Source organism: Paenarthrobacter sp. NPDC056912, assembly GCF_042786555.1.
Classification (GTDB): Bacteria; Actinomycetota; Actinomycetes; order Actinomycetales; family Micrococcaceae; genus Arthrobacter.
Genome location: NZ_JBHUCD010000002.1, coordinates 281,738 through 339,099 on the forward strand (window position 1 = coordinate 281,738; position 57,362 = coordinate 339,099).

At 63.3% G+C, this 57,362-nt stretch carries 52 protein-coding genes (2 of these 52 running past the window's edge); 33 read left to right on the top strand and 19 right to left on the bottom strand.

The genetic code is table 11. The features are described from left to right. The 6 genes from ACFRJ9_RS03350 to ACFRJ9_RS03375 form a co-directional block, all read right to left on the bottom strand. On the bottom strand, positions 1–348 hold the beginning of the coding sequence (locus ACFRJ9_RS03350; protein ID WP_377664405.1) for a DnaJ C-terminal domain-containing protein. It extends 636 nt beyond the left edge of the window; the window shows 348 of its 984 coding nt (coding positions 1–348); it begins with the start codon at positions 346–348; the stop codon falls past the left edge of the window. Positions 349–435: 87 nt separating this feature from the next. Then, positions 436–1,116, bottom strand: a complete 681-nt coding sequence (locus ACFRJ9_RS03355; RefSeq protein WP_377664408.1) for a nucleotide exchange factor GrpE — start codon at positions 1,114–1,116, stop codon at positions 436–438. 2 nt (positions 1,117–1,118) lie between these two features. Next, on the bottom strand, positions 1,119–2,984 hold the full coding sequence (gene dnaK, locus ACFRJ9_RS03360) for a molecular chaperone DnaK (RefSeq protein WP_377664410.1): 1,866 nt from the start codon (positions 2,982–2,984) through the stop codon (positions 1,119–1,121). A gap of 343 nt (positions 2,985–3,327) precedes the next feature. Continuing rightward, positions 3,328–4,221, bottom strand: a complete 894-nt coding sequence (locus ACFRJ9_RS03365; RefSeq protein WP_377664412.1) for a DUF817 domain-containing protein — start codon at positions 4,219–4,221, stop codon at positions 3,328–3,330. Further along, positions 4,214–5,005, bottom strand: a complete 792-nt coding sequence (locus ACFRJ9_RS03370) for an oxygenase MpaB family protein (RefSeq protein WP_377664414.1) — start codon at positions 5,003–5,005, stop codon at positions 4,214–4,216. Before ACFRJ9_RS03370 ends, ACFRJ9_RS03365 begins: the two co-directional genes overlap by 8 nt. 17 nt (positions 5,006–5,022) lie before the next feature. Beyond that, positions 5,023–5,754, bottom strand: a complete 732-nt coding sequence (locus tag ACFRJ9_RS03375) for a TetR/AcrR family transcriptional regulator (RefSeq protein ID WP_377664417.1) — start codon at positions 5,752–5,754, stop codon at positions 5,023–5,025. Positions 5,755–5,886: 132 nt separating this feature from the next. Here ACFRJ9_RS03375 and ACFRJ9_RS03380 point away from each other — a divergent pair, with 132 nt between their 5' ends. From ACFRJ9_RS03380 to ACFRJ9_RS03415, 8 genes are all read left to right on the top strand, one after another. Beyond that, on the top strand, positions 5,887–6,819 hold the full coding sequence (locus ACFRJ9_RS03380) for an NAD-dependent epimerase/dehydratase family protein (RefSeq protein ID WP_377664419.1): 933 nt from the start codon (positions 5,887–5,889) through the stop codon (positions 6,817–6,819). Positions 6,820–6,860: 41 nt separating this feature from the next. Then, the gene (locus tag ACFRJ9_RS03385; RefSeq protein WP_377664422.1) at positions 6,861–7,043 is read left to right on the top strand and encodes a hypothetical protein; all 183 of its coding nucleotides are present in this window, start codon (positions 6,861–6,863) and stop codon (positions 7,041–7,043) included. After that, on the top strand, positions 7,025–7,258 hold the full coding sequence (locus ACFRJ9_RS03390) for a hypothetical protein (RefSeq protein ID WP_377664425.1): 234 nt from the start codon (positions 7,025–7,027) through the stop codon (positions 7,256–7,258). Before ACFRJ9_RS03385 ends, ACFRJ9_RS03390 begins: the two co-directional genes overlap by 19 nt. A 163-nt stretch (positions 7,259–7,421) precedes the next feature. Beyond that, positions 7,422–8,018 (top strand): RNA polymerase sigma factor, encoded by a 597-nt coding sequence (locus ACFRJ9_RS03395; RefSeq protein ID WP_377664428.1) that lies wholly within the window; start codon positions 7,422–7,424, stop codon positions 8,016–8,018. After that, positions 8,015–8,755 (top strand): peptidase M56 family protein, encoded by a 741-nt coding sequence (locus ACFRJ9_RS03400; protein WP_377664430.1) that lies wholly within the window; start codon positions 8,015–8,017, stop codon positions 8,753–8,755. Before ACFRJ9_RS03395 ends, ACFRJ9_RS03400 begins: the two co-directional genes overlap by 4 nt. Before the next feature lie 168 nt (positions 8,756–8,923). Further along, entirely contained in the window at positions 8,924–9,829 is a 906-nt protein-coding gene (locus tag ACFRJ9_RS03405; RefSeq protein WP_377664433.1) for a LysR family transcriptional regulator, read from the top strand. A 236-nt stretch (positions 9,830–10,065) separates the two neighbouring features. Next, on the top strand, positions 10,066–11,247 hold the full coding sequence (locus ACFRJ9_RS03410) for an MBL fold metallo-hydrolase (protein WP_377664436.1): 1,182 nt from the start codon (positions 10,066–10,068) through the stop codon (positions 11,245–11,247). Positions 11,248–11,474: 227 nt separating this feature from the next. Continuing rightward, positions 11,475–12,752: an MFS transporter gene (locus tag ACFRJ9_RS03415; RefSeq protein ID WP_377664438.1), complete on the top strand. Its 1,278-nt coding sequence runs from the start codon at positions 11,475–11,477 to the stop codon at positions 12,750–12,752. 543 nt (positions 12,753–13,295) lie between these two features. Here ACFRJ9_RS03415 and ACFRJ9_RS03420 read toward each other — a convergent pair. Genes ACFRJ9_RS03420 through ACFRJ9_RS03435 form a run of 4 tightly spaced genes read right to left on the bottom strand, consistent with a single transcriptional unit; the run spans position 13,296 to position 16,297 of the window. Then, positions 13,296–14,171 (bottom strand): substrate-binding periplasmic protein, encoded by an 876-nt coding sequence (locus ACFRJ9_RS03420; RefSeq protein ID WP_377664440.1) that lies wholly within the window; start codon positions 14,169–14,171, stop codon positions 13,296–13,298. Between the two features lie 47 nt (positions 14,172–14,218). Then, on the bottom strand, positions 14,219–14,869 hold the full coding sequence (locus ACFRJ9_RS03425) for an amino acid ABC transporter permease (RefSeq protein ID WP_377664442.1): 651 nt from the start codon (positions 14,867–14,869) through the stop codon (positions 14,219–14,221). Beyond that, a complete protein-coding gene (locus ACFRJ9_RS03430) occupies positions 14,866–15,510 on the bottom strand; it encodes an amino acid ABC transporter permease (protein WP_377664444.1) in 645 nt (214 codons plus the stop codon). The genes ACFRJ9_RS03425 and ACFRJ9_RS03430 overlap by 4 nt, the downstream gene beginning before the upstream one ends. Before the next feature lies 1 nt (position 15,511). After that, positions 15,512–16,297 carry an amino acid ABC transporter ATP-binding protein gene (locus ACFRJ9_RS03435; RefSeq protein ID WP_377664446.1) on the bottom strand — a complete coding sequence of 262 codons (786 nt, stop codon included), beginning with the start codon at positions 16,295–16,297 and terminating at the stop codon, positions 15,512–15,514. A 1,045-nt stretch (positions 16,298–17,342) separates the two neighbouring features. On the opposite strand from ACFRJ9_RS03435, the gene ACFRJ9_RS03440 reads away from it, so the two are divergent. Next, positions 17,343–17,993, top strand: coding sequence for a GntR family transcriptional regulator (locus tag ACFRJ9_RS03440; protein WP_377664448.1), 651 nt, complete (start codon positions 17,343–17,345; stop codon positions 17,991–17,993). Between the two features lie 750 nt (positions 17,994–18,743). Here ACFRJ9_RS03440 and ACFRJ9_RS03445 read toward each other — a convergent pair. Beyond that, the gene (locus ACFRJ9_RS03445) at positions 18,744–19,508 is read right to left on the bottom strand and encodes an SDR family NAD(P)-dependent oxidoreductase (RefSeq protein WP_377664450.1); all 765 of its coding nucleotides are present in this window, start codon (positions 19,506–19,508) and stop codon (positions 18,744–18,746) included. Positions 19,509–19,839: 331 nt separating this feature from the next. Here ACFRJ9_RS03445 and ACFRJ9_RS03450 point away from each other — a divergent pair, with 331 nt between their 5' ends. The 3 genes from ACFRJ9_RS03450 to ACFRJ9_RS03460 all read left to right on the top strand — a co-directional run bounded on the left by ACFRJ9_RS03450 (position 19,840) and on the right by ACFRJ9_RS03460 (position 24,118). Next, a complete protein-coding gene (locus ACFRJ9_RS03450) occupies positions 19,840–21,450 on the top strand; it encodes a flavin-containing monooxygenase (protein WP_377664452.1) in 1,611 nt (536 codons plus the stop codon). A gap of 216 nt (positions 21,451–21,666) precedes the next feature. After that, entirely contained in the window at positions 21,667–23,292 is a 1,626-nt protein-coding gene (gene pruA, locus ACFRJ9_RS03455) for an L-glutamate gamma-semialdehyde dehydrogenase (protein ID WP_377664454.1), read from the top strand. A 58-nt stretch (positions 23,293–23,350) separates the two neighbouring features. Beyond that, complete coding sequence (locus tag ACFRJ9_RS03460; protein ID WP_377664456.1) at positions 23,351–24,118, top strand: SDR family NAD(P)-dependent oxidoreductase; 768 nt, start codon at positions 23,351–23,353, stop codon at positions 24,116–24,118. 1,337 nt (positions 24,119–25,455) lie between these two features. Here ACFRJ9_RS03460 and ACFRJ9_RS03465 read toward each other — a convergent pair. Together ACFRJ9_RS03465 and ACFRJ9_RS03470 are read right to left on the bottom strand one after the other, a co-directional pair. Continuing rightward, entirely contained in the window at positions 25,456–26,535 is a 1,080-nt protein-coding gene (locus ACFRJ9_RS03465; protein ID WP_377664458.1) for a LacI family DNA-binding transcriptional regulator, read from the bottom strand. A gap of 120 nt (positions 26,536–26,655) precedes the next feature. Continuing rightward, complete coding sequence (locus ACFRJ9_RS03470) at positions 26,656–28,677, bottom strand: PQQ-binding-like beta-propeller repeat protein (RefSeq protein WP_377664460.1); 2,022 nt, start codon at positions 28,675–28,677, stop codon at positions 26,656–26,658. A gap of 281 nt (positions 28,678–28,958) precedes the next feature. Between ACFRJ9_RS03470 and ACFRJ9_RS03475 the strand changes: the two genes are divergently transcribed. The 18 genes from ACFRJ9_RS03475 (at position 28,959) to ACFRJ9_RS03560 (ending at position 47,333) form a co-directional block, all read left to right on the top strand. After that, entirely contained in the window at positions 28,959–30,272 is a 1,314-nt protein-coding gene (locus ACFRJ9_RS03475; RefSeq protein WP_377664462.1) for an ABC transporter substrate-binding protein, read from the top strand. A gap of 69 nt (positions 30,273–30,341) precedes the next feature. Next, the gene (locus ACFRJ9_RS03480; RefSeq protein ID WP_377664464.1) at positions 30,342–31,271 is read left to right on the top strand and encodes a carbohydrate ABC transporter permease; all 930 of its coding nucleotides are present in this window, start codon (positions 30,342–30,344) and stop codon (positions 31,269–31,271) included. Next, a complete protein-coding gene (locus ACFRJ9_RS03485; RefSeq protein ID WP_377664466.1) occupies positions 31,268–32,185 on the top strand; it encodes a carbohydrate ABC transporter permease in 918 nt (305 codons plus the stop codon). The genes ACFRJ9_RS03480 and ACFRJ9_RS03485 overlap by 4 nt, the downstream gene beginning before the upstream one ends. After that, the gene (locus tag ACFRJ9_RS03490) at positions 32,182–33,195 is read left to right on the top strand and encodes a hydroxyacid dehydrogenase (RefSeq protein ID WP_377664468.1); all 1,014 of its coding nucleotides are present in this window, start codon (positions 32,182–32,184) and stop codon (positions 33,193–33,195) included. The genes ACFRJ9_RS03485 and ACFRJ9_RS03490 overlap by 4 nt, the downstream gene beginning before the upstream one ends. Before the next feature lie 214 nt (positions 33,196–33,409). Continuing rightward, positions 33,410–34,063: a hypothetical protein gene (locus ACFRJ9_RS03495; RefSeq protein ID WP_377664471.1), complete on the top strand. Its 654-nt coding sequence runs from the start codon at positions 33,410–33,412 to the stop codon at positions 34,061–34,063. A 41-nt stretch (positions 34,064–34,104) separates the two neighbouring features. Further along, positions 34,105–35,400 carry a phage tail sheath family protein gene (locus ACFRJ9_RS03500; RefSeq protein ID WP_377664473.1) on the top strand — a complete coding sequence of 432 codons (1,296 nt, stop codon included), beginning with the start codon at positions 34,105–34,107 and terminating at the stop codon, positions 35,398–35,400. A gap of 1 nt (position 35,401) precedes the next feature. After that, positions 35,402–35,881, top strand: a complete 480-nt coding sequence (locus tag ACFRJ9_RS03505) for a phage tail protein (protein ID WP_159708998.1) — start codon at positions 35,402–35,404, stop codon at positions 35,879–35,881. A gap of 1,082 nt (positions 35,882–36,963) precedes the next feature. Next, complete coding sequence (locus tag ACFRJ9_RS03510) at positions 36,964–37,722, top strand: hypothetical protein (protein WP_377664475.1); 759 nt, start codon at positions 36,964–36,966, stop codon at positions 37,720–37,722. Next, a complete protein-coding gene (locus tag ACFRJ9_RS03515) occupies positions 37,719–39,239 on the top strand; it encodes a phage baseplate assembly protein V (RefSeq protein WP_377664477.1) in 1,521 nt (506 codons plus the stop codon). The genes ACFRJ9_RS03510 and ACFRJ9_RS03515 overlap by 4 nt, the downstream gene beginning before the upstream one ends. Positions 39,240–39,241: 2 nt before the next feature. Beyond that, positions 39,242–39,580 carry a hypothetical protein gene (locus ACFRJ9_RS03520; protein ID WP_377664479.1) on the top strand — a complete coding sequence of 113 codons (339 nt, stop codon included), beginning with the start codon at positions 39,242–39,244 and terminating at the stop codon, positions 39,578–39,580. Continuing rightward, positions 39,577–40,011, top strand: a complete 435-nt coding sequence (locus ACFRJ9_RS03525) for a GPW/gp25 family protein (RefSeq protein ID WP_377664481.1) — start codon at positions 39,577–39,579, stop codon at positions 40,009–40,011. The genes ACFRJ9_RS03520 and ACFRJ9_RS03525 overlap by 4 nt, the downstream gene beginning before the upstream one ends. Beyond that, entirely contained in the window at positions 40,008–42,623 is a 2,616-nt protein-coding gene (locus ACFRJ9_RS03530; protein WP_377664483.1) for a baseplate J/gp47 family protein, read from the top strand. Before ACFRJ9_RS03525 ends, ACFRJ9_RS03530 begins: the two co-directional genes overlap by 4 nt. Next, positions 42,616–43,152: a phage tail protein gene (locus ACFRJ9_RS03535; RefSeq protein ID WP_377664485.1), complete on the top strand. Its 537-nt coding sequence runs from the start codon at positions 42,616–42,618 to the stop codon at positions 43,150–43,152. Before ACFRJ9_RS03530 ends, ACFRJ9_RS03535 begins: the two co-directional genes overlap by 8 nt. After that, a complete protein-coding gene (locus ACFRJ9_RS03540; RefSeq protein ID WP_377664487.1) occupies positions 43,145–43,621 on the top strand; it encodes a hypothetical protein in 477 nt (158 codons plus the stop codon). The genes ACFRJ9_RS03535 and ACFRJ9_RS03540 overlap by 8 nt, the downstream gene beginning before the upstream one ends. 54 nt (positions 43,622–43,675) lie before the next feature. Then, positions 43,676–44,611 (top strand): PASTA domain-containing protein, encoded by a 936-nt coding sequence (locus ACFRJ9_RS03545; RefSeq protein ID WP_377664489.1) that lies wholly within the window; start codon positions 43,676–43,678, stop codon positions 44,609–44,611. Positions 44,612–44,654: 43 nt separating this feature from the next. Then, on the top strand, positions 44,655–45,923 hold the full coding sequence (locus tag ACFRJ9_RS03550; RefSeq protein ID WP_377664491.1) for a pyridoxal phosphate-dependent aminotransferase: 1,269 nt from the start codon (positions 44,655–44,657) through the stop codon (positions 45,921–45,923). Between the two features lie 25 nt (positions 45,924–45,948). Continuing rightward, complete coding sequence (locus ACFRJ9_RS03555; RefSeq protein WP_377664493.1) at positions 45,949–46,407, top strand: carboxymuconolactone decarboxylase family protein; 459 nt, start codon at positions 45,949–45,951, stop codon at positions 46,405–46,407. A 17-nt stretch (positions 46,408–46,424) separates the two neighbouring features. Next, positions 46,425–47,333 (top strand): sigma-70 family RNA polymerase sigma factor, encoded by a 909-nt coding sequence (locus ACFRJ9_RS03560; protein WP_377664495.1) that lies wholly within the window; start codon positions 46,425–46,427, stop codon positions 47,331–47,333. Positions 47,334–47,411: 78 nt separating this feature from the next. On the opposite strand, the gene ACFRJ9_RS03565 is transcribed toward ACFRJ9_RS03560, so the two are convergent. The 4 genes from ACFRJ9_RS03565 to ACFRJ9_RS03580 form a co-directional block, all read right to left on the bottom strand. Then, positions 47,412–48,224: a hypothetical protein gene (locus ACFRJ9_RS03565; protein ID WP_377664497.1), complete on the bottom strand. Its 813-nt coding sequence runs from the start codon at positions 48,222–48,224 to the stop codon at positions 47,412–47,414. Continuing rightward, positions 48,199–49,494, bottom strand: coding sequence for an APC family permease (locus tag ACFRJ9_RS03570; RefSeq protein ID WP_377664499.1), 1,296 nt, complete (start codon positions 49,492–49,494; stop codon positions 48,199–48,201). The genes ACFRJ9_RS03565 and ACFRJ9_RS03570 overlap by 26 nt, the downstream gene beginning before the upstream one ends. Positions 49,495–49,667: 173 nt before the next feature. After that, positions 49,668–50,105, bottom strand: a complete 438-nt coding sequence (locus ACFRJ9_RS03575; protein WP_377664501.1) for a hypothetical protein — start codon at positions 50,103–50,105, stop codon at positions 49,668–49,670. Between the two features lie 19 nt (positions 50,106–50,124). Next, positions 50,125–52,071 (bottom strand): primary-amine oxidase, encoded by a 1,947-nt coding sequence (locus tag ACFRJ9_RS03580; RefSeq protein WP_377664503.1) that lies wholly within the window; start codon positions 52,069–52,071, stop codon positions 50,125–50,127. A 124-nt stretch (positions 52,072–52,195) separates the two neighbouring features. On the opposite strand from ACFRJ9_RS03580, the gene ACFRJ9_RS03585 reads away from it, so the two are divergent. Beyond that, positions 52,196–52,786, top strand: coding sequence for a TetR/AcrR family transcriptional regulator (locus tag ACFRJ9_RS03585; RefSeq protein ID WP_377664505.1), 591 nt, complete (start codon positions 52,196–52,198; stop codon positions 52,784–52,786). Between the two features lie 31 nt (positions 52,787–52,817). On the opposite strand, the gene ACFRJ9_RS03590 is transcribed toward ACFRJ9_RS03585, so the two are convergent. After that, the gene (locus ACFRJ9_RS03590) at positions 52,818–53,459 is read right to left on the bottom strand and encodes a LysE family translocator (protein WP_377664507.1); all 642 of its coding nucleotides are present in this window, start codon (positions 53,457–53,459) and stop codon (positions 52,818–52,820) included. 161 nt (positions 53,460–53,620) lie between these two features. On the opposite strand from ACFRJ9_RS03590, the gene ACFRJ9_RS03595 reads away from it, so the two are divergent. After that, entirely contained in the window at positions 53,621–55,033 is a 1,413-nt protein-coding gene (locus tag ACFRJ9_RS03595; RefSeq protein WP_377664691.1) for an aldehyde dehydrogenase family protein, read from the top strand. Positions 55,034–55,165: 132 nt separating this feature from the next. After that, positions 55,166–56,023 (top strand): prephenate dehydratase, encoded by an 858-nt coding sequence (locus ACFRJ9_RS03600; protein ID WP_377664509.1) that lies wholly within the window; start codon positions 55,166–55,168, stop codon positions 56,021–56,023. A gap of 24 nt (positions 56,024–56,047) precedes the next feature. Here ACFRJ9_RS03600 and ACFRJ9_RS03605 read toward each other — a convergent pair whose 3' ends face one another. After that, positions 56,048–57,362: the 3' portion of an FAD-dependent oxidoreductase gene (locus ACFRJ9_RS03605; RefSeq protein WP_377664511.1), read on the bottom strand. The gene runs 62 nt beyond the window's last position; the window shows 1,315 of its 1,377 coding nt (coding positions 63–1,377); its start codon lies beyond the right edge, outside the window; it ends in the stop codon at positions 56,048–56,050.

Below are 57,362 nucleotides of genomic sequence, written 5' to 3' on the forward strand. Positions count from 1 at the left end.
GGGCTGACGAGCACCAGGCCCGCCACCGAACAGGCCACCGAACAAGTCCTCAAACCCGCCGTTGGCGCCAGCACCACCACGTCCACCACCGGCACCCGGAGCGAACCGGGCACCACCCATGGCACGGATGGCGTCATACTGCTGCCGGTCCTCGGCACTGGACAACACCGAGTAAGCCTCGGAAATGTCCTTGAACTTCTTCTCCGCAGCAGCATCCCCGGCATTCGTATCCGGATGGTACTGCCGGGCAAGCTTGCGGTAAGCCTTCTTGATATCCGCGTCGGACGCGTCCTTGGCGATACCAAGGATCGCGTAAAAATCCTTTTCAACCCAGTCCTGGCTGGCCAAGAGCGTTTCCTTTCGGTTGGGAACGAGATGGCAGTTCATCCCAATGTTTCAATGAAACACTGTCACGAACTGCCATCTCGAAGGGCACTAAGCCGGGACAGCCACAATCACCTGGGCCGCACGCAGGACCCGCTCACCGGAGCGGTATCCGGAGCGCAGCACCTGGCTGACAGTGTCAACCTGGATGTCCTCGCCCGGCTGCTGGATGAGTGCCTCGTGGATGGTGGGATCGAATTCGACGCCCGTGTCCGCGATGCGTTCCAGTCCGTACGTCTTCAGCGCGTTCTCCAGCTTGGTGGCGATGGCGGCGAAGGGGCCGTCTTCGAGGTCACCGTGCTGGCGTGCGGCGTCGACGTCGTCCAGCACCGGGAGCAGGGAGTTCAGGACGCCGATGACGGCCATTTCCCCTGCTACGGCGCGGTCGCGTTCGACGCGCTTGCGGTAGTTGACGTACTCAGCCTGGAGGCGGAGGAGATCGTTGCGGAGCTCCGCCGCGTGGGCTTCGGCCGCGGCACCGGAGGCTACCGATTCCTCGGCAGGAACGTCTACCCCGTTGAGGATTTCCTCAGCCTGGGAGAGAGCGTCGCCTTCGGAGGGAGCGGCGTTGCCTTGGGCCGGAGCGGCAGCTTCGCCTTCGGGGTGGCGGGCCGCCCCGGTTTCCGGGTCAACCTTGCGGTTGTCACGAATAATCGGTTTCTGCTGACCGGCCCCTTCGTGCTCGTCGCGCTTGCCTTCAGAGTGCTCTGCTTCGTTGCCGTGGTGAGGCATGGCTACTTCTTCGCTTCGTCTTCGTCGATGATCTCGGCGTCAACGATGTCTTCGTCGTCGGCAGCCTTGTCACCGGCGGGAGCACCTTCTGCACCGGCACCCGGAGCGTCAGCTGCGGCGGCCTGCGAGTAGATGGCTTCGCCGAGCTTGGTCTGGGAAGCCTGGAGCTTCTCGAACGCAGTCTTGACGGCGGCGTCGTCGGTGCCTTCCAGCGCGGACTTGAGGGCGTCGACGTCGGCCTTCACCTCGGTCTTGACCTCCTCGGGAAGCTTGTCGTCGTTGTCGGCGATCAGCTTCTCCACGGAGTAGGCCAGCTGCTCGGCGGAGTTACGGGTGTCCGTAGCTTCGCGGCGGGCCTTGTCCTCAGCGGCGTGCTCTTCGGCTTCACGGACCATGCGGTCGATGTCGTCCTTGGACAGTGCCGTGCCACCGGTGATGGTCATGGACTGTTCCTTGCCCGTGCCCTTGTCCTTGGCGGACACGTGGACGATGCCGTTGGCGTCGATGTCGAAGGTGACCTCGACCTGCGGGACGCCACGCGGTGCCGGAGCGATGCCGGTCAGTTCGAACGTGCCCAGCGGCTTGTTGTCGCGGGTGAATTCACGCTCGCCCTGGAAGACCTGGATGGCCACGGACGGCTGGTTGTCGTCAGCGGTGGTGAAGGTCTCGGAACGCTTGGTGGGGATAGCGGTGTTGCGCTCGATGAGGTGCGTCATGACACCACCCTTGGTTTCGATGCCGAGGGACAGCGGGGTGACGTCGATGAGGAGGACGTCCTTGCGCTCGCCCTTCAGCACACCGGCCTGGAGTGCGGCACCAACGGCCACAACTTCGTCCGGGTTGACGCCCTTGTTGGGCTCCTTGCCGCCAGCGAGTTCCTTGACGAGCTCGGAGACAGCAGGCATACGGGTGGAGCCACCGACGAGGACGATGTGGTCGATGTCGGAAACCTTGATGCCGGCTTCTGCGATGACGTCCTGGAACGGCTTCTTGGTGCGGTCCAGCAGGTCCTTGGTGAGGTCCTGGAACTTGGCACGGGTGAGCTGCTCATCCAGGTGGACCGGGCCGTCGGGGGTGACGGACAGGTACTGGAGGGAGATGTTGGTGCTGGTGGAGGAGGACAGTTCCTTCTTGGCCTGCTCTGCAGCTTCACGGAGACGCTGGAGGGCGATCTTGTCCTTGGAGAGGTCGATGCCCTTGATCTTGAGCTGGCTCAGGAGCCACTCGACCACGCGGTTGTCCCAGTCGTCGCCGCCGAGGCGGTTGTCGCCGGCGGTTGCGCGGACCTGGATGGTGGAGAAGTTGTCTTCGTCCTTGCCAACCTCGAGGAGGGAGACGTCGAACGTTCCGCCACCGAGGTCGAAGACCAGGATGAGTTCGTCTTCCTTGCCCTTGTCCAGGCCGTAGGCCAGTGCAGCCGCGGTGGGCTCGTTGACAATGCGGAGGACGTTGAGGCCTGCGATTTCGCCGGCTTCCTTGGTGGACTGGCGCTCGGCGTCGTTGAAGTAGGCCGGAACGGTGATCACAGCGTCGGTGACCTTTTCACCCAGGTAGCTCTCGGCGTCGTTCTTGAGCTTCATGAGGATACGCGCGGAGATTTCCTGCGGCGTGTACTTCTTGTCATCGATGGCAACGGTCCAGTCGGTGCCCATGTGGCGCTTGACGGAAGCGATGGTGCGATCGATGTTGTTGACGGCCTGGCGCTTGGCGATTTCGCCGACCAGGACTTCGCCGGACTTGGAGAACGCAACGACCGACGGCGTGGTGCGGCCGCCTTCTGCGTTGGCGATGACGGTGGGCTCGCCACCTTCGAGAACAGAGACCACGGAGTTGGTGGTTCCGAGGTCGATACCTACTGCACGTGACATATCTTGTTTTCCTTTCAATGGCCGATGTTGGAGATCGCGCCTGACAACGGTCCGCTGGGCGGTTTACGTGCTGGGAGCCTGCTCAACAATCGGCTAGTTGAGCGTTCTGCACTCAACTGTACTCAGCCTCAGATTTAAGTCAATCCAAAGTTGAGCGCAGTACGCTCAACTTCGTCGAGAGAGGCTCAAAAAACCCCGGATTCACGCGGTCAGAGGGCTGGTTTCGCCCACGGTGAACTGACAGGCTGCCGCGATGCTCAACGCATCCCGCCCCAACCGCCAGCCATTGGCCTGACCCGCGTGTCCGACGTCGAGCCCTTGCTTCACGCCAGGCGCGCGGCACTCAAGGCGCTACGCGGCGAAGCCTGGGAACCTCCGCGGCGTCGTCGGCTTCGAGCGGCTCAGGTTTGTACACCCACGCCACCAGCACCACCGAAATGATCATCAGCAAAAACCACGCCAGCAGCTTGTCGATGGAAACCGCCTGCCAGCCATTCAGCTGGTTGGGATACAGCCACGCGCGGGACCACGTACCGATGTTCTCGGCGAACCAAATGAACAGCGCCACCAGCAGGAACGACACCAGGATGGGCATCTTGAAGCGACGGCGGAACACCCGGAAGTGCATCACGCACCGTCCGTAGACAAGTACGACGGCGGCGAACAGCACCCAGCGCGCGTCAAAGATGTAGTGGTGCGAGAAGAAATTGACGTAGATTCCGGCCGCAACAACGGCAGTGACCCAGCGGCGCGGGTAGCGGTCGAAGCGGAGATCGAACAGCCGGAAAACCCGCACCATGTATGAACCCACAGCCGCATACATGAACCCGCTGAACAGCGGAACGGCACCGATCCGGAGGAAGCCTTCGGCCTCGTAGGCCCACGAGCCAACGTCCGTCTTGAACAGCTCCATCACCGTCCCCACCACATGGAACAGCAGGATCACCCGCAGCTCCCGCAGCGTCTCAAGTTTGAAGCTGATCATCAGGACCTGGATGACAATCGCGGCGAGGGTCAGGAAGTCGTTGCTGGCCAGCGCGGCGTTGTCCGGGTACCAGAGGCGGGCAGCGATGATGACGGCAAGCAACGCAGCCCCGAACACGCAAGCCCACGCCTGCTTCAATCCGAACACCACGAACTCGGTGAGCCCCGCCCGGACACGCCCGCCGGGAGCATGGTCCAGGTAGCGGTGCGCGAGATTGTCGATGGACTGTTCCACCGACGTGGAGTTACGCATGGTCCGCCTTCGTGGCCGTATCGAGTTGGCCCAGATAGTAGTCGCGCGGCCAGTGCCGGACCCGCTGCGGCAAACGCGGATAAACGCGGCCCAGCAGTCGCATGGTCCGCTCAAAGCGCCGGCCATCGCTAGCACTCCAGGCAAATCCGAAGTCTTCGCGCAGATGCCCGGGCAACAGGCCGGCGGTCAGGAAACGCGCCAACGGCATCGCCAAGCGCAGGAGCGGTGGTCCGCCCGCCGGATACAAGAGGTCCTGCGCTACTTTGAGTGCTTTCGCGTCCGGCTTGAGCGCGCCCAAATGCGAATTCCAATACTCAGCGAACGCAGCCCGATCAGCAGGCCACATGGCCGCTGGGAGCTGGAGCGCCGTGCCGATCCGCGCATACTCGCGGTAGATACGGTCGGCGGTGTCGTCGTCGAGCATTCCATGAACCTGTTGGTAGACGGTGACGGCGGTGTCGTAGAGGGTGGCCACAACCCACAATTGGGACTCGGCGTCGAAAGCGTTGTAGCCCTTGGAAGCATCGTCGGCGCCGCGACGAACCGGCGCATGTGCTCGGTTGACGGCACGGCGGACGGCCTTCAACTGCTCTTCCGAGCCGTACACCACCGCGTATACGTACGTCATGGTGGCGCGCAACCGGTCCATGGGGCGCTCGGCAAAGTTGCTGTGTTCGGCCACTCCGTGGCCCACTTTGGGATCGGCAATTTGCAGGAGGATCGCCCTCCCCGCACCGGCGAGCAGGACCCCCTCAGCACCGATGTCGGCAAGTCCACGAACCATCTGAATACTGTAGCGCCCTAGCCTTGGAGCCCCACGACGCCCTGAAGGACGCCCAGCTGATGCTCGAACAGTTCCTGGCGGGCCGCGAAGGTATCAGCACCGTACTGGCCGAAAACTTCGAAGCTGACAGCTCCGAACACCGATGTCCATACCAGCACGCCACGAGCCAGTGCAGCGTCCGGCACCGCGAGGTTCAGTTGCTCGCGGATGGCATCCATGTCCGCGGCCAGGGCCGGAGGAATCACGACGGCGGGAGTCACCTTCGGGTCCAAGGCGCCAGCGCGATAGGCGGCATCGAAAACGCTCACCAAACGGAGGATGACCCGGGTGCCGGGAACGGTGGTGCGCTCCCCCGGCGCCTGATACCCGGGGACCGGGCTGCCGAAGAGCAGTGCGTAGCTGGCCGGCTCACGGAGGGCCCAGGATCGCACGGCCATTCCGAGGGCCCTGAATTGGCCCGCGAAGTCAGCCGCCGGGACAGACTCGACCGCGGCATCCACTTCATCGCCGAGCTGGTTGTAGCCGTCGATGAGCAGGAGTGTAAGGAGCTCATCCCGGTTCTCGACGTACCGGTAGACAGCCGACGATACAACGCCCAGATCCCGGGCTACTGCCCGCAGGGAAAGGGCTGCCGCACCGTGGAGGGCCAGGTGCTCGCGACCGAGCCGAACGATGTCGGCGATGGTCTGCGAGCGGGCACGTTCCCGGGGAGTCGGGGGCTTGGCTTTGGTTGCTTCGACGGACGTCATGCCCCCAGCTTGCCATAACAGAGAGCGCCGTCAACATACGAGAGCAGTGCTCTTGACAAGAGTGCCCTCGGAGGTCATCCTGATTTGAGAGAGCAGTGCTCTCCATTCACTGGAAAACAGGAAGGCACCATCATGTACGTCGTCACAGGAGCAGGGCCCGTTGGTTACACCGTCGCCGAGCAACTCGCTGAACAGGGACACACCGTTCGCGTGCTGACCCGCTCCGGCAGCGGACCCGAGCACCCCCTGATTGAACGGATGCGCGTAGACGCCTCAGATCCCGCACAACTCACACAGGCCGTGACCGGTGCTTTGGCCGTCTTCCACTGCATCCACGGATCGGCGTACCGCGCCGCTGCCTGGGCCGCCGAACTTCCCCAGGCCGAGCAAGTGGTGATGGATGCAGCGGCAGCCGCGGGCGCCGTCGTCGTCTTCCCTGAAAGCCTGTACTCGTACAGCGAGCCGGACCGGACCATGAAGGAATCCAGTCCCCGGGAGGCGTCGGGCGGCAAGCGCGGAATCCGGACAGCGTTGCTCAAGGCGCGCCAGGCTCATGCGGCGGATACCGTGAGCGTCGTGGCCGGCGACTTCTTCGGGCCGCGCGTGAGGATGGCACATGCCGGTGAGCGGATGGTGCCGCTGGTTCTGGCGGGCAAAGGAGTGCAGGTGATCGGCAGTACCCGTGAGCCGCACTCCTTCACCTATGTTCCTGACCTCGCAGCTGCCATGATCGCTGCGGCGCAGCAGCCGGAACTCTGGAACACCGCGCTGCATGCGCCCACCGGGCCGGCAGTGACACAGCGCGAAATGGCCGATGCGCATGCGGCGGCGGCAGGTTTGTCGGCACCGAAGGTGAGCGCTGTGCCTGGCTGGGTGCTGCGGGTAGCCGGAGTCTTTTCGACTGACATGCGGGAGCTGGCGGAGATGCTCTACCAGTTCGAGCGGCCATTCGTGATGGATTCCTCGGAAAGCCAGCGGCTCCTGGGCCTCGAGCCAACCCCGCTGCCCCAGGCTGCGGGGGCCACGGTGGCCTGGTGGCGGGGCGCTGCCCGGCTGCCCAACTAACTGGCAGTAGTGGTTGTTCTGAGCGCTGAAAACAACCACTAATGCCAGCCAGTTGGGCGGGCGAACCGTCAACGGCCTTCATCGCCGGGGCCCAGAACGACACCGGCGGTGGCGGCTGCTTCGCTGCCTACAAGCCCTCCACCACCCAGGTGATCACCAAGGTCAACCCCATCGAAGCTCTCCAGATGGTCCGCGGAGCACGGTGGTGGCCTGGGACCCGGTAGCCAACCAGGAACTGTGGCGGCTGGATCCCGGACAGACCCAAGGCATCGCTGCCTTGGCCATCCACGGCAATTACCTGTTTGGCATGTCCCGGAAAGCGGTAGGCCTGTTCAGCATCAATCCCGCCACCTTCGAGGTCACGGTGGTGGTGGCCGCGATCAACGGTGGTTGGTACAGCGGCCCGCACATCACCGCGGACGAAGACGGCCTGCCCTGAGGGGAAGCAAAAGAAAGAGAAGAGGGACAAGAAGCCCAAAAAGGAGAAGTAGCCCCCATTTAAGTAGCAGCAGACGCCCTTTTGAGCGCATCTGCTGTTACCCAGTTGGGCTGGAAGTTCTTCCAATGTGTAACCATTCGCGGGGTCCCGGACAATACAGGGCATGGAGAACGTTCAGCCGGGGGATGACGTCCTGTGGGCGGAAAGCTTGAAGGGTGACGCCGAGGCGTTTGGTCTTTTGTACGACCGGTATCGTGGTCGCGTTTTTCGTCATGCTTATCGTTTGGCTGGCGGAAGGCACGACGCCGAAGACGTCACTGCAGCGGCTTTCTTTGAGTTATGGCGCCGCCGGGAACGTGTGAGGCTGATCGATGGCTCGATCCTTCCGTGGCTGTTGGTGACAACGACCAACACTGCCAGGAATCTTCAACGGTCAAAGGTTCGCCACCGAAGGCTTTTGGACGCAATTCCCCGGCGCGGCGAGGCCGAAGCGCAGCTGGACCCTGCCTATTCGAACCACGAGTCCTCTTTGAATGACGAAGTCGCTCAGGCCTTGGCTGTCCTGAAGCCGCTGGACCTGCGGCTGGTCAGCCTAGTGGTGTTCGAAGAGTTGCCGTTGCTGGCAGCAGCAGAGGCACTTGGGATTTCACCGGGTGCGGCCAAAGTCCGAATGCACCGTGCCCGCCAGAAGATGAAAGCGGCGCTGCCACGGTCACTACGTCACGCGCACTCGCCAGCGTTGAAAGGAGATCCGTCATGAACGACGTTCGCATTGATCCGCAATTCGACCGGGCCCTCCGCGAGGTACTCCTTGCTCAGGTTCGAACCAGTTCAAAACCGCGGGCCCAAAAGCGGAGGTGGCTGTTGTTCGCCGGTGCCTTGGCCGGCGCAGGAATGCTGGGCGGTGTTGGCGCAGCTGCTACGGGACTCTTCAGCCTGCCCGGCGTGCCCACAACCACGGTTCTAAGCTCCCCATCGACCGCCGTTTACAGCGGCACAGCAACAGCCGATCTTGGACCGACCCCGGCAGGGGCGACCGGTATTGAGGTGGAACTGACCTGCCTCACCGCCGGTAAGTTCACTTTCCCGGACGGTGCCAACATCTCCTGCTCTACAGCCGATCCGGGAACACACGGTGCCTGGTCCAAATATGTCGTTCCCCTGGACCCTTCAACACAAGGCGTGACCATCACCACCGCTCCAGGAAACAGGTGGCAGATCGTCGGAAGATACATCTCACAGGCTCCCACTGATTGGAAAGTCAACGCGAAGGGCGAGACTTATGGCGTTGAGGTGCCAGGGCGTGGGGCCCCGGATTTGCTCGCAGTAAGAGCCACTAACGGAGCAACGGGCTACGTCTACTCGGACCAGATGAAGGGAACTGATCCGGCCAGCCCGGAGGAAGCAGCCAAGAACCTGCCTAAACCGCAACGGGAAGTCGCTGTGTACCTCAGCGATGGCACAACTCAAGTGGGTGTGTTCATGGCACCAGGGTGACGCCAGGGATCTTCGCATTAGTAAAGAGATTCGTGGTCTCCCTCAGTCTGTTGGCAGTTCTGGGACAGGGCGCAGGCGCTTCTCTGGAGCTGGCTTCCGGAAGCGTCAGGTGCTTCCTGCGATTACCCCGAAATATGGTGGTTATGGGTTCATATGTAAGCTCTCCTTGTGAGCAGCTTCACTATAAGGCAGCTTGAATACTTTGTGGCATCCGTAGAGGCCGGCAGCCTGACCGGAGCGGCCAAACTCTGCCAAGTTTCGCATGCCGGTATCGCCAATGGACTGAACGAACTCGAACGCACCGTGGGGACACAGCTACTGGTGCGGCGAAAGGCCAAAGGAGTCGTTCCAACTGCTGCCGGCAGGGCCATGCTCCCCTTGGCCAGAAACATGCTCAGGGACGCAGCAGGCATTGATCTCCTCGGTCAATCCGGGCAGGAAGAGCTAACTGGCGAACTGGTCATAGGCTGCAACCTAGCCCTGTCGCCAGTCCTAATTCCGTTGATCGCCTCAGAGTTCGCAGACCAACACCCAAAGGTCCACGTCGTGTTCCGTGAGCGCCCCGGTGCAGAGATACTGCAGTTAATCCGCGAAGGCCAGGTCGACGCGGGCCTGATGCTACAGCGACAGATGCCAAACGATCTGGAGTACGTCAGCATTTGCCCCGTCCGCGTCAAAGTAGCCCTGGCAATCAGTCATCCGCTGGCCACGCGGACCAGCATTTCTTTAGCCGAACTGGCACGCGAACCAGCGATCACCCCAGATGGGCCAGCCCTGAAAGCGATGCTCTCAGTTTTGGAGGAAGCTGGGGTCGAACCGGATATTCGTTGGACGTTATCCAGTCCTGAGACCATCCGCGCGATGGTGTCTCGCGGGTTGGGGTATTCCCTGCTCAATGTGTTCCCACCAATATCTGATACTGGCGGTCCGGCCGTTGCTGCAGTTCCTGTCAACGACCAGCTCTCGGGCAACGCGTTGGTGATGGCGCTGCCACCCCGGCGTCGACGGATCAGCACGGTCGAGAAGCTATCGGAGATCCTCCACGGCGCCGAAGTGAGAGCTCTCCTGACCTAGCGTCCGGTCACCTCAAGACATCACGAGCAGAACACCGGCGGCTTCGGGCCAAGCTGCTCCAAATGCAAGCAGCGCTTACATTCAAGTCCAAATTTAACTGTTTTACAGGCGTGACACCCCTCACAGAGACTGTAGGTAATCGGCTGTGAGGCCAGTATCGGCCTCAATCCAGAACAGCAGTTTGGTGATTACGGCCCTATTCGGCCGTTCACCCATGTCTCCCAAGGAGTACTCTCATGCCCATCCAAAGCCAATCGGAAAATCATCTGAGGGACCTCCGGGACGCTCTTGATGCTGTTCCTTCCTCAGGCACCCATGTTGTTCTGCTAGGAACACAGGGTGGACCCATTCCCGGGGAACGCGCCGCGACTTCCAGCGCCCTTGTCGTCGACGGCAGCATCTACATCATTGATGCAGGAAGTGGCCTTCCCATCCGATTTTCCGAAGCCGGCCTTGAGTTCGACCGCGTCCGCGGCATGTTCATCACCCACCTTCATTCGGACCACTACTCGGACTACTTCAACTTCTTCCTGCTCAACTGGACGAATTGGAATTTCGACGAGCAAGTCGTTGAAGTGTTCGGCCCCGGCCGAGCCTCGGACGGCGGCCCCCACAATTCGGAACTGCCAGGACTCCCCGAAGCAGACGACACTCCCGTCGTCTTCCCGGAACTCCCAACCCCCGGTCTCCGCGACATGACCGAGTTGTTCATCCAAGCAAATGCCTACGACATCAACGAGCGCCTGCGCTCCACGCGACGGAAGAACGGCAAAGCGTTGGACTTCACCGGCACTTCAGGTCCGGCAATGTTTAGAACCAACGACATCGCGATCCCCCAAGATGCAAGCGTCGCCAACCCCTCACCCGAGTGTGCGGGCTTTACCGTGTACGAAGACGACAAAGTGCGGGTCATGGCTACGCTCGTGGATCATCCGCCGGTGTTCCCGGCGTTCGCCTTCCGTTTCGACACTGTCCACGGATCCGTGGTCTTCAGCGGCGACACCAGCCCCTGCGTGAACCTTATCGACTTGGCGCAGGGCGCAGATGTACTCGTCAACGAAGTCATGGCGGTCGACTCTGCCATTGAGCGCTTCAAAGGGACTCCCCTTTACTCAACGATGGCCCACCAGTTCCTTAGTGCCCACACTCCTTTGGTGGGCAGGGAAGCAGGTGACGGACTCCCGTCCATCCCTGGGGTCGGCACCGTGGCCAGAATGGCCAACGTCAAGGCCTTGGTCCTCAACCACATCTACCCAGGAGATGGAAGTGTCTCCGACGATGAATTCCTCGGTGGTGCACAATCGGAATTCGACGGTCCAGTTGTTGTCGGACGTGATTTGCTCTCCGTTGACGTCTCCAGGATCACCGCAAAAGCACCAGCACTATGGCCCGCGCCGACGAGCCAACTCATCCGGTAACACGGCGCCTGTTTCTTTGGCCACGCCTTGGGTTTCGGGCCAGCCGGGACGTCCGTTGACGGATTTGCCCCTACGACCTTCCTCAACCAGTTGCATGGTTCAAGACCATGCCGCACCTCAGAGACTTTGGGCTGATCCAGCCAGACATACGAGCACGTAGGAACCTACCGACTCAAACAGTCTTACTTGAACCCCAATGGGCTCCTAAAATTCAGCAGGAGATAGTCATGAGAAATATGCATGTAAGCGCCACAAAGGCCGTCAACAAAGCGGTCATCGCTCTAGCCTTCCTTGCCGTGCTGACTGACGGCTTCGACACCGCCATTTTGGCAATGCTTGTCCCCCACCTGGCACAGGACTGGGAAACCACAGCCGCCACGTTCACCTACCCATTGGTGCTGACCAACATCGGAGTCGTGGTGGGATACCTCTCCTGCGGTGCCGTGGCCAAACATCTGGGAGAGAAAAGGTTGCTGGTCCTCGGCACGGCAGTCTTCGGCGTAGCAACCATTCTCAGCGCCGCCACACTGCCCCTCGAATCCATGACGCTTCTGAGCATTACGCGGACAGTCACCGGGGTGGGTTTGGGTGTTGTTCTTCCCATGGCAGTTATCGTCGGAACCCAAAACGGCCCCGAAGAGAAGCGTCAGCCATTGGCGGTGCTGGTCACCATGGGCCTGATCAGCGGAGCAACCGTGGCCGGCTTTACCGGGGGAGCCCTCATTGAAGGCATCGGCACCAGCGGTGTCCTCTGGATCTCAGGAGCGTTTCCCTTGCTCGTAGCCGCGCTTCTTCAGAAGTTTGTGCCCCAGACGGCAGCCCAAGTAGCCAGCACAGTGCCGGGTGCACCGAGGACGGGAATAGGCGCCATCTTTGCCGGGGAACACCGAAATGCAACTCTCTTGCTCTGGACAGCAACCTTCCTCATCTTCACCGTCACGTACACGCTGAAATCCTGGCTCCCGACGCTCTTCGGGGAATACGGCTTATCGAAACTCGATGCCGGGCTCGGACTGGCCTACTACAGCTTGGGAGGTGTCGTAGCCGGTCTGGTTGTAATGCTGCTGTCGGCGAAGATCGGCACGGCCCGAGGACTTGTCCTGATGTCAGCCATCGGCGCGACAGCAACCGTGGCCTTGGCAACGATGCCCGTCGGTGGAGTACCCCTTATGGTGATCACCCTGGTAGCCGGTGCCGGGATCACAGCAGGGTCGATCGGGCAAACGGCCATCGCTGTATCGATCTACGAAGCCTCTGTGCGCACCACTGGCGTCGGATGGTCTGCTGCTTGCGGTCGGATGGGATCCATCCTCGGCCCCACCGTTGGCGGGATCCTGCTCGCCCTATCCTGGCCGGCGCAAGACATCGTACTCCTAATGGCAGCACCCATCGTCGTAACAACCCTCTGCTGGCTCGTGCTTCCCAAGCTATCCAACCAGGTAAGCAAAAACGACACCCCAGCGCCGGTCTCAAAAGATGCCACAACCGCACCCACCGGAAAGTGAGCCTTAGAGCCGACGGACGTTCACGCCGATAGGGGATGCGACAGCTGCGAGGCCCGGTTCTCACACCCTCTATACATGTGGACTCTTGGCTTAATCATCCGTGACGCCCATCATGAAGTCCGAAAGCTCCCAAAAGGTCAACGCTCGTTGAAGCCACGTCAGCAGCTCGACGCCGCGCAGGGAACCGCGGCGTCGAGCTACCGGCCACGACGCAGCATGGATGTATCACCCATGGCCGAACCGCTCATGTTGAAGCCGTTGTGGAGGAAACCCCGAGCCGACAGAGAAGTCGTGGACCATCTGCGGGAAGTGAGCGGCACAGACGCCAACCCCACCTCAGCAACGCGCCGAACGTATGGCAGTCCATTCCAGGAATGTTCGCAAGAACCGTGGCAGGCGCCAAGGTCAAGGACTAGGAACTCAACCGCTCTTAGAGGAACCCCTGGACGGAGAGCAAACCATGACTTGAAGCCTGGAGAAGACCCGCCTATCGGGGTCTGCTGAATAGGGTTACCGGGGCTCTCGCCCCGGTAACCCTTGAGACTAGCTTTCGGGAACGATGAACTGAGTGTCGCCGACCTTGCCCATGCCCGCGGAGAGACCCGCCTCTGTGAGCATCTTCGTGATAGTGCCGTCTTGATGCTGGGCGAGAATGCCCTCGTCAAGCGCCTTCTTGAGACTCGTGTTGTTCTTCGTGAGCGGGAAGGCGGTTTCAGGTGCGTGGATGGTTGCACCTACGCGCGGGTCAGGGTTCTCGTTCACAAGCGCTGGGCTTACACCGGATGCGCCTTTGAACTGCTGGACTTGGACAGCGTATCCGTCCAAAGCGGCATCAAGACGGCCAGCGTCGAAATCGGACTTGAGTTCAACGCTGCTTGGATAGGTCGAGAGCTTATCACCGAGGATCTTCTTGAGGTCGTCCACCCACATGTAGCCATCGACAGTGCCGACCTTGGACATCTTCTCGAGATCCGCGATGGTTTTCGCCCCGGTCTTTGAGACTAGCCCCAACCCGTCAAGATAGGTCGAAGCCGAGAAATCAACCACCTTGAGGCGCTTGGCGGTGGCATCGATACCGCCCACGGCCACGTCAATATTTCCGCCCGAGATTGACTGAATGGCGTCGGCGAATGTGGCCTGTTGATAGACGGGCGTGAGACACTCGTCCTTCGCGATCTTGTTCACGATCGAGAGGTCGATGCCCGCTGGATTGCCGCTGTTATAGCTGCTGAGTGGTGGGACGTCGATGACCCCAATCGTGAGCTTGCCTGGTGAGACGGTCTGCACTCCATCGTGCTTTGGCGTGCATCCGGGCTGCGATGCGGTGCTTGAACCGCTGCAGGCTGTGAGCGTGAGCTGGGCGGCCAGGACGATGGCGGCAAGCGCACCGAAGCGCCTCAGTTTATGCTGCGTATTCATTGTGTTCCTTCCATATGGGGTGCGGCGGCAAAGCCTGGGATCATTCACTATTGACGTCCCATGCGCTTTTCGAAAAAGACTGTGATCCAGGTGGCCGGCATGGAGATGACGGCATAGCAGATGCCTGCGAGTATGAAAATCTCGAGGTAGTTGAAGTTGGAGCTGCCGATGGTATATGCGGACTTCATGAGCTCTGGAACGGCTATCGCGTAGGCGAGTGATGTTCCTTGGAAGAGCTGGATCGCTATACCCATAAGGCCCGGAACCGCTGAGCGCATGCCTTGGGGAATGATGACCCGGAAGAGCGTGTCGCGTCGGGACAGGCCCAGAGCCACGGAAGCCTCGTGCTGACCACGGCTGACGGAGTGCATGCCGGCGCGGATGATCTCGCTTGCGTATGCCGCTGCATTCCAGCTCAACGCCAGACAGGCTGCGGGAATGTTATCGAGGACAAGACCAAACTTCGGTAGTCCGTAGTAGAAAAGGTAAAGGATGACTAGGGCTGGCGCGCCACGGCCCACCTCAACGATCACTAGGCCGATGGTCCGTAGAGCAAGGTTCTTGGCTTGGACCATGAGGCTCAGGACAAGGCCAAAAGGGTAGCCGGCAGCGATTGAGATCGCCGCGATCATGAGGCTCACACTTAGCCCGGACATCATCTGCGGGAGGTATCCCACCCAGTCTGCAAGCCAGCTCACGCTAACACGGCCTTCCTCATGCGGGTATCGAGTGTGCGGGAAAGGTAAGCCACCGGCAGACTCAGAACGATGTACAGGATGCCGACGAACACGTAAGGCAGAATTCCCTCAACTGTGGGGTGTTGCCGGGCGAAGGACTGGGCCTGGAAGACCATCTCGGCGACGATGATCGTAGAGGCAATCGAGGTGTCCTTGAGCAGGCCGACGAAATAGGTGGCGATCGACGGCGATACGATCCGGAATGCCTGCGGTGCCGCCACTCCGAAGAATGTGCTCGATTTGGGGATGCCCAGCGCGTGGGATGCCTCCAATTGCCCGCGAGGAACCGCCTGCAGTCCGCCTCGGTAAATCTCAGCTAGATAGGCGACGGAGACGATCCCCAGGCCCACGATCGCAGTGACGGCGGGGTTGGCCCTGAACGTGTCGGCATGAATGCCGAACTTAAGCAGGAAGAGCCAAACGATGATCGGCACGCCACGAATGAGGTCGACGAACAGCCTCGATATCAGTCGCAGGGCGGCAGAGGGTGAGGTCAAGGCCAGAGCGAGTGGGACGGCCCCGACGATGCCAATCGCAAAGGCGGATAGAGTCAGACCGATGGTCATTGGCAGTCCCTCAAGGACGGCGGTAAATGCGTTCATTTCACCGCTCCAAAACCGCCCGCAGGAAGCGCCGAGTACGCTCCTCCTGCGGGTCGCTCATTATCGCTTTCGGGTCCCCCTGCTCGATGATCTTGCAGTCGGCCATCACGACGAGTGTGTCTGAAACGTCCTTGGCGAACTGCATCTCATGGGTGACAACGACCATGGTCATCCCGTCTGCCGCAAGCTCACGCATGACAGCCAGGACCTCCAAGCCGACCTCGGGGTCGAGGGCCGAGGTCGGCTCGTCGAAGAGCATGATCGATGGGTCCAGCGCCAGCGCCCGGGCAATCGCGATGCGCTGCTGTTGCCCTCCCGAACAACGACCTGGGTGCTGGCCGGCCTTCTCCTTAAGCCCGACGCGTTCGAGGAGCTGCATCGATCTGGCATCGGCCTCGTCTTTGCTCCGTCCGAGGACACGCTGCTGTGGGAAGCTGACGTTTTTCAAAGCGGTCATGTGGGGAAAGAGATTGAAAGACTGGAAAACCATGCCGACCGTGCTTCGCAACGCTGCAAGGTCGCGGGCGTTCACGGACCTGCCCGGCTCGATCGTGTGACCTGCCACGCGGATGGTCCCCGCGTCGGGGCGCTCAAGGAGGTTGATGCAGCGCAGGAACGTGCTCTTCCCTGCGCCCGAAGGACCTATGAGGGCTGTGACGGTTCCTTGCTCTACGTGGAGGGACACATCGTCGAGTACGACATGATCGTCGTAGCGCTTACTGATGTTGTCGAGTCTGATACCGAGACGCGGCGCGATCTTGGAATCTCTAGTTGGTGAAAGGATCATGGCTGTCTTCCTATGGGTATTTCGAGGGTGTCTCTGAGATCTGCTTCGCCATATGGGCGGCACGCTCAGGCCGTCAGCAACCAGAACGCCACGGAGGCGTAATTGACATCAGAGCTGAGGAACCGGATGTCCGTTAGTCATGTTCGTTTGTCCCTCGCCCGCGCTGGCAACGGCCGGCTTCAAAGTGGGTTCGTTCCTCGATCGCAGGGTCGATAGACCCGCAACGGGGCACTTCTTTCTCATCCTCCGTCTCCAGGGCGGTCAGGGAGTCGAGCACTAGACCATCGCGCTGTTTCACACGTTTGAGCCTTGTGGTGATCGGTACGATGCCAGGCTTTGATGACCGACGTCGACGAGGCCGGGGAGGCTCAGCGATTGTCTCTGACTGTCCCGCCATAGGAACGCGGTGTCCGCTCCCTTTCTCCCCAGGCCGCCGGAAAATAGCCCCACCTAAGCCCGCAGCCGCCCTGGAGACGACGATGATGTCCGCTGAACATTTCTCAGTCACAGGAATGCCTTTCTTCGTGAACCTCGGGCGTCCGCCGCGACACTGCGACACAACGTGGCTTTCTGCTCGATCCGGAGACCCTGCCGCAATCACTCTGCTAGTGATTTGCGTCTCAAAAGCACACCACAATTTGGGATGCGAGTCAATATCCCAAAAAAAATCCAAAGATGTTTGGGTTCAATTTGCTCAATTCACGCGAGCGGCATGGATCTCGTCGGCAAGACTCGCCTGACTCGATTGATCATGGGAATCACTGCGCGCTGGACCATGGACGCGCTGCCATATTGTCGACCAAGGTGCTGGCTGGCGTGTATTCCAGCGGCAACGTCTGGGGCTCTTGCGGTTGCAGAACATGCCGAGGCTTCCAGCAGGAATGTGGGCATCCGGGCTGCGCCCCTAGCAGAAGGCGCACGTGGTACAAAATAAGCGTTAAACCCAAACCGCCATGGCTGGCAGGGCGCCGGGCGTGTACTCTTTAGAATATATTTCAATATCCCAAGCTGGAGGCGGGTCCTCCTTCTGATTGTGGAGGATGACATGCCATCGAGTCCGGTCCTGGCGGAGCGCGCCTATCAGCGATTGCGGGAAGCTATTGTTCATGGCGAACTCAGGCCCAACCAGCGGCTGGTTGAAGCAGAGCTTTGCGAACTCATCGGTATCGGCAGGACTCCCGTTCGGACCGCTCTCCACATGCTGGAGGATCAAAGCTTGATTGTGAAGCAGCGCACCAGCTGGACTGTGCGTGAGTTCAACGTCTCAGACATCCAGGACGTCTACGAGGCTCGGATGGCCATGGAGGGATTCGCTGCGCGTCTGGCGGCAACCCGGGCAAGCGACGAGGAACTGGCTCGGATCGTGGCGATCCTTGATGAGCATGAGCGCCTGGAAGAGCTCCCTCCAGAGCAGCAGGTCACGCTCAACGAGGCTTTCCACACCGCAATATCGGCGGCTTCCGGCAATGAGCATCTCATCCGCCTCATGGAGCGCAACAGGCGGTTCGCCTTCGACCACACCGCGGCGAGACTCTATACGCCCGAGGACTATCGGATAGGGCACCAGGGGCATCGAGAGATCGCTGCCGCGCTCATGCGGCGCGACGCTGAATCCACCGAGGCACTCGTGCGGGAGCACTATCGCATCGCTTTAGAAGCACTCGCCACACAAGTCGGCGGCCTGGCACGCGCCTAATAGTTGTCCGTCAAGTGGGTTCGTAACCCTAAGCACAATGGCATGGCCGACGAGGTCCCCTCAGGGGTTATCTTTGCGGACAGGACCCGAGAGGCACCGTTGGTGCCCAGTTGAAGCACGGCTGATTTGGGTGTCCTACCTTGCCCCAGACGCCTGTCATGGATGCAGCGGCTTAGAATGGACACTTTCTGACTTGCCTCCCCGAGAAGCCTCTCCCACTGGCCGGCAGAGCAACCGAGATGCCGACCGTCCAGGGGTCGCCCCAGATGGAACAGGGGAATGCAGCGGAACGGCGAATTGCTTCCGGCCGTCCAATTATCAGTGGCTTTGCCAGCGTCCTCCAGGCCCACTGCTTCTACACGATGGCGGCACGTCGTGGGTCCCAACCCAGATCACTCAATGACGACTCCAGCGCGGAGCCGGCAGCTGCTGCTGACGCTAGGTTGGAGCAACTTAGCCAGCATATTGGCAGGGGTGCCTCCTGCGATAGTTCCGGTGCGCCGGAAGGAGAGCTCCGTGTGAAGTGGGTTGGGACCGCCGCAGGCACTCTGTCCGCGACGGGAATGGGTCTGTGGGACCAAAAGCTTGCCTGTCAACCGGAGGGGCGCCGCCGAGCCTCGGTGTTCAACACCAGATGACGGCCTCCGTAACCGAGTTCTCCGCTTCGTGATAGCCCGACTCTTGGCTTTCCGCACACAGTCCCCGACCTCCCCGACCCACCAGCCCAACCAGGTATAGCCAGGGGCTGGACTATTTAGCCGTCCACCCGCCGTCGACGGCCAGGCAGTGCCCGTTGACGAAAGAAGCCTCAGTGGAAGCCAGCCAGAAGACGGCGTTTGCTATCTCCATCGACGTGGCGAAGCGTCTCATCGGAGTGTTATCGAGGTACCACTCCTTCGTGCCCGGGGGCCGGCGGGCGAAGGAGGCTTCAAGCATCGGTGTTTGGACGGGACCAGGGCTCACCGCATTGACCCTCAACCCCATGCCCCCATACTCGACCGCAGCCGTTCGGGTCAGGCCGAGCACCCCGTGCTTGGCGGCGGCGTATGCGGATGCTTCTTTGTACCCAATGTGCGCGGCGATGGAAGCAGTGTTGATGATTGCCCCGTGTCCCTGTTCGAGCATCGCAGCGATTTCGTGCTTCATGCACAGCCAGACCCCGACGAGGTCCACGTTTAGAGTGAGGTCGAAGGCGGCCTTTTCGTATGTATGAGTGAGTGGGCCCGACGTCGTGATTCCCGCGTTGTTATGCGCTGCGTCGAGGCGCCCCCAGCGGTTCATCAGATTATCCAAGGCTCGGACGATGGAATCCTCGGAGGTGACATCCAGTTCGAGGCCGTACGCAGAGCGAGCATCTGCCCCGAGCTCTTTGACTGTCATCTCGGCGGTCGTGATGTCTATGTCGGCCAAGGCAACCCGATATCCGCCCGTGAGGAAACGCTGAGCGGTGCTGCGCCCGATGGCCCCGCCTGCCCCGGTGATCAGAACGACTGGACGCTGGGTGGGATCCGTCATGGTTCTCCTTCTAGCTCTGTTGCAGTCTTTGGCGAGTCGCGACGATGTGGCTGGCCGCCAGGACGTTTCGATTCGCCCGCTGCGCTGATCGTTCTCCCGTTCGGCCTTTAAGAGGTTGTCCGGACGGGGAACTTTGAGACAAAGCTAACACCGGTCCTTGGTGGTGTCCAGATATGAATTCCGTTTGGGATATTGACTTGTATCCCATCTTGATCCAAGCTGGGATGGATCACCCTGCGGGACGGGAGCCGGGCCTGAGGCAAAGACTCAGGCCCCATCCGCCTTCCTCGCACACACCTTGAGCCTTGTCTGAAGGCGTTTGGAGCACACGATGACCAGTAACATGTCGAACTTGAAGATCGCGGTTGTCGGCGGGGGTTTCGCCGGCATCGCAGCTGGCGTCTACCTGACCCGAGCCGGAGTCCGCAACTTCACCATCTTTGAGAGCTCGTCGGGCCCGGGTGGTACCTGGTGGGACAACCGCTATCCGGGCGCTGAGGTCGACACCCCCTCGCATCTCTACTCCTACTCGTTCCGTACGAACGACTGGACTCGGCCTTACGCCAAGCATGACGAGCTACGCGCCTACCTGCACTCCACCGTCGAGGAGTACGGACTGCTGTCCCACTTTTGTCTCGAGACCGAAGTTCACCGCGCAGCTTGGGACGAGGGCCGGCATCAGTACCTAGTGACCACGTCCACCGAGGAGGATCAATACTTCGACGCCGTCATCAGCGCCGTTGGCATGCTGAACGAGCCGAACATACCGACCTTCCCGGGCCAGGAAGCCTTTACGGGGCGGATCATGCACACCTCCCGGTGGGACGACACGATTGACATCGCGGGCAAGTCGATATCCATCATCGGGACCGGATCAACCTCGGCTCAAGTCATTCCGGAGTGTGCGACGGTCGCGGCGAAGGTGACAGTGTTTCAGCGCCAGCCATCCTGGGTGAACCCCAAACCCAACCAGACATACAGTTCAAGACAACGAAAGCTGCTCGGGCACCCATTCATACACCGCATCGAGAGGCTACGACGGTACTACCAGAGCGAACGCGTATGGTTCAGTGGACGGGCTATCCGGCCTGGTAGCAAGGTCGATCAGCGCATGACCACGGAGAGCCGCGCATACATGAACGACGTCCTTGGCGACGATCCGGAACTTATGAAGGCGATGATCCCGGACTTCCCGCACCAAGGAAAGCGCCCGGTAAAATCAAGCGACTTCCTTCCGGCCCTGAGGTTGCCAAACGTGAGCCTAGTGCCCGAAGCGGCGGTCTCCTTCACTAAGCACGGTGTGATAAGCACAGGGGGCACCGAACACCGCGCGGACATCGTCGTGCTCGCCACCGGATTTAAACCGCAGAACTACCTGCCTCGCCTTGAAGTCATTGGCCGCTCCGGCCTCACCCTGCAGGAGGTCTGGGACGGCGAGGCGAAGGCCTTCCTGGGGGCCACAGTCCCAGGCTTTCCAAACTTCTTCATGATGTACGGACCGAACACCAACTTCTACGCATTGGTCTACGGCTTCGAGCAGCAGGCGAAATACGCTGTTCGCTCGCTGAGCCGCATGACACGCAAAAACGCGACAGCAATCGAAACCTCCCCCGCGTTCTTCGCCGCCTACAACGAATGGCTCGCCTCCCGTCTGGAAAAGTCGTCGTGGGCAGTGGGCAAGAACTACTTCAAGTCATCCAAGACTGGACGCGTGGTCACCCAGTGGCCCGACGGGGTCGTCGTCTACGGTCTACTGACCAAAGCGCTCCTTGCGCCCTCCAGCAGACTGAGGCGTCGCAAGCCTGACACACCCACCATCTTGGTGCATGCCGCCGATCGGACCGGTGTCGGTGCCACCCCGTCAGGGCGGATCCGGTCCGAACCCGCGACCACCGCCCCCATGGTAACCCCGCCCAAAACACCGGTCGCAAACTCCAACTAGCCACCAGCAATTAGGCGGTTTCCGCCTGAGTTCGTCGGGTCCGTACATCGGGCAAATACGGGCTCTTCGGCTATGGCCGGCTGTTCCGTCTGCGCCCTGATAACTACACCGGCTTTGCACATGATGGTCGGCACCGGTCCAGTCGACTCATGGGCCCAGCAGTGAGTCCGTTTCAGGAAACCTAACGAGCCCTTCAGATGAATAAGGAAAACCCCAATGCAAGCAATGACGAATGTCCCCGAGCCCTACAACGAACCGGTCAACTCCTACGCACCCGGCAGCCCTGAGCGCGAGCGGTTGACTGCGCAGTTAGCCGAGCAGGCGAACCAGCAGATCGACCTGACAATGTCGATCGGGGGTCGGTCAGTGTTCGGCGACGGCAAGCGCCTGGAGGTCGTGCAGCCGCACCGCTACGCCTCGGTCCTAGGAAACTACGGCCTCGCCAGCGCCGAGCAGGTCCGGTCGGCAGCGGACGCAGCAATGGCATCAGCACCGCTCTGGGCGGCGATGGACTACGACGAACGAGCCGCAATATTCCTGCGTGCAGCCGACCTGCTCGCAGGACCGTGGCGCGAGAAAATCGCGGCCGCCACAATGTTGGGCCAGTCCAAGTCAGCACAGCAGGCGGAGATCGACGCCCCCTGCGAGCTCATCGACTTTTGGCGCTTCAACGTCGCTTACGGCCGACGTCTGATCTCGGAACAGCCGATATCCTCGCCCGGAGTGTGGAACCGCCTGGACCACCGGCCGCTGGAGGGATTCGTCTACGCAATCACCCCGTTCAACTTCACCGCCATCGCCGGCAACCTGCCAACCGCCCCTGCACTCATGGGCAACACAGTGGTGTGGAAGCCGGCGCAGACCCAGCTGCTCGCGGCCTACTGGACCATGGAACTGCTCAAGGCGGCCGGTCTGCCCCCCGGCGTCATCAACCTCGTCACCGGTGACGGCGCCACCGTCTCGGACGTACTGCTGTCCGATCCCCGCCTGGCGGGGATCCACTTTACGGGGTCCACCGGCGTCTTCCAGAACCTCTGGAAGAGGGTCGGAAACAACGTCGCGAAGTACCACGGATACCCCCGGATCGTCGGGGAGACCGGCGGCAAGGATTTCGTGCTCGCACACGCATCCGCAGATCCCCAGGTCCTGACAACAGCCTTGGTCCGCGGAGCGTTCGAGTACCAAGGCCAAAAGTGCTCAGCCGCATCACGCGCGTTTATCCCGCGCTCGGTGTGGAAGACCATCCGGAACGACTTCCTCGAGACGGTGGACGGTCTCGCCTACGGCGACGTCAGCAACCTGTCGAACTTCGGGGGCGCGCTGATCGACGAGCGCTCCTTCACTAAGAACACCGCAGCCATCGACCGAGCGCGCGTGACGCCCGGCCTTGAGATCGCCGCAGGAGGTGGCTATGACGGATCCGAGGGCTGGTTCGTGCGACCCACCGTCGTCATCGGCGAAAACCCGACCGACGAGATCTTCTCAACGGAGTACTTTGGGCCGATCCTTGCCGTCCATATCTACGAGGACGCGCAATGGCCGACCATCATCGATACCATCGACGGGGGCTCCGCCTACGGCCTCACCGGCGCTATTATCGCCACCGAGCGCAACGCCATCAACCAAGCACGCGACGGCCTGCGCTTCGCCGCAGGGAACTTCTACGTCAATGACAAACCCACTGGCGCGGTCGTTGGTCAGCAGCCCTTCGGCGGGGCACGAGCCTCAGGCACGAACGACAAGGCGGGATCGATCCTCAACCTGCTCCGCTGGACCAGCCCACGCTCGCTCAAGGAGACCTTGGTGCCAGCCACTGAGCACCGATATCCCCACATGGACTGACCTCGGGCTCATGCCTTCACTCCATACGACTTTCAGTGCCAAGAGAATGGATTAGACGATGAATACACACCAAACCGCACGAGCTGTGCTCGTCACGGGAGCGGCCTCCGGCATTGGACGGGCTCTCACCCTGCAACTCCTCAACGAGGGTTCTACCGTCATAGCGCTCGACCGGCCGGGAAGCCCCGCGCTCGGCCTGATGGCGTCCGCCTCAGGGCAAGTGATTCCCGTCGAGGTCGACCTCAGCTCCCACGACTCCGGGGCGCAGCTGCACGACGCAATCGGCCAAATCCTCCCCTCGCTCGATGCGCCGCTGACGGGGGTTGTGAACTGTGCAGGGGTGAGCGGTCGTGTCTCGGATTACCAGGACATCGACGAGGCGGACGAGCGCTTCGTCTTCGAGGTCAACTACTTCGGCCTGGGCCGGGTGTGCCGTGCCGTCCTCCCCTTCCTGGGGAGTGGGGGATCAATCGTAAACATCGCCTCGCTCGACGGCCTGCGAGCCCGCCCTCGGATGGGGCACTACTCCGCGAGTAAGCACGCCGTCGTCGGACTCACGCGCAGTTTGGCCGTTGAGGTAGGACCATCTGGAATCCGTGTGAACGCCGTGGCCCCCGGGCCCGTAGACACGGGCATGATGAGGGGCATCGCCAATGACGAACCCGCATCGATCGGCGACTACCGTGAAGTCCTTACGTCCAGGGTTCCACTGCGACGCTACGGAACGCCGGAGGAGATCGCCTCGGTCGTCTGCTTTCTCGTGGGCCCCGGAGCAAGCTTCGTCACGGGTGCGGTCTGGGAGGTCGACGGAGGACTGTCTGCCTGAAAATAGTCAACGGTAAAGGGGGCCGCTCTCGGTTCTCAGAGAGCGGTCAGCGATTCCTTCTCCAACGCTGCCGCAGCAGATTGGTTCGCACTTCGTCAACCACTTGTCCCGGGCCCTGGCACGCCCATTCGCTGGTGAGGCACTCAAAGTGAAACGCAGGAGAACCTGCGACGGGCAAGAGTTTTTGCCCGCGGATCAATCCCTGTTATTGAAAGGCTGACCATGCAGATCACGGCCGAAGTCGGGTACCTACGAACCGACCAGGAATGCCGAAGTGGGACGCCACCGAATGCGAGGCTGACTGATGCGTCACGCTCAACGACGAAAACTCCGGGCGCTACAGAAACCGAATCAGCCTGTCGATTGACGCTTCGGACTCAGCGTGTCCTCGAGACGCCCCACGCTTATCAACAAAGGATTAATCATCGGCATGAACTTGTGGTTCCTTGCGGCCGCCGATAGAGCGCGTCTGCGGTGTGCGTACTGTGTTGAGGGCTGAACAGTGACCGAAACTACCACGTGGTCAGGCTCCCTGAGTGTTGACGACTGGGTCTATCTCAACGCAGGCGATTATGTGGCAATCCAGCGAGCCGGAGAATTACCGAATACCGGCCAGATCGACTCCCTTACGGAGGACGCCAGAGTCTTTTGGGTTCTCCTTCACCATGGCCGCGGACGTATTTTGGTGCATGAAGGGGACAACTCGATCGTGCGACGACTCCTTCCGTGACCGGCCGTGAACACTTACGAGTTGGTCGTGTCGCGACGAATGGCACCAGGTCGCGGTTTGTCCTCCTCGTCGCAGTGCGCCGCGATGTCCGGCCCGCGGGCCTGTGTGTGGGCTTAATCGCCGTGGCCAGCCGAGGGGCTCCGGGCCGTGACGCTGGATGTTGAGATCCGCGGCACGCCGGCGCTCACGGCCGACACGGTGCGCTTCCACGTTCGGTGCCACTCTCTGCGCTCTCGCTCCGCGCACCCACATCATCTCGACACCCGGCGAAGTGAATGTCGCCAATGAAGTCACGTCTAGGTAAGCAGACACGAAGGTTGCCCTTCCGCCCCTCGCAGAGGTTAAGCACCGGCGTACCAATCTCTCTGCTTCCCGGTGTGGGCTTTGGCCAGAAGAACGGTTACGTGCCCTCACCCGGCAATTGCGCAACAGTTTGTTTCACAATTGGGTCCGACCGCGCGGCGGAAACGGCCCGTACATGCAAGTCATGTACGCAACCCGGATGGCCACCATTGACATACAAGATTCAAGGGGTTTTCACGCTTCCTGTCAGCACATGCGCCGGCTCGGGGCACTGGCAAGACCGGCCTCAGAGCCACCTCAGCCCCTACTCATCGCCTTCCCCAGTGACCGTGGATTCACGGATGATCAGTTTCGGGGCCAGGCTCACGCGGCGGAGCGCGGGCAAGACCGCAGAACCCGTCTTGCCGGCCAGCCGTTCCATGCACATGGTGACGGCTGCGTAGCCGACGTCGCGCTTGGGCGGTGCGATGGACGTCAGCGGCACGGGGGCGAGGTCTGCCACTTCGTCGTCGTAGGCCACGATCGCAAAATCGTGGGGGACCTCCATGCCGGCTTCTTCGGCGATGTGGATCAGGGTGATGGCTTCTTCATCCGGCAGCACCAGTGCGGCGGTGGTCCCGGTGCGGCGGCACTCCTCCAGGAACCGCCCAAAGTGCTCCTGGTTGATGCTGACACCCGGCCCCGGCCGGTCGTACTCCATGATGGGCGCGTCCGTTTCCAGCCCCAGTTGGGCAATCACCCTGGCGTGGCTGTCGCGGAGCCAAGGGGCGGTGGGGCTGGTGGCGACGGCCAGTCCGATCCGGCGGTGCCCCAGGGACGCCAAATGCTCGACGGCGAGTTCGGCGCCATAGCTGTGGTCCGACATCACGGATTCAAAGGCCCGGCTTGAACGCTCAACCAGCACTACCGGGATCTTCAACCCGGAGAGAAGCTCGAATGTAGGCGATCCCGGTTCGAGCGGCCCCGCGGTGGCCAGCAGAATGCCATCCACGGAGTTGGCCACTACGCGCTTGAGCTGCCGGTACTCGTCCTCCTGGGAGTAATTGCTGACGCCGAGGATGAGCCGGGCGTTCAGTGCCCGCGCGGCGACCTCGGCGCCGCGGATGATCTCAGGGAAGTAGTAGCCCGTGGTCGGGACGATCAGGCCGAGGGTGGCAAGTGGCTGCCGGGACCGCCGGTAGTCCGTTTCCCCGGCTCGGTCTGACGCATTCCGGACGGCGCCACCATGGACCCGCCGCAGAAGCCCTTGGGAAGCCAACTGGGTGAGGTCCCGGCGGATGGTCATGGTGGACAGGCCGGTCTTCTCCGCGAAATCGTTGACGGTCAGCGTTCCCCGCAACTCCAGTTCGCGGAGGATCTTTTCGTGGCGTTCCCCGCTGAGCATGCCTGCCCTCCCGAATTCCAAGTGTTCAAACAATCATAGGTGATCGAATGACCCGGGTTGTGGGGCCTGCTCTGCGCGAAAAACGCTCGCCAGAGAGCGCAGAGCAGGCCCCACAACGCATTACCGGCGCGGGTGGTCGTCGATCCGCACCAGATTCCGCCCACGCATCGTGTAGAGGTAACCATCCTCGTCGTTGGTGATGTGCGAGCCGCTGTACCAGCCGCCGTCGATATCCGCCACGACCGTAGCCACCGCGAACGTCTTGGGATCAAAGCGGAAGACGTGCGTGCTGGAGACGCCGTAGACCGAGCCCCGGTTGGTCACCAGGGCGGCGAAGCCGTAGCTGACGGCGCTGATGTCCGAGCGATGCACTACCTTGCGCTTGGGCAAGTCCAGGACGAAAAGCCCGCCCTTGCGGGTCACACCGTACAAGTACTTGCCCTGCACGGCCAGGGCAGCGATACCTGCCCCTTCCCCGGCGTCCAGGCGCCACAATTCCTTGCCCTTCACGGGGTCGAAAGCCACGACCGTCCCCAGGCCGTCGAGTCCGGGGTTGCCGCCACCCAAGTAGGCCACGCCGTCGCGCGAAGCCACGGCGCGCAGCAACTGCACCTTGTCGATCGGGTTGACGAAGAAGCCTTTCTTGCGGGTCCGGGGATCATACGTCCACAGCGACCCGCCGCCCTCGGTGTCCGCCTGGGCTGCCACCAATACCAGCTTGTTGTCCTCATCCCAGCAGACATCCAGCGGACGGTTCTGCTCCTTGGGGTACTCGGCCACCTGTGCGATCGGCTTCCCGCTGCGGGGATCGTAGCTCCAGATGCCTTGGCCGCTGTACTGCCCGGTGTACAGGGCGCCTTTCACCACCACGGCATCTTTCGCTTCGCCCGGAGCCGTCAGGTTGGTCACTTGGCTGGTCCGGAGTGAACGCCGGGAAATGACGCCGTTGCCGCCCACGTAGACATAACCCGCACCGGCAGCGATGCCCATGACCGTCTGAGGGTCCGACGGCGCCCCAGCCTCGCCCAGATCCGTGGTCTTGGTGGCCCCGCTAAGTGCGTCGATCTCAGCCACAAAGCCGTAGCCCGAGGTCACCAGCAGCTTGCCACCGCTGGCGTCCACGCCCCAGATCTCACCCAGGGAGGGCCCTTGGTAAGGCACCGCGGAAATGGCATTCGACGCCGCGCTGTAGGCCAGCAAGCCCGACTCGTTCGCGAAATAGACCTTGTCACCAAGGGCAGCGAAGTTCTTGGCCGTCTTCCCCTCGGACGTCGCCGCCACGTAAGAGGCCGGGTTCGCGACGCTGACGGCCGCCACTTTGGAGTTCTCTACGGACCCCGCGGAGCTCACCAGCAGCTTGTCGCCAACAATTCCGAGGTCCCGGATGCTTGGGTCCGCCAGCATTTCCTTGGGAGTGACGTTTGTGAACGTGTTGGCGGCACGGTCATAGGCGAACAGGCAGGCCCGGATGGCGCCACTGCCCCCGTTGAGCGTGCTGCCCGCCCCGAAGAAGATCGTGGAATCGGTGGCCGCAACCGCACGTGCGAGCGTCGCGCCCGGGTCCGGAATGCCCAGGCTGACGATCTGGCCCGTGGCGGGGTCGTACTCCCAAAGCGCCGGCGCCGTGGGGCTGCCGCCGCCCACCACGTAGACGCGGCCGTTCGGGGCAACGCTGATATCCCTGGCATCCCGGTCTCCGATGTAGCCCAGCGCCCTCGCCGCAGTGCCGGGCGTCGACAAGTCCCACTGGAACAGGTTGGGCTTGGTTCCGACGTCCTTTTGCAGCACGCCTGCGTACAAGTACCGACCCGAGGCGTCTGCAGCCAGGGTCTGGATGGAATGACCGTTGCTGAGTTCGGTCTGGCCGGTGACCTTGCCGGTGGGGACGTGGAACGCCACCACGCGCACCGGGTCCAGGTTCCGCGACCCGATGTAGAGCGTGTCGCCTACCAGCAGCCCGCTCATCAGGGAGAACTGTACGACGGCGGGGCCAAGGTCCAGGACTTCGGTCCCCTTGGGCTTGGGTGCCAGCGGGTTATAGGCCGACGCCGGTTGGCCGGCTGCGAGGCCGAGTGCTGCGGCGAGCGACGCTGCTCCGCCGACTTGCAGGACGACGCGCCTGCTGATGTTCGATGTCTCCATGGGTGTCCCTGTCTTAGGTAGTGGGTGGTGGAGGGTGTTCGAAAGTTCTAGCAGCCGGAAACGAACATCGTCCAGCATTTATGTTTGTTCAAACAGAAATGGCTGATCCAAAGTCGGCACTTCCCAGAAATTACGGGCTTTGATGGTTCCACCCCGATGTTTGAATTTGTTTGAAATGTTGAAGATGTTCGAAGTTACGGATTACATGGATTCACAACGATGTGGCCCCAACCACATCTCCGCTCTTCGCATCGCATCGCAAGTCTTCAAAGGAGAACACCATGAAGCGTCGTCAACTCTTCGCAGGAGTCGCCGGCCTGGCCGCCAGCACGCTGCTGCTGGCCGCCTGCGGCACCGGCCCCAACCCAGCGTCCGCTCCCACCCCCACCGAGGACCCCTCCGGTTCCATCACGTTCTGGTCCTCGCTGGCTGGAATGGACAAAGTAGCCGAGGCGTTCAACGCCAGCCAGGACAAGATCAAGGTCACCTTCGAGACCATCCCCAACGGGGCAAATGGCGGCTACGCCAAGCTGTCCACTGCCATCACCGCAGGCAACGGCCCGGACGTGTCCACCATCGAATACCCGCAGCTCCCCCAGTTCGTCAGCAACGGACAGGTCCAGCCGCTCGACGGACTCATCGACAAGTCCTCCACTGTGGACAAGCTCAAGGACGAAACCAAGGCCCTGGTCCAGTTCGGTGACAAGACCTACGGACTGCCGTACGACGCAGCCCCCATGATCATGTGGTACCGCAAGGACAAGCTGGCCAAGGCCGGCGTCGAGGTCCCCACCACCTGGGCCGAATTCGAAGAGGCCGGTAAGAAACTCAAGGCCGTAGAACCCGGGGCCTACCTTGCCAGCTTCAACCCGAACGAAGTGGCTGCAAGCGCCGGGCTGGCATGGCAGGCCGGGGCCAAGTGGTTCGGCACCGAGGGCGACAGCTGGAAAGTGGGCGTCAACGATGAAGCCACGCAGAAGGTTGCCAACTACTGGCAGAAGCTGATCGACCAGAAGCTCGTCAAGGTCAGCCAGGCCTACAGCGACGAATGGAGCCTGGACTTGGCCAACGGCACGGTAGCGGGCGTTGTCGGCGCGAACTGGAGCGCCACCGGAATCCAAAAGCGAACCGAAGCCAGCGGACAAAAGGGCCAGTGGATCGCCGCAGAGCTTCCCAACTGGGGTTCTGAAGCGGGCGCCTTCTACGGCGGATCCAGCTTCAACGTGACCAAGAGCAGCAAAAACCCGGCCGCAGCGGCAAAGTTCGTCGAATTCCTCACCACCAATGAAGCTGCCATCAAGGCGCGCGGCAACACTGGCTCCGCCTTCCTTGCCTTCCCGGGCCTGACGCCTGTGGCGCAGAAGGCCTACGACGCCAGCTACTTCGGCAACGACATTTACGAGGTGTTCAACAAGGCCTACGGCACCATCACCCCCGGTTGGCAGTGGGGACCCAACTGGGACACCACCAACACGGCGCTCAAAGACGCCTACGGCAAATTGACCACCGGCGGCACCATCAGCGAATCCATCGACACCGCCCAGGAAGCCACCGTGGCCAGCCTGAAGCAAGCCGGCCTGTCCGTCAAAGAGTAGCTCCGTTACCGAATAAGCCAGCCGCCGGGGGCCCCGGAAACCAGGCCCCCAGCCAGTCAGGAGAACCCCATGGCCACCCAGGCCCTCACCCCCGTGCGCCGCGAAGGCCGCGCCAAGGCAGGAACCGGCGGACGGACCGCCGCCCTCTTCCTGGTCCCCTTCTTTTCCGTCTTTGCGCTCGCGATGATCGCGCCGGTGGTGTATTCGCTGGTGCTCAGCTTCCACTCGCAGCAAAAATCCGGCCTGGGCTTCGGCGAAGCCAAGACCGTGTTCGTGGGAATCGAAAACTATGTGCAGGTCTTCCAATCAGAAACCTTCATGGAAGGCATCGGTAGGCTAGGCCTGTACTGCCTGATCTACATCCCTTGCATGGTGGGCGGCGCTGTGGTGTTCGCCCTCCTGCTGGATGCCACCGTGGCGAAGGCCCGCAAGTTGTTCCAGCTGCTGGTCTTCCTGCCGCACGCGGTGCCCGGCGTCATTGCGGCACTGATCTGGGCCTACCTCTACACACCCGGCCTCAGCCCCCTGGTCCAGGCGCTCCAGGGCGGTGGCATCCAGATCAATTTCCTGGACGCACACCTGGTGCTGCCGTCCATTGTGAACATCGGCGTCTGGGAGTGGACCGGTTACAACGTCATCATCCTGTTCACCGCCTTGCAGGCAGTCCCGCGGGAGATCCTGGAAGCGGCCCGGGTGGATGGTGCCGGCGAAATCCGCGCAGCTCTCAGTATCAAGTTCCCACTGATCCTGCCCGCGCTGAGCGTGATCATGCTGTTCACCATTATCGGAACGCTTCAGCTCTTCACTGAACCGAACATCATTTCCAAGGCCACGGCCTCCGTGACCAGCACCTGGGTTCCGAACCTGTGGGCCTACGATGCCGCCTTCATCCGGCACAACCTTAACCAGGCGGCCGCTGCCTCGATCATCATTGCCGGCCTGGCAGCCATCCTGTCCCTGGTCGTCACCCGCCTCAGCTCCAGGATGAACAAATCATGAGCACCTCAACACTTTCCCGCCCCCGCACAAGCCCGGACAAGACGGCTCCCCGCCGCCCGCGCCCAGCCCGCAACAGCAACAGTGGCTTCGCCAGCAAGCTCACCGTCAATGGACTCCTGATCCTGGGATCCGCCTACATGGTGGTGCCTGTCTTGTGGTTGGTCTTCGCCTCCACCAAGAACGCGGCCGACCTCTACGGCACCAGCGCCTACGCCTTTGGCGATTTCTCCCTGTTCGACAACATCGCGGCAGTGGCAACCCAGGACAGCGGCCTGTTCTTCCGTTGGCTGGGCAACTCTGTGCTGTACGCAGGTTTCGGTGCGGTCTTCGGCGGGCTTATCTCCGTCATGGCCGGATACGCGTTCGACAAGTTCCAGTTCCGCGGCAAGGACTCGTTCTTCGGCTTCGTGCTGGTGGGTGTCCTGATTCCCAACACGGCCACGGTGTTGCCGATGTACCTCCTGGCCTCCGTCTTCGGCATCACCAACACCATGTGGGCCATCCTCATCCCGGTACTTTGCAACCCCTTCGGCGTGTACCTTGCCAGGGTCTACTCCTCGTCGTACGTCCCGGCGGAAACCCTCGAGGCAGCCCGCATGGACGGGGCAGGGCCCATCCGGTCCTTCTTCTCCCTGGGCCTGCCCATGATGATGCCCGGCTACGTCACCATCGCCCTGTTCCAGTTCGTGGGCGTCTGGAACAACTTCATGCTCCCCTTGGTGATGCTCCAAGACCAGCAACTCCTGCCCGTCAGCGTCGGCATCTCCATCTGGCAGGGCTACTCCATCCCCCAGCCCGAATTCACACCCATGGTCATCACAGGATCCCTGCTCTCAATCATTCCGCTGCTGCTGGCGTTCATCATGCTCCAGCGCTTCTGGAAGTCCGGACTAACAGCAGGGAGCGTCAAGTGACCACACACCAACTAAACGTCGCACTCGCCATGGGTCCCGGCGTCGTCTCCCGGGTCTTCCCGCCGCGTCGGCTTGAGGCGCTGGCGCCTGAACTACGGCTGGTGAGCCCGGATCCGATGGAGGACTTCACCTCGCCCCGCTCACTGGCGCTGCTCTCGGAGGCGGACATCCTCATCACTGGCTGGGGCTGCCCGGTCATCGACGACGCTGTCCTCGACGCAGCACCGAACCTGCGCCACATCCTGCACGCCGGAGGAACAGTGAAGCACCACGTCACGGTGGCCTGCTGGGAACGCGGGATCCAGATCAGCACCGCGGCAGACGCGAACGCCATACCCGTTGCCGAGTACACGGTGGCCATGATCCTGCTGGCCAACAAGCGGGTCCTGCAGCTTGCCCGGCAACTTCACACGGAAAAGACCGAGATCGAGCCGGACCACGTATTCCCGGACATGGGTAACTTCGGCAAGCGCGTGGGAATCATCGGTGCCTCGAGGATCGGCAAGCACGTCATCCGCCTTTTGAAGGCCTACGACGTCGAGATCGTCGTCTCTGATCCCTTCCTGGACCATGCGGCGGCAGCCGTGCTCGGCGTCGACCCCGTCAGCCTGGAAGAGCTCGTGGCGAGCTGCGACGTCGTAAGCCTCCACGCGCCGTCGCTCCCGTCCACGTACAACATGATCCACGAACGGCTGGTGGCGAGCCTCAAGCCGGGCGCCACCTTCATCAACACCGCGCGTGGTGAATTGGTGGACCAGGACGCGTTGCTTCGGCGGATCGAACAGGGTGACCTTTACGCGATCCTGGACGTCACCACCCCCTGGGTCCTCCCGGCGGACTCGGGGTTCTACACCCATCCGAACGTGCTGCTGACCCCGCATTTGGCTGGTTCGCTCGGGATGGAGCTGGAACGCATGGCCGTCAGCACCATTGACGAAGCAGTGCGGATTTCGCGGGGAGAACCTCTCCTCCACAGGCTCCACGCCGCGGACCTCGCCTTCACGGCCTAATCGGCCTAACTAGCTGGCAGTAGTGGTTGTATGGGTGGCTCAGAACAACCACTATTGCCAGCCACTTGGATACTCACCGTCTGAGCCGCTTGGCCGCCTCTCAATCGAATGGAGTTACCCCTGTTTCCCCAGTGACTCCGGGCAACAGCGGGAGTAACCTAGTCCCAGTTGCATTTATGGATCACTGTCCAGCTGGGGTTCTGCCGTGGGCTATGTGCGTTCGTCGCTATCTGACCTTCTTGGGGTACTTTCCGACGCCGTCGCTCCCCAACGCGTCCGGTTCGACGACGACTCCCCCGACGACGGCGACGCACCACAAGACGCCCCGGTCATAGTCCGTGCCGTGACCCTGAACCGCGTGGGCCGGTCCCGGCGCGACGGCCCCGTGCTGGACCTTGAACTGAGGGTGGCCGTGGAATGTCACGGCCCGCAGCAGCTGGACACTATGGAGCAGTTGCTGCTCTCCGTGGAGCGGCACAGCCAATACTCCATTGTCTCCAGCGGCGAATTCCGACCCGAAGAATACTCCGGCGCTATCCGGCAAGGACTGGGTTTCCTGATCCGCATCCCCGTGGCCCTGCGCTTTGAGGAACCCTCGGGTCCGCCCGTCCTGGAGCCCCTCATCGCCAAGACCGGCGTTGCCCGCCATATCCACGGACGCCTGGTGGACATCCACAACAAAGGCATCCCCGACGCCTACATCCACGCCCATTCCTCCGCCACGGCCGTTGTCAGTGATGCGACCGGTCATTTTGAGGTCCTGGCCTCGGCGGACGAACTCCAGCATTTCGCCGTAGCAGTACGCGGCACCGAACGGGAAGTTTCGGCCAGCACCAGCAGCCTGCCGGTCATCATCCGGTGGACCTGAGCAGCCCGCGCACAGCGCGCAGGTAGAAAAGGGAGCGCATCATGGCGAACTATCAGGCGCCAGGCGTGTATGTACAGGAAGTGCCCAGCGGCGCACGTGCGATCGGGCAGGTCAACACCAGCATTGCCGGCTTCGTGGGCGTAGCTCCGGACCCGGATGCGCTGGTGGACGAACTCCGGGTACTGGACAACTGGACCCAGTTCGTGGACCAATACGTCGGCAACGCGACAGCGGGCACACCGCTTTCGAACGCTGTTTACGGCTTCTTCTCCAACGGAGGAAGCCGTTGCTATGTGGTGAACATCGGCCCCGACGGGAGCCTCACGGGCACCGCCGCCAAACCCACCGGACTCACGCTTTTCGACGCCGTGGACGACATCTCCATGGTGGCCGCTCCCGGGTTCGCCACAGCCGAAGCCTATGCGGCCCTTCAGGCGCACGTGGAGCATCCGCTGCGCCAGGACCGCATGGCCATCATGGACACCGTGGAAAAGGTGGACGACGTCGGGGCACTCACCCGCGCGGCGACGTCGGGCGTACCGGAAGGCGCCCGCGCCCCAGAACCAGAGGACAGCACGACGCCGGACGCCGAGTCGGAGGACGACGCTGAAGACACCGGAGACTCGCCCGGGACTCCGGACGCAGAAGCCGGTGAACAGCAGGATCTAGGTGCCCCGCAATCACCCGGCGGGTACACGGCCCTGTACTACCCGTGGATCGTGGTGATCGATCCTGTGTCCGGCAAGAAGGTGACCCAACCGCCGTCGGGCCATATTGCCGGGGTGTGGGCGCGTGTCGATGCCACCAGAGGCGTCCACAAGGCGCCCGCCAACGAGCCCATCCAGGGCGCGATCGACCTGGTACGGCGCGTGAGCCGGGGTGAGCAGGAGGTCCTGAACCCGGCCGGGGTGAACTGCATCCGTTACTTCCCGGGCGAGGGCATCCGGATTTGGGGCGCGCGGACCAAGGCGCCCGAGGCCAGCGAGTACCGGTATGTGAACGTCCGGCGGCTGACCAACATGATTAAGGAATCGGTGGCGGATGGGACGCGCTGGGTGGTGTTCGAGCCCAACGACCACACGCTGTGGAAGTCGATCCGCCGCGACATCGGCGCGTTCCTGACCAACGTGTGGCGGGACGGCGCGCTGCTGGGGACTACTCCTCAACAAGCGTTCTTCGTGAAGTGCGACGAGGAAACCAACCCTCCCGAGGTCCGCGACGCCGGGCAAGTGGTCACGCTGATCGGCATCGCCCCTGTGAAACCGGCCGAGTTCGTGATCTTCAAGCTCATGCAGTCGGCGGACAACACCAGCGAGACAGAGAGCGCAGGAGCCTGACATGACAACCCCAACGCCTGCCGCCCAGCCGGGCAATGTGGTGGACCCGTACCGGGCCTACAACTTCAAACTGGTCATCCAAGGCGTCGTCCAAGGCCATTTCACCAAGGTGGAAGGCCTCGGCTTGAAGATCGACCGTATCCTCTACCGTTCCGGCGGCGAAAACAGTACCGTCCGCGTCATCCCGGGGCAGGTGGAATACACGCCCGTGACCCTGAAGTACGGGCTCACCGATTCCACCGAAATGCTCCAATGGCTCTTCAAGGCCGTGGACGGCAAGGTGGAGCGGCGCAACGTGTCCATCGCGATGCTCAACGATGCCGGGTCAGTGGAAGTCCGGCGCTGGAACCTGCTGGGAGCCTGGCCCTGCGACTGGTTCGGGGCACCGCTGGACGCCCTGGGCAAGGACCTCGCCATCGAATCCCTGAGCATCGCCTACGACCGCCTGGAGCTCGACGATGCCCGCGCTCCCGTCGCCTGAGTTTTCATGGAGGCGGGCCGCCGCGCGGCGGTTGCGGGATGTGGCCCGGTGGCTTGAAGCTGGGCCGTCGGCCGCACGTGCGCCTGGCCCGGTCCCCGACGCGATGCCGGGTTCACCTGAACGCACGACGGCGGTGCGCGGCTTTGATCTCGACGGCGCACCCGAGCACTGGGTCCAGTTGCTGCGCGACGCCAGGTTGGCCCCGCCTGATGCGGTTCCCGGTGGGCGCATGCGTGCTCGTTTCCCCCGCGTTGTGAGGCCCGCTCTGCGTGTTCTCGCTCGTCCTTGGCGCGCAAACCAGGCCCCGCAACCGACGCCCAGGCTCAACCTCCGCCTATCCGCCCCCGCTCCCCTTCCCGCGCCCGCTGTGAGGCCCACTCTGCGTGCTCTCACACATCCTTGGCGCGCAAACCAGGCCCCACAAGCGACGCCCAGATTGAAGCTCCGCCCGGCCCTGCCGACGCCCCCGACGCGCCGGGTAGGGCCGGGAGCATCTGGAGGGCCCGCTTTGCCGGTAGGGCCTGCCTTGCCGGGGGAACAACCCGTTGCGGGGCCCGATCTGCGTGTTCCGGACCGTCCTTGGGGCGCAGACCAGGCCCCACATCGTGTTCCGGTGCTGTGGATCCGCCCGGTCCAGTCAGGGAAGCCCCCGAACACTCCGGTTGTGGGGCCCACTCTGCGCGCTTCGGGGCCCACAGAGGACGCAAAGCAGGCCCCACAACGCACACCCCCACAACTTGCCAGGCCCACTCTGCGCGCTTCGGGGCCCACAGAGGACGCAAAGCAGGCCTCACAACGCACACCCCCGGTTGCCAGGCCCACTCTGCGCGCTTCGGGGCCCACAGGGGACGCAAAGCAGGCCCCGCAACGCACCCAGCACCAACCCCAGCCCCAACCCCAACCCCAACCCCAAGCGCACCCGGGCACCCCCGCGCCGCATGAACCCGCCCCCTCGCTCACCGGGACCTGGCCCGAACTCACGCCCCGGCCCGCGCCCGTGATCCAGCCAGCCACGGCCACGGCGCTCGCCCACGCCGTAGACCGCCAAACCCGCCTCCACAACGAACAGTTGGCGGTCTGACATGGAACGCGTCGCCTTCCTGATCGAGGACACCGGGGAACACCTCGGCTGCCTCCTCAACCCGGAAACCGTGGTGATGCAGCGCTCGGCGGGTGTCGAGCCACGGAGATCGGCGGGCGGCAAACTCAGCGGCAGCGGATTGGCTGACGATCCCCTGCTCTTCACGGGCGGCGGCCACACGGAGTTACGGCTGGATCTGTTGTTCGACGTCGACCTCGCGCCGGCGTCGCTCCATGTGCAGGACGTTCGTCAAATGACCCGGCCCATCTGGGCCTTGGCTGAAAACAGTGCCGAGGTGGAGCGGCAGCGCCGGCCGCCGTCGGTCAGGTTTGTGTGGGGCCGGGCGTGGAACGTGCCGGGGATCGTGACGGAAGTGGCCGAGCGCTTCGACCGTTTCTCACCCGACGGCTCACCGCTGCGCTCGTGGATGCGCATGGTGTTCGTGCGCGTGGGCCAGGCCGCCGACGAGGAAGGCGGCGAGAACTACGAACTCGCCCAGCGCCTTCCCTCAGTGGACCTCACCGCACCGCCCGTGGACACGTTGCCGGTGACCGGCGACGGCAGTACGGACAGGGACGCGCCCATGTACGACGACGGCGAGTTCCTTCCCGAGGTCCCGCCGGCTGAGCTGGGGCGACTGTCCGTTGAAGCCTTCGGAACCCCGCTGCTGTGGAAGCTGCTCCTGGAGTACAACAACATCGACGATCCCGCGCATTTCAACGGACCACTCGCTGTTCCGCCCGTAGGTGACACACCATGAGGCAACTCCAGGGCCTTCCCGAACTCATCGTCACCCTCGGCAGGAGGAGGCTGACCACGGCGGAAACCGCGGCGATCGTCTCCGTCAACGTGCTCGGCTCACTCGCACGCCCGGCCCAATGCCTGATCAACTGGCGCCCTGGCCCCGGAAGGACGGCAGCAGCCCGGGGCGGTGTGGATCCGGCCCCCGGCGACGCCTTGAGGGTGGAACTCGGCGGCCAGCGGACACCACTGTTCGTGGGCGAGGTGACCGTGGTGGAGTACAGCTACGGGGCGGACCTGGGCCAGGAAATCAGGGTCCGCGCCTACGATGCCCTGCACCGCCTGCGGAAGCGCCAATTCACCAGGCTCCACCAGGACGTGGACCTGGCCGGGCTCGCCCGGACGCTCTGCGAAGGCACCGGGCTGGACGTGGTAGGTGGCGGCGACCGGTTGGGCGAGGTCTACCAATGCGCGCGCACGGACCTCAGCCTGTTGGTGGAGCAAAGCGCGCGCGTTGGGGCCTACCCCGTGGTGCACGATGGCGCCCTGCGGCTCACCGGACTCGACGGCGAAGGCGAACCTTTGGAGCTAACGCTGGGGGCATCTCTTCATTCGGCAGAGATCGAACTCAGCCAGGAACCGGCCTATGCGAGCGCTAAGACCAACGGCTGGCGCAGCGAGGACGCCTCCACCCACCAGGCCGGAACATCGAGCAGCGATGCCAAAGCCCAGGTCACAGCAGATCCAACCCTGGCAAGCGTGGGCGCCGGAGGTGAACTCAGACGGGACAACGAGGTCCTTGACTCCACGGCGCTCGCCGACGGCTTGGCCAAGGCGGAACTGGATACGAGGATCGCGGGACAGGTCACGGCAGTGTTCGTAGCGGAGGGTAATCCCCGGCTCAGGGCCGGAGGCAGGGTGCGGATCAAGGGCGTCGCACCGTCCATCGAGGGAACTTACGTGATCGCGAGCGCCGCGCACCGATTGGACGGGACCGGCTACGAAACCACCCTGACCACCCGCCCGCCGAGCCCGGTCCCGGAGCGGAGGGCGGACGTGTTTACGCTCGGGACAGTCACCGATGTTGACGATCCCGATGCCCGCGGCCGCGCCCGGGTCAGGCTTCCGGCCTACCCCGATCTCACAACCAACTGGGCCCCCGTCCTGACGGCAGCTGCGGGTCCGGGCAAAGGGCTCGTGGTTCCTCCGGCCCCGGGCGATCACGTGCTGGTGCTCCTTCCGGCCTCGGACCCTGCCCAGGCCATCATTCTGGGTGGCCTGTATGGCAGCGAACAGCCACCGGACCACGGAGTGGGCACGCCCCGGGACAGCCGCTACACCTTCCGCACCGCGGACGGTCAACAGATCATGCTCGACGGCGGTGCCCGCACCGTCAGCTTCACGGACGGGCACGGCTCTTCCGTGGAGCTGGGGCCGAACAAGCTCCGCATCACCGCAGCCACGGACCTGGTGATTGAGGCCCCCGGCAAGGCCATGAAAATCCGCGCGAAATCCGTCGACTTCGAGGAGGCTTAGGAATGAGGATCCTCGTCAAGGAAGCTATCCTGCGGTGCGGGCACGACGGCAAGGTGGAGAACGTACCGTCGCAGGAATGGGTCCGCATCAAGGAGTCCCCCATCCTCGTTGCCACCGACCCCCAAGGTCGGGACATCAGCATGTGTCCCCACATCGGCATCAACATCAAACCCTGCAACAAGACCCTCCCTGTCACCAAGGGCTACTCGACGTTCATCAGAATCGGCGGCAAGGCGATGTGCCTTGACACCGTGGAGGGATTCACCGACGGCACCCCTCCCGGCGCGGTCAAGTACACCGTCCGCCGGCCCGGACAAACCCTTGTAGGAGCCGGATCATGAGCACCCCGCGCTACAAATCGGTGGCCTTCATCCACCCGGACTTCGACGCCAGCGCCGGTGTTCCCGGGCTGCGGATCACTCCTGCCGGCAGGCTCGCCACAGTGACGGACGCGGCGTCGGTCCGCCAAGCCCTTCTCCTCCTGCTCAGCACCCGGCCCGGCGAACGCGTCAACCGTCCGACGTATGGCTGCCATTTGTTCCGCCTCGCGTTCGCCCCGGCGGACGACACCACAGCTGGCCTCGCCATCCACTACGTGGCGCGGGCCGTGGAGCAGTGGGAGCGCCGCATCACGGTCCTTTCCCTGGATGCCTCGCGCTCTCCCGAGGACCCGGAAGTCCTGGAAGTTCGGCTGAAGTACCGGGTCCGAACCACCCAACTCGAGGACCAGATCGCCATCGCGTTGCCCGTGGAATCCGGAGGTACGGCATGAGCATCCCTGTGCCCAACCTTGACGATCGCAGTTTCGCTGACTTGGTGGCCGGTGCCCGCGAACGCATCCAACAGCTCGCCCCGGAGTGGACCGACCTCTCTGTCCACGATCCCGGCATCACCATCATCGAGGCCTTCGCGTACCTCACTGACACCCTGATGTACCGGCTCAACCGGGTGCCTGACAAGCTCTACGCCGTGTACTTGAACCTTCTGGGCACCTCGCTCTACCCGCCCAGCACGGCGGAGACCATGCTGGAATTCAGCCGCGCGTCCGCGAGCGACCAGGAGATCCGTATCCCCCGCGGCACCCAGGTCAGCTGCCCACCCGGCGTTCCAGGCGCGCCCCAGCCGGTATTTACGACGACGGCGGCAGCCACTTTGGCGTCCGGCAAGACCAGCGTCCTGGTCCCCGCAGCCGACGTCACCCTGTACGACGCCGTCCTGATTGGTACGGGGACCGGACGACCCGGCCAGAGCCTGGTGATCCCCAACGCGCCCATTGTTTCCGGCGCCGGCTTGGCGATCGCCGTCGAGGTTCCGGCAGGGACACGGCTGAACAGCGGCGAAGCGGTGCTGGTGGACGGGAAGCCGTTCCGGTACTGCCAGGAAGTTGAGGCGTTCGCCGACGCGAGGCCCGGAGAAGTGCCGGTGCGGATCGACCGGAGTGCCGGCGTCGCAATGTTCGCCTGGTGGGACGAGGAGTCCACGGGTCGGACAGACGAAACGCAGGTCCCTGCCCCGGGAGCGGAGGTCCGTGCCTGGTACCGGAGCGGCGGAGGCGCCGGCGGCAACGTGGGAGCAGGCCAGCTCACTGTCCTGCGGTCGCCGGTCCCGGGCGCCAAAGTCACCAATCCGGAGCCCGCCACAGGGGGTCGGGACGGCGAATCGCTGGATAACGCCCTTAGACGCGCCCCACAGGATTTCCAGGCCCGCGACCGCGCCGTGACTGTCCGCGACTACGAGGTCCTGGCCCGGCGCCACGGCGGTGTTGGCCGCGCGCGGGCCTTCACCCGCAAGGACCTCTGGGCGTTCGCCAAGCCGGGCGAAGTGGAGGTTGTGCTGGTGCCTTTCGTCCCCGGCACCCGAGCAGCGGCACAAGAACCGTTGAGGGCCGCGGAACTCGCCGCCCACGCACGCGACGACGTGCGGCGTGAGGTGGAAGAGTATCTACGCAGGCGGTCCACGGTTGGCGCCGAGCCTGTAGTGCGCTGGGGCCTCTACAAGCAGGTGCTGGTGGATGCGCGGATCGTTGTCCGTCCCGATGAGGATGCCGAGGCCGTGAAGTCCCGGATCGTGGGCCGCCTGTCTGAAGGGATCAGTCCGCTGAGTCCGGATTCTTCGAGCTACGGCTCGGGTTTCGGCAAGCCGCTCCGGGTCTCCAACCTCTACCGGGCCATGGAGGAAGCCGAGCCTGGAGTGCAGTACGTGGACCGCGTCCGGCTGGAAGTGGACAAGGTCCCGGACACGGACGCCATGGCCCTGGTGCAGGCCGAAGGCCAGGACAACACGTGGTTCGTGGCGCAGGACGGCACGCTGTTCCGCACCACCAACGCCGCCGATGGCTGGGAAGCCTGCGCCGAGTTCGGGGATTCTTCCAGCGATACCGACGCCGAAGAAACTGTCCGTGCCATTGCACCGTTCCGCTCGCCTGCACCTGGCCGCGCCGGTCCCGAGAGGCACCCCGGCATGGTGGCCGTCAGCACCGTCATGGGCACCGGCTCGCGCATTTACATCAGCGAGGACCTCGGAGAATCCTGGCGCAAGGCAGCCGAGCTGGGTTTCGTCGTCGCCGATTTGTGCTGGGTGGACCGGCAAGGCGAGCCGTTGTTGCTGCTTGCCGGCGAGCGCGGGCTCTACGAACTCCCCGTGAGCCCTGGGGCAATCCCGGTCCAAAACGTGGTGGACACCTCGCAGCCCGACCGTGGCTTCTATGCCGTCGACGCCTTGGTGGACATCCGCGGGAGGACAGGCGTGGTGGTGGCGGCCGAGGCGTCTGCCGGCGTTTGGCTCTCCCCCGATGCCGGGACCGCCGGCAGCTTCACGCAGGTGAAGGCGGCCGGGGAGGACATCCGTTGCCTGACGGTCCAGTACGACGGCGGCGCGAGCTACGTGTGGTTGGGCCGTGCCGTTCCGGAGGGTACCGGGACGGGATGCCTGCGGCTGAAGATCGACGAACTGGGCCGCGCGGAACTTGACGAGTCCGTCATGAATTCGTGGGAACAGTTCAGTGCGGGCTGGACCGGTGGCAGTTGCTGGGGCGTCCACGTGATGGGCAACGCCGCCTATGCGGCAACACAAAGCGGCGGTGTGCTGCGCTTGCAGCTTGGCCAGGCGTCGGCGCAATGGAGCGTGCCGGACGTGAACTGCAACCTTCCTTTGCGGGACCGGACCAGGTTCGAGCCCGTCCGTGCGGTATCCGGGGCCATCCTGCCCGATGGGAAGGCTTTGGTCCTGGCTGCGGGCCCCAAGGGGATCTACCGCAGCAGGGACAACGCCGTGAAGTGGGAAAGCTGCACGCGTCGGGTAGTTGACGATGTTGTGACCCTGCCTGATACCTGGCTTTTCTGCTCCGGCGACCACAGGATCGAGGTGGTCCACGGCAATGGCTGAGCCGTCACCTTCGCTGGAGTCCAAGCTCCTTAAAGTGCTGCCAGAGGTGTTCCAGGTGGCCGCCGATACCAGCGCCCCGATGCAAGCCCTGCTCGCCGTGGCCGAGGACATGCACCAGCCCGTCCGGCGGGTCTTGGACCGCCTCCATACCGTTCCCGATCCGGGGCGCGCGCCGTCGTCGTTGGTTCCCTTCCTGACCCGCTGGGTTGATTTGGATTGGCTGACGCTCCCCGGGGCGGAGGGGGCTGCCGGAGGTTCCGGGGTGCTGCCCATCGCCCGGCAGCGTGACCTGATTGCCGCCGCGGCGCAGCTTTCGGCCCGAAGAGGGACCGTGGACGGGCTCACCCGCTTCCTGCACCTGGCCACGGGAGTCCCGGGGTTCGACGTCGAATCCGTCCCGGGCGCTTTCCACATCAAAGTACTGGTCCCGGCGGAAGCGGCCGGGCAGTTGGAGTTGGTCCGGCGGATCGTCAAAGGCGTCAAGCCGGCGCACGTCACCGATCAGGTGGAGGTGCGGGCAGATGAATAAGGAGAACCGGACACCCATCCTGGTCGTGATCGCCTGCGGGGTCATCGCACTGCTGGTGCTCGTGTTCGGGGTCAGTTGCGGCGGCGGCAACAACGACGCCGCGGCGGACTGGCAGGGCGGATTCACCGACGCCGGCAAAGGGGCCACGCTCACTGCGGCCGACCTCACGGTAACGGACGGTTCCTGTTCGGCCTCGGATACCCAGTTGGTGGTGACCGGCGCGTGCGTCGTGGAGGTCAAGGAATTCGGTGGGGGCCTGTTCTCCTTCGGCCCACCCACCAAGCGGGCCAGGCTCGTGCCCCAGCAGCCCGTGACGGTTTCCCTGTTCATCCAGGGCACGCGGGCGGAACAGGACTCCGGCCCGGGAAAGACCGTGGACGTTACCTTCGGGACGTCGGGCGGCCAGATGGGCATCGCATGCAGGGTGATTGGCCCTTGCGTCCTGCAGCTCCAGGAAGCCGGAGGCTGAGATGACCCGCCCAACGCCGAAACCACCCACCGCCATCCCAGGAGTTGTTGCGCCATGACCACCATCACCATGACCTTGAGCTCCCCGGATGTCGTCCTCAAGGACGGCAAAGGATCGCTCACGGCGTCCGTCACCAATGGCTCCACGGATCCTGAACGCGTGGTGCTCGGTGCGTTTCCAGGGCAGGTGACCAATCCGCCGTCGAAAACGTACACCACCATCCCCAACCCGCTGCGGACCATCGCCGCCGGGGCCACTGAACAGTACGTGGTCAACTTCGATACCGCGGGCGCGTCCGCGGGCAGCTACCAGGTAAAGCTGATCGCCTACTCCGCCGACGACGCACCCGAGGACTACGCGGACCAGGCCCACGTGGTCACTCTGGCCGTGCCCGCCACGGAAGCACCCAAACCCCCGGCGCCTTTTCCTTGGCTGTGGGTGATCATCGGCGGCGTGGTGCTGCTGGCCGTGGTCGGTGTGATCCTGTTCTTCATTTTCAAGGACGCCAACGTGCCCGATGTGAAGACCAGGCCGGAAGCCGAAGCGGTCAAGATCATCACCGACGCCGGCTTCAAAGTCTCCACCAACCCGACGGAGAGCGGGGAAACAGAGGGCACCGTGGTGAGCCAAACCCCTGCCGGTGGTGAGAAGGCCGGCCGTGGCAGCACGGTCAACCTGCAGATCGCCGAACCCGCAAGGCCCACCGTCCCGGACGTGCTGGGCAAACGGATCGAGGATGCCAAGGCGGCGTTCCAAGCCGCGAAGATCCAATTGGACTTCACCCAAGGATCGCAGTGCTTTGGCTCCGCTTTCGAACCGCTGTTCCGGCCGTGCATCGTGGTGGGTGTGAACCCCGACGTCGGCACCAAGGTCAACGTCAACGCCCTGGTGCTGGTGCGGACCGAGCCAAGGTCCATCATCATCGTCGATCCCCTGCCCAACATTTGCATGACCAATCCACAGTTCTGTGTCCAGAGGCTGCAACCTTGAGACGGTTTTACGTGCCCGGGCCCGCGCCATGAAAAGATCAACCATGCGTCCGATGCAGCACTCCAGCAAACTCCAGAACGTCCGCTACGAACTCCGCGGTCCCATCCTCCAAGCGGCCAAGGCCATGGAGGCCGAGGGGCACCGCATCCTCAAGATGAACCTTGGGGATACAGCGCCGTTCGGGCTGGAGGCGCCTGAGTCCGTGGTGGTGGACATGATCCACCACCTCCGTGGAGCTCAGGGCTACAGCGATTCCAAGGGCATCTTCTCCGCCCGCACCGCCATCTCGCAGTACTACCAAACGCGCGGACTGATGAGCATCGGCGTCGAGGATGTCTTCATCGGCAACGGCGTCAGCGAACTCATTTCCATGACCCTGCAGGCTTTCATGGAGAACGGCGACGAGATCCTTATCCCCGCTCCGGACTACCCGCTCTGGACTGCTGCCGTCACGCTCACCGGCGGCCAGGCCGTGCACTACCTCTGCGATGAGGACGAGAATTGGTGGCCGGACATGGCCGATGTCGAAGCCAAGATCACGCCCCGCACCCGCGGCATTGTGATCATCAACCCGAACAACCCCACGGGCGCCGTGTATCCGCGGCACATCCTGGAGCAGTTCGCCGCGTTGGCCCGGAAGCATGATCTTGTCCTGTTTTCCGATGAGATTTACGAGAAGATCCGCTATGTCGACGCCCCGCACATCCATACCGCAGCCGTGGCGGAGGATGTCTGCGTACTGACGTTCAGCGGGCTTTCCAAGGCGTACCGGATGCCCGGCTACCGGGCGGGTTGGGTTGCGGTGACCGGTCCTTTGACGGCAACTGCTGCCTACCGGGAGTCCTTGGAACTGCTCGCTTCCCTGCGGCTCTGCGCCAATGTTCCAGCCCAGCACGCCATCCAAACCTGCCTTGGCGGGTACCAGAGCATCGAGGCCCTCATCCGTCCCGGTGGCCGGCTCCGCGAGCAGCGCGATTTGGCTTGGAAGCTCCTCACGGCCATTCCGGGTGTGTCGTGTGTCCCCGCAGCGGGCGCCATGTACCTGTTTCCTCGGCTGGATCCGGAGATCTACCCGATTGCCTCGGATGAGAAGTTCGTGCTCCAACTCCTGCAGGAACAGAAAATCCTGGTCTCCCACGGAACAGCCTTCAACTGGCCCACGCCTGACCACTTCCGCTTCGTGATCCTGCCCGCCGTGGGCGACATCGAAGAGGCAGTGCGCCGCATCGGCCATTTCCTTGCTGCGTACCGGAACCGCCCGCTGGACGCACCTGTCACACTTCCGGCGTCCCTTCCGACATCCCTGATGTAAGGCTCCATCACTGAAGGGAAACACCATGACCCGCATCAACATCGGCCGCACCAACAAGCTGGGCTACGCCGCCGTCATCGGACTGGAAGGCTACGCCCGCAAGTCCGTGGATCCGGATTTGTATGAGCTCATCAAGCTTCGCGCCTCAATCCTCAACGGGTGCGGCTTCTGCGTTGACATGCATGCAACGGACGGCCGGAAACGTGGGATTCCGGCCCGCAAGCTGCATGCCGTGGCAGCCTGGCAGCATTCCAAAGTGTTCTTCGATGCACGCGAACAGGCCGTGTTGGCCCTAACGGACGCAGTGACACAGCTGGGCCCGGACACGGTCACCGACGAAATCTGGAACGCAGCCGCAACGCATTTCGACGAGAGCCAGCTGGGTGGCCTGATCCTGGCAATCTCCACCATCAACGTCTGGAACCGGATTGCCATCAGTACTCAGATGGAGCCGCCCTTGGATGAGAAGAACCCGCTGGTCTGAGCGGTAGCGTGGACGGCATGACTCTTGGGGTGTCGGCCGCAGCGGCGTGGCAGGGCGAACGGAACAGGCTGCTGGGGATCGCGTACCGGATGTTGGGAGACTTCGGCCATGCCGAGGACGTCGTCTCCGAGGTGGCGATCGATGCTGTCCGACAGGAACGGAAAACCAGCGCCGAGAGCGTGGACTCCTGGCCCGCGTGGCTGACCACCGTCTGCGTGCGGCGCTCCATCGACCGGGTGCGGCAGCTCGCCGCGGTCCGCGAGGAGTACACCGGACCATGGCTTCCCGAACCGGTGGACACGTCACGGCTCCCGGAGGAGACAGTGGCCAACCGCGAGCTCCTGTCATTGACTTTGCTGCACCTCGCCGAGCAATTGGCTCCCGAGGCGCGGGCAGCCCTGGTGCTGCACCGCGCTTTCGGGATGTCCGCCCCGGAAATCGCGGAGATCCTGGAAAAGACCCCCGCGGCGGTGCGCCAGATGATTTCACGCTCCGAGCGTCGCCTGGATATTGATCCGGACGCTCCGGCGCCCCGGGCAAAGGACCGTGCGGCCTTGGAGAAGCTGGTGCTCGCCATCGAGCAGGGAGACATCGACACAGTTGTAGCCATGCTGGACCGGGATGCGGTGCTGTGGGCCGACGGCGGAGGCGTGGTCAAGAGCGCCAGGAACCCATTGTTCGGGGCAGCGAGGATCGCGCGTTTCTTCGCGGGCATTCTCGGTAAGGCGGTGGTTTTCGATCCCGCCCAGCCGGTCACTGCCGACGTCATCGAGGTCAATGGCGAATTCGCGATGGTGCTGAGGCACCACGGCCGCGCCGACGTCTTGATTTTCGACGGCGGCCCTGACGGCACCATCCGCGAATTGCGGCAGATCTCCAATCCGGACAAGCTGACGCGGGTTTCGCTGTGGGCCACCACGAAGTAGCGGGAAAGCTGCCCACTCGCCGGAAACTTCCCTACGAACCGGCAGGCTTCCCGCGAACCCGCGGCGCTGGTGGGTGACCTAGTCCCCCGCCGACCCACTCACGCGCAGGGCATTGATGATCGCCGGGATGGACGCGATTAGCATGATCAACGCCCACACTAACGCAACAACCACAGTGATCAGCGCCCAAAACTGATCCCCGATGGATACCAGCGGCCCGGGCAGGAATCCATGGATCAGCCCCAACACCACCTGCAGCAGCACGGAGACCACTAACAGCACCACCAGCCCGGTGACCTTCAAGAACTTCGGCTGACTCAAGATAAGCAGCACGGCGAACACGGCCTTGAGCACCAGCAACAGGCCGAGGATCGCGGCGGCCTGCCCCTTGGGAAAGCTCCCCCACAGGGCCAGATACGCGATGGTCCCGAACGGGGCCGATACGAACAACCCGATCATCAGGAAGAGCTTCGCCAGCGCCAGCATGGCAGTGAGGAAGGCTGCGATGACCCAGAGCAGCGTGACGATCAGCGTCGCAAGCCCTTGGACCCGGCCGTAGGTTCTCAGGTCCATGATCAGGCTGAGCCCCAGCATCACCACGGTGAACAGCAGCAGGCCGTCCAGAAATGCCAGGAAGCCGATGCCGGCGCCCGGCGGATCGGCGTCTGCCCGCTGCGTCTTGAGGAACACATCAAGGGGAACCCCCAGCCTGTTGGCGTCGGTTGCGGAGATGGGGTCGACGGCGGTCTGGCCCAGCAGCAATGACATGCCAATCTCGGCAAGGACTACTACGGCGAAGACCACCAGGGCCGCGTAGAAGAACGGGCGGCGCAGGGCACCCGGGTCGGGCCCGCTGCGGAACCCCTCACGAATTGACCACGCTGCGGCCATGGGTCAATTGTGGCACCGGGGGTTTCAAATACAAGCGCCCCACCCACAAAGCCGCGACACCCAGGACAGCAGGAACCAGCAGCGCCCAGCCGCTGAACAGCAAGACCACCAGCATCACGACGGCGGCCACCATCACCCCGTACCAGGCTGCGGTTCCGCGGGGCAACAGGAGCATCCCGGCGGCCAGCCCGAAAGCGGTCACGGCCGTGAAGCACGCAGACGCGGCACCAATCTGGAATTCCATGCTGAGCAGGCCGGCGGCAGCAAGCGCAAAGGACACCGAGGTCATCACGGCGAGGGAGGCAAGGCTTACGGACGGCACTTCCCCCGGGCCGACGCCGCGCGCGAGGAGCCGCGGCAGCACGCCGTCGGACGCTAAGCGTGCACCCAACTTACTGGCGCCGGCCACGAAAGTGTTGAGCGGCCCGAACGTCAGTACGGCCGCCGCGACCGCTGTCACGGGAGCCGCGGCCGGTCCCAGTCCCTTGGCCAGCAACTCCGCCACAGGCACGCTGCTTCCCGCGAGCCCGGGGCCAAGGACGGCAACGCACGCCGCCACCAAGCCGATGTAAACAATGCCCACAACCACCAGGGTCAGCCACGTTGCGCGTTTGAGGTCGCGCTCGGGGTTGCGGAATTCGGCGGCCAGGTGCGTCACGGCCTCCCACCCGGCGAAGCAGAAGAACAGCAGGCTCGCAGCCCCTCCCACGGCCCAATACCCATGCGGCGCGAAGGGCACAAAGTTTTCCGCTTTGGCGTACGGCGCCGCCACCGCGACGGCCAGTGCAAGCAGGGCCACGAGCAACGCCATCAGCAGCAGTTGCAGTTTGCTGGAGACGCGGATTCCCACCGCGTTGCTCACGAACCCTGCCGCGAGGATCACCCCGGCCGCGATCAGGGCCGTCTCCCGGCCGCCGCCCATGGCATGGGCGATGTACTCCCCGCCGATCACAGCGGTGGCGGGTGCCCCGAACGGAATGGCGAAGTAGAAAAGGTAGCCGGCCACCACTGAGGCGCGTCGCCCGAAAGCGCGGGTTACGAACGTAGCGATTCCGCCGGCGTCGGGCTGCTGCCTGGACATTTCCGCGAAACTGAAGGCCACCGGCGTGCAAAACACCAGCAGCAGCGCCCATGCCAACAACGACGCCGGACCCGCAACTTGGGCGGCGATGGCGGGCAGCACCAGCACACCCGAGCCCAGAATGGCACCTACGTAAATCCCCGTCGCCCTGAATAGCCCAAGGCCCGAATTACTGACAGCTCTACTCACCTATCCACTGAACAGTGTTCGAGGTGGGTGCGGCAAGCAGGGAAACTGCCTGTCGAAGGCAATATACTGCCGAATTTCCGTGAGCCTGTTCCGTCCCGACCTTCTTTAGTCATTGGGCGGCCGAAATTCAACCTGTTTGGGTTGAGCTTTGGCCATCCGGGCGGCAAAGAGGGTCAGGACGGCACGGCGGCCCGACGCCGAAGGCGCGCCACCAGCGTTGCGGCGAGCAACGCCGTCGTGATTTCCAGTCCGATCACCAGCAACAGTCCGGCGGCTCCGGACATATCAACAGCGTTCGACGCCGTCCTGCCGCCATGCGCGTGCCCGGCACCGCCCGCTCCCAGCAGCAGGACAGCATGGAGTCCCACCATGGCAAGGGCGGAAATGGTCACTTGATGGAGGGCGCCCACCCTGCTGTACCGCCAGATGTGGACGGTGCAGGGAATGCAGACGGCAGCGAGGGCAATCATGAGGATACCCAACCAGGCGTCGTGGTGGCCCGAGGCCGCAAGCCACAGGTGCACCAGGCACGACACAGCCGTGAGGGCGGCGCAGATCCGGGGGTGAAGGACGGGCCCGGCTGACCGGACCCGCCCTGCTATTACGGTCATTTCCGTGTCCCGGCTGCGCTTAGTGGCAGTGCCCGGAGGGTTCGCCGTGCTCGCCAGTGGGCTCACTGTGGCAGCTTGAGCCTGTGGCGTTGGCTGGCACATCCAGGACCGGGCTGCGGTCGAAGAAGCCTTCCGGACGCAGTTTGAAACCAACGGTGTCCACGGGCATGATCGGCCAGTCCTCCACACGCGGGAAGTGTGTGAGGCCGAACGTGTGCCAGAGGACGATGTCCTGGCCGTCGATGTCGCGATCCTGGGAAATGTAGGCCGGCAAGCCGGCGCCGCCTGAGTGCTGGTTCACGAAGTCGCCCGTGGGGTAGCGTTCCTCGTCCGCGTAGCGGGTGACCCAGACGTCCTTCGTGGCAAAAGCTGCGCGCTTCGCTATGGAGGAGGCGGGATCGGCCAGCAGCGTGGGCTGGTTCTCGGCGTGGAGCTTGTAGCCGACGGGCTCGCCCAGGCGGTTTTTCGATTCCGGGTTGGAGATGATCCAGGTGCGGCCTGCCCGTGCATCAGCTTCCCGGACGGCTTCGGATTCACGGCCCAGGACGGTGCGCTTGCGGGAGAACGCATTGCCGCGCTCGTTGCCCTCACCCATGGCCTGGCGGACCACGTCCTCTTCCTCCACGCGGTTGGCGAAACCGTCGATCGCCATGTCCAGGCGGGCACTGAAGAGGTGCTGGTGGAAGGGCGCGCCGAGGCCGGGAGCCAGTTGGGAAATGTTGTCCGAGCCGCCTTCCGGGAAGGCACTGGTGAAGACGACGCCGGTGGCCTTGGCCTCAAACTCAATGGTGCCGTCCAAGTAGAGGTACCAGTAGAAGCCGTAGTCGTAGTTGCCGATGGTGGTGAAGAAAGAGATCACCAGGCGGCGGTTGCGGCGGGTGTAGTTGATGCCGGTCCAGAGGTCCGAGTGCTTGGAAAGGATGCCCCAGTCTTCCTCGTGCATGCAGATGCCGTTGCGGATTTCGCGGGGGTTGCCGAAGGCATCGCTGATGACCGGGCTGAGGTAGGTGATGTCACCCAGGCAGTCGCAGCCAAGTTCCAGGGAGTTGGCGTACTGGCCCACCAGGTACTCGCCGGTGTCGAAGTAGTTCTGCCAGGACCGGATGGGTGAGGGGTCGCCGTAGGGAACCACCATCTCGGCGATGGAGCCGCGGTTGATGATAGGACGCTTCTTGTCGCCGTCCTGGAAGGCAAGGTTGTGGAGGACAACTCCTTCGCGGACATCGAAGCCGACATCCACGCTCCACTTTTCCCACTCGACGTGGTTGCCGCCCGTGACCGTGAAGCTCGGACCTTCGGGCTGCGTGATGCTGATGGGCTTTTGCGTGGTGCGGAGCGGGCCAGTCAGTTCGGGGTCCGTGTAATTTCCATGCTCGGCGGGGATGGGCATGGCTCCGAGGTCAATGACCTGGGTGACTTCTTTGTTCACCACGTCCACGTAGGCCACGAGCCCATCCACAGGGTGCGCCCAAGCGCTGTCCTCGGGGAAGTCCTGCACGAAGGCCAGGCCACGGAGGATGCGGCGGCCGCGCTCCTCTTCGTATTCGAAGACGCCAGCGGACAGCGGAGCCACACGAACCTTTTCCACGTCCAAGTTCCGGGCAGCGAGGGCTGCCAGCCAACGCTCATCGGTGGCGAGAAGTGTCTCCACCACCTCAAATTCTTCTTCCAGCACAGGGAGTTCGCCTGAGACTTTGGTATCCAGCTCTATGGCTGTCAGGATTTCACCGCGGGTCACGGAGACGAGGACATCAGTAGGCGCCCCGCCGGCAATGTCGTGGATGAAGACGCGGAATCGGCGGTCTACTTCTGCCTGCCCACGGGAAGGATCCACCAACCCCAGGTAGGCGATCCGCTTTTCGGAACCGAGGTGTCCGGCGGCCTGCAGGATTGCTTGGACCTCGGAGATCTCGGCGCCCGTGGCCAGGCGGTACTGGGTTGCTGTCTCAGTTGCTGTGGGCGTCATGGCTGCCTCTTGTCCGGGGACCTACGATGGGTCGGGATTTATTTTCTATAGGTGTAGAGAATAACCAAAACGTAAGATGTGTCACAAGACCTTTCCGCCGATTATTTTTCCGGGAGCCCCTTCAGTGCCAAAGATTGTGGACCACGATCAACGACGCCTCGAACTGGTCGACGCAACCTGGCGGATCATCGCAAGGCTCGGCATGGAAGGCGCCACCATGCGGGAAATAGCCGAGGAAGCAGGCTTCGCCAACGGCGCCCTCAAGCCCTACTTCCCCACCAAGGACCTGCTGCTGACATCGGCGTTCGGGCACGTTTTCAATCGGACCAACCAACGCATCGCCACCGTGACCGAGGGGCTTTCAGGCGTGGCGGCGCTCCGGGCATTCTGCGCCGAAGTCCTGCCCCTGGATGAGGAACGCGTCAACGAAGCCCGCATCGTGATCCCGTTTTGGCAGAAGGCACTCAACGACGCCGATATGGCCGCTCTTCACGGCGAGTCCATGAGCCAATGGCACGCCACCATCACTGCCCATTGCGCGGCAGCCCGGGCGGCAGGCGAGATCGAGACCCCCATTGGGGACGCCGCCGTCGCCGACCACCTGCTCAACATGATGCTCGGCGCGCAGATCGCCGCCGCGCTGTCCCCCAACGAGCATTTCTCCCTGGACCTTGCGGGGCAGCTGGATAATTACCTGGCGCTGCTGGCGGCTTAGGTAGCTGGCGACTCCGCTAGTTGGTAGCGCCTTAGCTCGTGGCGCCCGATGCCACCACGCCGACGCCCAGCCCGGCGATCACGCCGCTGCTGACACGCTCGACGACGGTGCTCACCTTGGGCCGCTTGAGCCACCGCATCGCTTTGAACGCGACCACGGCGATCATCGAGAGATACGCGAAGGCAATGACGGCCACCACGACGCCCAGAATGAGGGACGTGCCCATGGTGTCGCCGCCGTGCGGGATGAACTGCGGGACCACGGCCAGGTAGAAGAGGCCAACCTTGGGGTTGAGCAGCGTGGAGAGGGCTCCGGCACCCAACGCCGAGAGCCTGCTGTAAGGGAGGGGTGCTTCCGCGGCGGACCCGTCGGCGCCTGCCTTGGCTGCCTTCCGGGACTTGATGAACGAAGAGACGCCCAGGTACAGCAAGTACAGGCCGCCTGCGATCTTGACCCAGCGGAACAGCTCCGCGGACTGCTCCAGAATGGCGGCGAGGCCTACGCCCACCAATGCAGCCCAGGCAATGGCGCCAACCGCAGACCCTGCAGCCGCAGCAATTCCGGCACTGGGACGGTTCAACGCTATTCGCAGGACAAGGAAGGTGTCCGGGCCGGGCGTTACGGACAGGACCAGGCAGAGGCCGGCGAAGGCTGCAAGGGAAGCAAGAGTCACAAGGTCGATTATCAGGCAGGAGCGCCGGAACGGAAAGCGTTCGCTTCCCGTCAAGGGCCGTTCGTGCATAGACAAGGCCCAACCGCGTGACGCCGACCACACTGGAAACATCGCCGCGCGCCTTACTGGCCGCCAAGACTTACTACCCGAGCGGAGTACCAATGGAGACTTACGACGCCCTGCTGGCCTCGATCACCCCGGCCCCCGGCCAGAACAGCCGCACCATCCTTGACCCGGCCACCGGCCAGGCTGTCGGCGAAGCACCTGTTCACACCGTCGAGGACCTCGAAGCCGCCATCACCGCCGCCGCTTCCGCGCAACCTGCCTGGGCTGCCTTGGGCCACGACGCCAGGTCCGCCGCGCTCATGAAGGCCGCCGACGCCGTCGAGCGTTCCGCCGAGGAACTCGCCCAGCTGCTCTCCCGCGAGCAAGGCAAGCCGCTGAACGGCCCGAACGCACGCTTCGAAGTCGGCGCGTGTGCCGCTTGGCTGCGCGCCACAGCCGCTACCCCGTTGGACCCTGAAACCGTAGTGGACGACGGCGAAACCCGCGCCGAACTGCACTACCGGCCCATCGGCGTCGTGGGTGCCATTGGCCCGTGGAACTGGCCCATGATGATCACCGTCTGGCAGATCGCACCGGCCCTGCGCATGGGCAACGCCGTAGTGGTCAAGCCGTCCGAAAACACCCCGCTGTCAGTGCTGGCATTGGCCTCGATCATCAACGAAGAGCTGCCCGAGGGCCTGCTGTCCGTGGTTTCCGGCGGCCGCGACGTCGGCGAAGCGCTGGCCTCGCACGATGCCATTGGCAAGGTCATGTTCACCGGCTCCACGGCCACGGGCAAGGCGATCATTCGTTCGTCGGCGGATACGGTCAAGCGGCTCACTCTGGAACTCGGTGGCAACGACGCCGGCATCGTCCTGCCGGACTCCGACCCCAAGGCCATCGCCGAGGGCCTGTTCTGGGGCGCGTTCATCAACACCGGCCAGACCTGCGCCGCCCTGAAGCGCCTGTACGTTCACGAGTCCCAGTACGAGGCTGTGTGTTCAGAGCTCACTGCTGTTGCCGCTGCGATGCCCATGGGTAACGGCTTGGATGAGAACAACGTCCTGGGCCCGCTGCAGAACCGGCAGCAGTACGACATCGTGGCCCGGCTGGTCGATGCCGCCAAGGCCTCGGGTGCCCGCGTGCTGATTGGCGGCAACCCCGACGCAAACCAGCCCGGTAACTTCTACCCCACCACGCTGGTGGCCGACATCGACAACGACAACCCGCTGGTGGCTGAGGAGCAGTTCGGGCCCGCCTTGCCGATCATCAAGTACAGCACCGTTGATGAGGCGGTGGCCAAGGCGAACGCGCTCGACGTCGGACTGGGCGCCTCGGTCTGGTCCTCCGACGTGGGTGCCGCGCGCGAAGTCGCCGCACGGATCCAGGCCGGAACCGTGTGGATCAACAAGCACGGCGCCGTGGACCCGCGCATTCCGTTCGGTGGCGCGAAGCAGTCCGGCTACGGCCTCGAGTTCGGCGCCGAGGGCCTGAAGGCCCTGGGCGTCCCGCAGATCATCAACGGCTAATACTTACAACTGACTGGCATTAGTGGTTGCTATGAGTCCTCATTCCAACCACTAATGCCAGTCAGTTTGCTTTCCGGCCACAGAATGGACCCGTTTGGGTTGCCGGGGGCTCCGCGTGTAACCATGAGCACCATGTCCCAGAAGATTGCGTACCAAGGTGAGCCGGGAGCCAATTCGGATCTCGCGTGCAAGGAAATGTTCCCCGAACTCGAAAGCGTCCCGTGCGCGAGCTTTGAGGACGCCTTTGAACTGGTATCCACGGGCGAAGTCGATCTGGCCATGATCCCGATTGAGAACTCCATCGCCGGACGCGTGGCTGACATCCACGTCCTGCTCCCCCAGTCCAAGCTCCAGATCGTCGGCGAGTACTTCCTGCCGATCCGCTTCGACCTCTTGGGGATCCCGGGCAGCACCATCGAGGGCGCCACAGAGGTCCACAGCCACATCCACGCGCTGGGCCAGTGCCGCAAGATCATTCGCGAGGCCGGTCTCAAGCCTGTCATCGCCGGTGACACCGCGGGCTCAGCACGCGAGGTCCGGGATTGGAACGATCCCCGCAAGCTTTCCCTCGCTCCGCCGCTCGCCGCTCAACTGTACGGGCTGGACGTCCTGGCCTCGGGCGTCGAAGATGACCCCACCAACACCACCCGCTTTGTTGTTCTGGCCCGTGAACGCGAGCTTCCCACGAAGGAAGAACTGCCTGGCCCCGCGATCACCAGCTTCGTGTTCCGCGTCCGCAACGTTCCCTCTGCCCTTTACAAAGCGCTCGGCGGTTTCGCGACCAACGGCCTCAACATGACCCGGTTGGAGAGCTACATGGTGGGCGACGAATTCGCCGCCACCATGTTCCTCTCCGACGTCGAAGGTCATCCCGAGGATGCCCGACTCCGCCGTGCCTTGGAGGAATTGGAGTTCTTCACCACCGAGGTCCGGGTCCTTGGTGTTTACGCCGCTGACGGTTACCGCGAACGCAACACCGTCAGCGCCTGACGCGCCGCCGGAAGACGGCGATCCCTACCCGCCGGACCGGCCGTGGGCCAGCCCGGTGGGAAAGCCGATAAGCACCGGTTCAGGAACAGAGCAGCAACCGCTGGCCTGCTCCTCCTCCGTTAGCGCAGCAGCCACAGCAGGAACATCGCAACTGGAACCGGCGTCGGATGAACAGACACCCGTTTCCGGTAGCTCCAAATGGACGGTGTCAGCAGCCGCCTGATCCCCGGCCAATGCCGCAGCCACAGAACGGACCTGCTCGTAGCCGGTGGCCATCAGGAACGTCGGAGCACGGCCGTAGGACTTCATGCCCACGATGTAGAAGTCCTTCTCCGGGTGGGCGAGAACCTTGGCTCCGTGCGGCGGGACCGTGCCGCAGGAGTGAAACTCGGGATCAATGAGCGGACCCAGTTCCATGGGCGCTTCAACAGCGGGGTCCAGGTTCAGGCGCAGTTCCCGGAGCATGTCCAGGTCAGGGCGGAACCCGGTACAAGGCACGACGACGTCCGTCACCAGAGCGCGTCCGTCGACGGACGCTACGGTCAGGCCCTGCTCCGAATCAGCGAAGGAGCTGATACCGAATCCCGTGTGCAGTTCGACCTTTCCTGTCTCCACTAAACGGCGAAGTCGGGCGCCGAGCTGTCCGCGTGCAGGCAGGCCATCGGCATCACCGCCGCCGTAGACCTTCTCTGCTGAGGCTCCCCGTACCGCCCACAGGATCCGCGTTTCCGGTTCTTCCTTGGCAAGATCAGCGAGGTTGATGAGTGTGTTGGCTGCGGAGTGCCCCGCTCCGACCACCAGGACCCGCCGTCCAGCGAAGGAGTCTCGATCGCGGCCGGAAACATCAGGCAGCGGCGAGGAGATCCGGGCTGCGGCACGGTCTTCACCGATTGCCGGCAACCCCGAGGTGCCCAACGGATTGCGCGTGGACCACGTGCCTGAGGCGTCGATGACCGCGGACACAGTGTGGTCGCGCACCTCCCCGGCGGCGTGTTCAACGCGCACTATGAAGGGGGTGGTGTCGCGGTGGCGCACATGGGTCTTGTCCATGCCCTTTCGGGTGACCGCCGCGACCTTGGATCCTGTCTGGAGCCGGGCGGCGATCTCCGGGGTCGCAGCCAACGGTGCCAGATAGTTGTCGATGAGTTCTCCTCCATATGGCAGTGCCGTTAGCCGAGGCGATTCCCACCCCGTGGGCTCCAGCAATCGGACGGCCGCTGCGTCGAGGTTGAACCGCCACGGGGAGAACAACCGGATGTGTCGCCACTGCTCAATGGCGGCGCCCGCTGAGGGACCGGCCTCAAAGATCATTGGCTCCAGGCCGCGTTCAAGCAGGTGA

Coding starts and splice junctions, on each gene's coding strand:
- ACFRJ9_RS03355 (WP_377664408.1), bottom strand. CDS start 1,116: ATGCCTCACCACGGCAACGAAGCAGAGCACTCTGAAGGCAAGCGCGAC.
- dnaK (WP_377664410.1), bottom strand. CDS start 2,984: ATGTCACGTGCAGTAGGTATCGACCTCGGAACCACCAACTCCGTGGTC.
- ACFRJ9_RS03365 (WP_377664412.1), bottom strand. CDS start 4,221: ATGCGTAACTCCACGTCGGTGGAACAGTCCATCGACAATCTCGCGCAC.
- ACFRJ9_RS03370 (WP_377664414.1), bottom strand. CDS start 5,005: ATGGTTCGTGGACTTGCCGACATCGGTGCTGAGGGGGTCCTGCTCGCC.
- ACFRJ9_RS03375 (WP_377664417.1), bottom strand. CDS start 5,754: ATGACGTCCGTCGAAGCAACCAAAGCCAAGCCCCCGACTCCCCGGGAA.
- ACFRJ9_RS03380 (WP_377664419.1), top strand. CDS start 5,887: ATGTACGTCGTCACAGGAGCAGGGCCCGTTGGTTACACCGTCGCCGAG.
- ACFRJ9_RS03385 (WP_377664422.1), top strand. CDS start 6,861: ATGCCAGCCAGTTGGGCGGGCGAACCGTCAACGGCCTTCATCGCCGGG.
- ACFRJ9_RS03395 (WP_377664428.1), top strand. CDS start 7,422: ATGGAGAACGTTCAGCCGGGGGATGACGTCCTGTGGGCGGAAAGCTTG.
- ACFRJ9_RS03400 (WP_377664430.1), top strand. CDS start 8,015: ATGAACGACGTTCGCATTGATCCGCAATTCGACCGGGCCCTCCGCGAG.
- ACFRJ9_RS03410 (WP_377664436.1), top strand. CDS start 10,066: ATGCCCATCCAAAGCCAATCGGAAAATCATCTGAGGGACCTCCGGGAC.
- ACFRJ9_RS03415 (WP_377664438.1), top strand. CDS start 11,475: ATGAGAAATATGCATGTAAGCGCCACAAAGGCCGTCAACAAAGCGGTC.
- ACFRJ9_RS03420 (WP_377664440.1), bottom strand. CDS start 14,171: ATGAATACGCAGCATAAACTGAGGCGCTTCGGTGCGCTTGCCGCCATC.
- ACFRJ9_RS03430 (WP_377664444.1), bottom strand. CDS start 15,510: ATGAACGCATTTACCGCCGTCCTTGAGGGACTGCCAATGACCATCGGT.
- ACFRJ9_RS03435 (WP_377664446.1), bottom strand. CDS start 16,297: ATGATCCTTTCACCAACTAGAGATTCCAAGATCGCGCCGCGTCTCGGT.
- ACFRJ9_RS03440 (WP_377664448.1), top strand. CDS start 17,343: ATGCCATCGAGTCCGGTCCTGGCGGAGCGCGCCTATCAGCGATTGCGG.
- ACFRJ9_RS03445 (WP_377664450.1), bottom strand. CDS start 19,508: ATGACGGATCCCACCCAGCGTCCAGTCGTTCTGATCACCGGGGCAGGC.
- ACFRJ9_RS03450 (WP_377664452.1), top strand. CDS start 19,840: ATGACCAGTAACATGTCGAACTTGAAGATCGCGGTTGTCGGCGGGGGT.
- pruA (WP_377664454.1), top strand. CDS start 21,667: ATGCAAGCAATGACGAATGTCCCCGAGCCCTACAACGAACCGGTCAAC.
- ACFRJ9_RS03460 (WP_377664456.1), top strand. CDS start 23,351: ATGAATACACACCAAACCGCACGAGCTGTGCTCGTCACGGGAGCGGCC.
- ACFRJ9_RS03465 (WP_377664458.1), bottom strand. CDS start 26,535: ATGCTCAGCGGGGAACGCCACGAAAAGATCCTCCGCGAACTGGAGTTG.
- ACFRJ9_RS03470 (WP_377664460.1), bottom strand. CDS start 28,677: ATGGAGACATCGAACATCAGCAGGCGCGTCGTCCTGCAAGTCGGCGGA.
- ACFRJ9_RS03475 (WP_377664462.1), top strand. CDS start 28,959: ATGAAGCGTCGTCAACTCTTCGCAGGAGTCGCCGGCCTGGCCGCCAGC.
- ACFRJ9_RS03480 (WP_377664464.1), top strand. CDS start 30,342: ATGGCCACCCAGGCCCTCACCCCCGTGCGCCGCGAAGGCCGCGCCAAG.
- ACFRJ9_RS03485 (WP_377664466.1), top strand. CDS start 31,268: ATGAGCACCTCAACACTTTCCCGCCCCCGCACAAGCCCGGACAAGACG.
- ACFRJ9_RS03500 (WP_377664473.1), top strand. CDS start 34,105: ATGGCGAACTATCAGGCGCCAGGCGTGTATGTACAGGAAGTGCCCAGC.
- ACFRJ9_RS03505 (WP_159708998.1), top strand. CDS start 35,402: ATGACAACCCCAACGCCTGCCGCCCAGCCGGGCAATGTGGTGGACCCG.
- ACFRJ9_RS03510 (WP_377664475.1), top strand. CDS start 36,964: ATGGAACGCGTCGCCTTCCTGATCGAGGACACCGGGGAACACCTCGGC.
- ACFRJ9_RS03515 (WP_377664477.1), top strand. CDS start 37,719: ATGAGGCAACTCCAGGGCCTTCCCGAACTCATCGTCACCCTCGGCAGG.
- ACFRJ9_RS03520 (WP_377664479.1), top strand. CDS start 39,242: ATGAGGATCCTCGTCAAGGAAGCTATCCTGCGGTGCGGGCACGACGGC.
- ACFRJ9_RS03525 (WP_377664481.1), top strand. CDS start 39,577: ATGAGCACCCCGCGCTACAAATCGGTGGCCTTCATCCACCCGGACTTC.
- ACFRJ9_RS03530 (WP_377664483.1), top strand. CDS start 40,008: ATGAGCATCCCTGTGCCCAACCTTGACGATCGCAGTTTCGCTGACTTG.
- ACFRJ9_RS03535 (WP_377664485.1), top strand. CDS start 42,616: ATGGCTGAGCCGTCACCTTCGCTGGAGTCCAAGCTCCTTAAAGTGCTG.
- ACFRJ9_RS03540 (WP_377664487.1), top strand. CDS start 43,145: ATGAATAAGGAGAACCGGACACCCATCCTGGTCGTGATCGCCTGCGGG.
- ACFRJ9_RS03545 (WP_377664489.1), top strand. CDS start 43,676: ATGACCACCATCACCATGACCTTGAGCTCCCCGGATGTCGTCCTCAAG.
- ACFRJ9_RS03550 (WP_377664491.1), top strand. CDS start 44,655: ATGCGTCCGATGCAGCACTCCAGCAAACTCCAGAACGTCCGCTACGAA.
- ACFRJ9_RS03555 (WP_377664493.1), top strand. CDS start 45,949: ATGACCCGCATCAACATCGGCCGCACCAACAAGCTGGGCTACGCCGCC.
- ACFRJ9_RS03560 (WP_377664495.1), top strand. CDS start 46,425: ATGACTCTTGGGGTGTCGGCCGCAGCGGCGTGGCAGGGCGAACGGAAC.
- ACFRJ9_RS03565 (WP_377664497.1), bottom strand. CDS start 48,224: ATGGCCGCAGCGTGGTCAATTCGTGAGGGGTTCCGCAGCGGGCCCGAC.
- ACFRJ9_RS03575 (WP_377664501.1), bottom strand. CDS start 50,105: ATGACCGTAATAGCAGGGCGGGTCCGGTCAGCCGGGCCCGTCCTTCAC.
- ACFRJ9_RS03580 (WP_377664503.1), bottom strand. CDS start 52,071: ATGACGCCCACAGCAACTGAGACAGCAACCCAGTACCGCCTGGCCACG.
- ACFRJ9_RS03595 (WP_377664691.1), top strand. CDS start 53,621: ATGGAGACTTACGACGCCCTGCTGGCCTCGATCACCCCGGCCCCCGGC.
- ACFRJ9_RS03600 (WP_377664509.1), top strand. CDS start 55,166: ATGTCCCAGAAGATTGCGTACCAAGGTGAGCCGGGAGCCAATTCGGAT.